Consider the following 55,463-nt stretch of genomic DNA (forward strand, 5'->3'; position numbering starts at 1 on the left):
ACAGCAACCGCAGCGCCAGCCGCGCCCAGCGCAGCACCGGCCATCGCGCCCGCTCCGAGCTGCGGCCCGCCGGACACCAAACCAGTGGCGATGCCCGGCCCGAAGATGCCCAGCGCCAGCAGGGTCAACGAGGCCAGCATGACGAAGACCGAATGGTCGATGGACGGCTCGGCCGGCTGCACCTGGAACTCGGCGAACAGGCCCGAGCCAATGCCCACGATCACCGCCAGCACCAGCACCTTGATGCCGGACGACACCACGTTGCCCAAAACCTTTTCGGCGAGGAACGCGGTCTTGTTCCACAGCGCGAACGGCACCAGCACGAAGCCCGCGAGCGTGGTCAGCTTGAACTCGATCAGCGTGATGAAAAGCTGAATCGCCAGCACGAAAAAGCACAGCAGGACGATCAGCCAGGCGAGAAACATCACGACAATGGGCGTGAGGTTCACGAACACCTCGGGAAAGCCCGCCATGTCCCCGATCTGCTTGAGGATTGGCGCTCCTGCATCAATGCCGACCTTCGCCAGCCGACCCGGCTGCAGGAAGTTCTCCATGCTCAAGGTCGAGCCGCTGGCCGTCAGGCCCAGGCCCGCGAACGAGCGGAACACGATGCCGGCCAGCCAGTTGAAGTTGCCGATGATGTAGGCGAAGGCACCGACATAGAGCACCTTGCGGATCAGCTTGGCGATCACGTCCTCGCCCTGGCCGGTGGCGTGGCTCATAGCCCAAAACAGCCCGGCGAGCGTCATGTCGATGACGATCAGCGTGGCCGTGAGAAACGCCACCTCGCCATGCAGCAGGCCAAAGCCCGAGTCGATGTAGCGCGAGAACGTATCGAGGAAGCGATCAATCACGGTTACGTCGTTCATGGCGAGTCCTCCTGCCCATGCCCGCCGCCATCAGTGGGTTCATCGAAGCTGGGCGGAATTGGCGGCAGGTCGGCGAGCGTCCGGTACTCGCCAGGGCCGGCCTTGCCGGAGAGAAAACGGCGCAGGTCGGCTTGCGCCACCCGCACGCAGAACGCGCCGCCATGCTCGCCCGCACGGCACTGCGCGCGCAGTGCGTGCAGCCGGGACGGGTCGGCGGCCAGCGCATCTACCGAAGGCGGCCGGTCGCAGCCGGCCAGCAGGGACGCGAGAGCGAACAAGACGGGCGCGTTCCTCATGACCGCACCCGTCAGTGGTTGTAGAAGTTGACGGGCTGCGGCGTGTACGGCGTGCCGCCGCCCAGGAAGCGCCGCGTCACTTCGCGCCCGCGCTCCGTGGCTGCGGCCTGACGTGCCAGTTCCAGCGCAGCGGCGCGATCCTGTGTGATCTGAATCCGCTGCGTCTGGATCGACTGCTTGGCCTGCAAGGCCAGCAACTGGTTCATGGCCTGCATCGCTTGCAGCGCGCCTTCGGCCGACTGGCTCTTGCCGACGAGATCGGCCAGCACGCTTTCGTCTTCGCCCAGGTTCCGCGACACCTGCGCCTGCATCTGCATGGTGGTCTGCAAGCCGTTGAGCGTGTTCCGCCAACGCTCCTGCGCGTCGCGGTACATCTGGTCGCCGCTGACGGTGGCGGCGTACTGCTCGGGGTACAGACGGGCGAACTGTTGATCCAGATTCGTCACGTCGTAGGCCAGGCCCTTGGCCTGCGCGATCAGTCGTTCGGTCGTCGCCAGGTTGGTGCGCAACTGGCCGACCACGCTGGACGGCAGGCTGGCCAGGTTGCGTGCCTGGTTCATCAGCATCTGCGCTTCGTGCTGGAGCTGCTGGATCTGGTTGTTGATCTGCTCCATCGTGCGAATCGCGGTCAGCGTGTTCTGCACGAGGTTCGTGGGGTCGATCACGACCCATTGCGCATGGGCCGTGGCGGTGCAAAGCATGGCCACGACGGTGGTGGCGAGAAGACGTTTCTTCATGGCTGGTACTCCAGTGGTTGGTCAGTAACGGAACCCGGCGTTAGGCCGGGGAACGAAGGCAGCAGGTCGGCCGCCCAATCGAGGCGGCGATGACGCAGCCAGGCACCCGCGAAGCCGGGCACGCCGGCATCCAGCAGCAAGCGATCCATGTCGCGCTGGTCCTGCGGCGTGGAAGCGCCCGCGAAGGCCAGCGTCGCCGGCCCCAGGTCGAGGTCGAACAGGCGATTGCCGAGGCGGGATTGGTAGTAGTAGTCGCGCTTGGGCTGCGCGGTGGCGACGATCTCGATCTGTCGGCTGTTGAGGCCGAAGCCCTCGTAGATCGTGCGAATCTGCGGCTCGGTCGCCTGCGGGTTTGGCAGAAAGATGCGGCTCGCGCAGCTTTCGATAATCGCGGGCGCGATGGTCGAGTCCTTGATGTCCGCCAGCGACTGCGTGGCGAAGATGACGCTGACGTTCTTCTTGCGCAGCGTCTTGAGCCACTGGCGGATGCGCGCAGCAAACACCGAGTCATCGAGGAACAGCCACGCTTCATCGAGGATCAGCAGCGTGGGCGCACCGTCAAAGCGTTCATCGAAGCGCGCAAAGAGGTAATGCAGCACGGCAATGACGGCGGCCTTGCTGTGCATCAGCTCCTCCATCTCGAAGCACTGCACGTCGGCTGACCCCGCATTGGCGATCTCCAGCCGGTCGTGATCGGCGTCCAGCAGCTTGCCGTGTGCGCCGCCCAGCACATAGGGCGCGATCGCCTGCCGCAGCGCGTTCGATTGCAGCAGTACGGACAGGCCGGTCATGGTGCGCTGCTCCACGGGCGCACCCGAGAGGCTTCCCAGCGCCGACCAGATCGCCGCTTTCTCGTCCGGGCCGACCGCCACGCCTTCATGCATCAGGCGGCCTTCGATCCATTCAGCGGCCCAGGTACGGTAGCCCTCGCGGTCGATGCTAGCCAAGGGCTGGAAAGCAATTTCGTCATCCATCCCAAGGTCGTAGTGCTCTCCGCCCAGGCCCAGGATCGTGGCTCGCATCGAGCGCCCCATGTCGAAGGCGAAGATGCGTGAGCCGCGATAGCGGCGGAACTGCATCGCCAGCGTGGCGAGCAAGACCGACTTGCCCATGCCGGTCGGGCCGGCGACCAGCGTGTGGCCCACGTCGCCGATGTGCGTCACCAGCCGGAACGGCGTGGCGCCGTCGGTGCGTGTCACGATCAGCGGGGGGGCGTCGAGGTGTTCGTTCTTCTCTGGCCCAGCCCATACCGCCGACACCGGCATCATGTGCGCCAGATTCAGCGTCGAGACGATGGGCTGGCGCACGTTGGCGTAAGCATTGCCGGGGAGCGAGGACAGCCAGGCATCCACGGCATTGAGCGTTTCAGGGATGGTGACGAAGCTCCGACCCTGGATGACGCGCTCCACCATGCGCAGCTTTTCGTCGGCGACCGCAGGGTCGGCGTCGAGCACCGTCACCGTCGCGGTGAAGTAGCCGAAGGCGACTTGATCGCTGCCCAGCTCCTGCAAGGCGGCGTCCGCATCCGCCGACTTGTTGTTGGCGTCGGTGTCCACCAGTGGCGACTCCTGCTGGAAGATGGTTTCTCGCAGCAGCGCCACCACATTCTTGCGCTTGGCGAACCATTGGCGACGCAAGCGAACGAATTCCTTTTCCGCCTCGGCTTTGTCCAGACAAAGAAAGCGCGTACTCCAGCGATAGGCAAAGCCCAAGCGATTGAGGTCGTCCAAAATCCCCGGCCAGGTCGAGGTCGGAAAGCCACGCACCGACGCCACGCGCAGGTGCGCATCGCCCAGCATGGGCGCCAGGCCACCAACCAGTGCGGAGTCGGTCAGTAGCGCGTCGATCTGGAACGGCACATCGGGCACCGCCAGCGGATAGCGCCGCGTCGAGATGGTCGCGTGCAGGTAGGTCAGCGTCTGGCTGTCGTCGAGCCAGGTGATCTCCGGCATCACGCCATCGAGCAGGTCAAAGACGCGATCCGTTTCCGCGATGAAGGCTTGCAGCCGCTCGCGCCAGTCCACGCCATTCGTCGGAGTATTCTCATAGAGCATCTTGGCGGCGCGGGCGCGTAATTCCTCCGGCGGCAGGTACACCAGCGTCAGGTGATAGCCGCTCTCGAAGTGATGGCCGGATTCCTCAAACGCGGCCCGGCGTTCTTCCTCCACCACCCACGAAAGCGGCTCGGGAAACTCCGAGTGCGGATAGTCGGCCGCAGGCCGACGCTCGGCTTCGATGAATAGCGCCCAGCCCGATCCCATGCGGCGCAGCGCGTTGTTCAACCGCGCCGACGTGGCGATCAGCTCGCCTTGCGTCGCGCTGTCGAGGTCAGGCCCGCGAAACCGGGCCGTGCGCTGGAAACTGCCGTCCTTGTTCAAGACGACGCCCGGCGCGACCAGCCCGGCCCAGGGCAGCCAGTCGGCAAGCAAGGCCGGGCGCTGGCGGTATTCGGCGAGGTTCAGCATCGCGGCGTCCTCCCCTCACACGTCCAGCAGCGGGCGGTGCTTGATGTGCCGGGCGAAGACCTGCATGAACTGCGGATCGACGCGCGCACCCCACACCGCCAGCGAATGGCCGACGATCCAGAGCACCACGCCGGGAATCCACAGTTGCAGGCCCAGGCCGACAGCGGCGGCCAGCGTGCCGTTGGCGATCGCCACGGTGCGCGGCGCACCGCCTAGCAGAATCGGCTCGGTCAGCGAGCGATGCAGCGGCACCTCGAAGCCGTCTGCAAAGGTGTCCGGGGCACTCATACGACGGCCCCGCCGGAGAAGCTGAAGAACGACAGGAAGAAGCTCGAAGCCGCGAAGGCGATGGACAGACCGAAGACGATCTGGATCAGCTTGCGGAATCCGCCGGACGTGTCGCCGAAGGCGAGCGCGAGGCCCGTGGCGATGATGATGATGACCGCGACGATGCGCGCCACCGGCCCCTGGATGGATTCAAGGATGGATTGCAGCGGGCCTTCCCACGGCATCGAGGAACCGGCGGCCTGCGCGGTTCCGGCCAGGAACAGCAGCAGCGCGGCCAGCAGCAGCCCTTGCCCCGCAGGGCGGGCCAGGCAGCGCAGCCGCGCAAGGCGCAATGCCGGATTTACAGAAACACGGAAAGCAGGAACGTACATCTGCGTCATGGCAGTTCTCCAGGTTGGTCAGGGGACGGGGAAGTCGCCGCAGCAGGTGCGGCATCGGGGATCGGCAGCAGCTCGGGAAACGGGGTTTCCATCGCGTCCGCCAGTTGGTAGCCCACGCCGTCGAAGCCGACGACGCGGGCAATGCTCTCGATGCGGCGCTTGCGCCCGCGCCCGGCGATGTGGATCACCACATTGACCGCCTCGGCGATCAGCGCACGGGGCGGGTTCACCGCCACTTCGAGAATCAGTTGCTCCAGGCGCAATAGCGCGCCCAGCGCGGAGCCGGCATGGATCGTGGCGATGCCGCCGGGGTGGCCGGTACCCCACACCTTGATGAGATCCAGCGCCTCGGCGCCGCGCACCTCGCCCACGACGACGCGATCCGGCCGAAGGCGCATGGACGAGCGCACCAGCTCCGTCATGGACACCACGCCTGCGCGCGTGCGCAGCGGTACGTGATCGCGGGCCGCGCATTGCAGTTCCACCGTGTCTTCGAGCACCAGCACGCGGTCGCCGGTGGCGGCGATCTCGGCAAGCAAAGCATTGGCGAGCGTGGTCTTGCCGCTGCTGGTGGCGCCGGCGATCAAGACGTTCTGCCGCTCGCGCACGGCGCGAACGAGAAAGCCCGCCTGGGCGGCGGTCATCATTCCGTCCTCGATGTAGCGCGACAGCGGAATCACGCCGATGGCGCGCTTGCGCAGCGCGAAGGCTGGCCCCGGTGCAGCGGGCGGCAAGATGCCCTCGAAGCGTTCGCCCGTTTCGGGCAACTCGGCGGACAGCAGTGGCTGGCCGCGATGGACTTCCGCGCCGACGTGGGCTGCCACCAGGCGGATGATTCGCTCACCGTCCGCCTCGGACATCTCCACGCCCATAGGCGCTCGGCCCGACGACAGGCGATCCACCCAAAGGGTGTGATCCGGGTTGAGCATGATTTCTACCACGTCCGGGTCTTCGAGCGCAGCGGCGATCAACGGCCCCATCGCCGTGCGCAGCATCTGAATGCGCCGGTCGAGCGAGGCCGCTGCGGATGAGCGCGGTTCGGGCGGGAATTGCGGAACGGCACTCATGACGCACGCTCCTGTGCTTGCGCGGCCGCGGCCGCCGCCGCGCCCTCCATCCGCATCCCGAACTCACGATCCTGGGGATGCAGTTCCTCCACCACGTCGCGCACCAGGCTGCGGCCCCGCAGTAGGTGGCGGCCAAGCTGCTCGGTGAACTGCTCGAAGCGCGCCTTGCCCTGGGCGCGCGCCGCGTCTTGATGCGCCTCGGGAACCGGCGTGCTGACGGTCAGGTAGTAGCGAATGAACAGCGCCAGCGTTTCGATGGTGATGTTCTGATCGCGCTCCATGCGCTCGGCCTGGCGCGAGAGGCGATCCAGCCGCTTGGCAATGGCCGCCTCGCGCTGGTCGGCGGCATCGGGCGACAGCCACGATGCGAGCGCCGCCGCGACGATGGACGACTTGGACACGCCTTTCTTGGCGGCCAGCTCGTCCAGGCGCTTGGCGTGCTCAGGCTGGATAAAGAGATTCAAGCGGTAGTGGCTCATAGTTCGATTCCGTCGTTCGGGTCGAGGGAAGCCAGCCGGGCCGTGCGCTGCAAGGCCGGGTCGAGCTGGCGCGGAAGGGGAAGCGGCAGGTCGTCGTCGTCATCGAGCAGCCCGAGGTCGGCCGCGGAGGCGGCCAGCTCGGGGTCGTAGGCGACGGGCTCCGAAAGTTCAGGCTGACGGCGTGGGCCACCGTCATCCGCCGAATCCAAGTTCTCCAGGCCATCAGCGGATTCCGTGGCCGGTGCGGCGCGTACGGCGGGAATCGCCAACCCGCTCCAGTCGTCGGCGCGGGCCGGCGGCGTGTCGGCGTACTGCCCGTCCGCCAGGGCGGGCGGTGGCAGCACGCGCTGCTTGAAATTGGCGTCCGCGTAATAGCGCAGCTTCTTGGCCTTGATCGGCGCCATGCTGGAGACCATCACCACGGCCTCGTCAGGCGGAAGCTGCATCACCTCGCCCGGCGTCAGCAGTGGCCGCGCAGTTTCCTGCCGCGACACCATCAGGTGGCCCAGCCAAGGCGCGAGCCGGTGGCCGGCGTAGTTGCGCTGCGCGCGCAGCTCGGTAGCGGTGCCCAGCGTCTCGGAGATGCGCTTGGCCGTGCGTTCGTCGTTCGTGGCGAACGTCACGCGCACATGGCAGTTGTCGAGGATCGAATGGTTCTGGCCGTAGGCTTTGTCGATCTGGTTGAGCGACTGCGCGATGAGGAAGCTGCGGATGCCGTAGCCAGCCATAAAAGCCAGCGCCGTCTCGAAGAAGTCCAGGCGTCCGAGTGCCGGGAACTCGTCGAGCATCAGCAGCAGCTTGTGGCGGCGAGCGATGCCGTCGGAGCCGTCGAGCGATTCAGTGAGGCGCCGGCCGATCTGGTTGAGGATCAGGCGTATGAGCGGCTTTGTCCGAGAAATGTCCGAAGGTGGCACCACGAGGTACAGCGACACGGGATGCTCGGCGGCGATCAGGTCGGCAATGCGCCAGTCGCACCGCGAAGTGACTTCGGCCACCGTCGGATCGCGGTACAGGCCGAGGAACGACATCGCGGTGCTCAATACGCCGGAACGCTCGTTGTCCGATTTGTTGAGCACTTCGCGCGCAGCGGAGGCCACCACCGGATGCGGGCCACCACCATCCTCGTTCACGAGGTGCGGCGTGGTCATCATCCGGTGCAGGGTCAGCTCGAATGGGCAGGCAGGGTCGGAAAGGAAGTTAGCGACGCCGCGCAGCGTCTTGTCCTTGCCCGCGTACAGCACATGCAAGATTGCCCCGACCAGCAGCGCGTGCGAAGTCTTCTCCCAGTGGTTGCGCTTCTCCAGCGCGCCTTCGGGATCGACAAGGATGTCGGCGATGTTCTGCACGTCGCGCACCTCATGCGCGCCGCGCCGCACCTCCAGCAGCGGGTTGTAGGCCGCCGACTTCGCATCGGTGGGGTTGAACAGCAGGCAGTGACTGAACCGGCTGCGCCAGCCTGCGGTGATCTGCCAGTTCTCGCCCTTGATGTCGTGGATCACGGCGGACGCGGGCCAGGACAGCAAGGTGGGCACCACCAGGCCAACACCTTTACCGCTGCGTGTGGGCGCGAAGGTCAGGACGTGTTCCGGGCCTTCGTGGCGCAGGTACTGGCGATCGTGCTGGCCGAGGAATACACCGGCCGGCTGCGTCAGGCCCGCCATGCGAATGTCATCTGCGTTCGCCCAGCGGGCCGAGCCGTAGGTCGTGACCAGGCGCGATTGGCGTGATCGCCAGATCGACATCCCGATGGCGACCACCACCGCCAGCAGGCCACTGCCACCCGCGATGGCGCCGCCGGTATCGAACACGCGCGGCGCGTAGGCGTCGAAGAAGAACCACCACTCGAACAGCCGCCAGGGGTGATAGACCGGCGTGCCGAAGAAATCAAACCAGGGCGAGCCAAGGCGTAGCTGATAGCCCAGGACGGCGGCTGTCCATTGTGTGGCACCCCACACGCCGACGATCACGATGCCGAATACGACGGCAATCTGACCGAACAGTACGTTCGTCCCTTGCATGACCTTGCCTCCCATCACGGCACACAGAGGTGCCGCAGCACTGAGGATCAAGGCACGCGCGCAGGCCGGTCAAAGGCCGTTATGGCGGGGATTCAGACCGAGAAAGCCAGATTTCTTGCAGTGGCGAAGGCAATAAAAATGCCGCAGGCGTGAGCGCGCTGCGGCGTGATAGGGTAACAACGAGAACTTCGTCGCAGCGAGGCGACGGCGAAGTGCGCTACTTGGATTTTTGCTCCGGCCTATCACCGAAGAAGCGCCTGTTGGCGGCTTCGGCAGCACGACGACAGAGTTCTTCACCGACCTTGGCGCGCTCTTCCTTGCATTGCCGTTGAATCTCCTTGATGCGCTCGGGATGGGCCACGAGGAAGTCCACTGTTTCCAAAGATTGAGAGGGGCTGCATGCGGTCAGCGCGGCGGCCAGCATCAGCAGCATCACTTTGTTCATGGTTCCAGTCCTTTCGCTAGGTGGGAGAGGCATCCTCGGCAGCACCGTGGTCATCCTCAGAGTCAATGAAGGCCACTCGTTCTATGAACCGGGCCAGCATCTCGGAAGGCTCTTCGGTACGACGCAGCAGATAGGTCGTGAGCATGGGCGGGGTGCCCGCCAAGCGCCGTGCCACGACGCCCGACTCGCGGCTGGAAGCGATGTGCGCAGCGCCGGCCAGGCCCAAAGCCAGACCGGCGGAAACCAGCGTCATCATCACATCGAAGGTCGATACGCGCTGTGCGATCAGCGGCTCCGGTTCGAGCTTGCGGAGAAAGCGGTCAACCTGGCGCGCATGACCTTCGCACACTGCTGGATCACCCAGTACCAGCGGGTAGTGCAGCACTTCCTCCAGTGGGATTTGTTTGAAGGCGAGCACAGGATGGCGAGCGGGCACCGCCACCATCAATTCGTCTTGCCATGCGGGAGTGACCACAATACCGTCGCCCGCGTCCTCGGCCATCGAAAACCCTGCGTCGTACAGGTCGTCGTGCAAGCCCTTGATCTGCTGGGCCAGCGGCACCTCGCACAACCGAACCTCTACCTCGGGGTCTTTCTTGCGGCATTGCGCCAGTAATGCCGGCAGGCGCGAGGGAGTGATGCCATCGGACAAGGCGATACGCAACTGCCCGTGAAAGCCATTGGTGGCGGACTTGACGCTATCGCGAGCCTGTTCCAGTGCTGCGAAGACACGTGGGACATGCTCCAAGAACAACCGCCCCGCGCGCGTCAGCTGTGTGCTGCGGGTGGTGCGAACGAACAGCCGGGCACCGAGTTCCTCCTCCAACTCTTTGATGGTGCGAGACAGAGGTGATTGGTCGACGTGCAGTCTCTCAGCAGCACGGGCGAAGTGTAGTTCTTCAGCCACTGCCAGAAAGCAACGAAGATGGCGAATTTCCATTCTGCCCCCCTACATCATCGATGTGCGACGTTCTGCTTACAGAAGCGTCGGGTTGGGCGCATCTCCGTAGATCAGGTTGGGATCAAAGGTTTTGCTCGACTCGGTGAATACCAGTTCCTTTCCTGCTGCATGCTCTTTGCCAACTGGAATGCGCCTGTAAAAGCATGAGCGATAGCCGACGTGGCAACTAGCACCAGAACCGGATACGCGAACACGTAGCCATACCGCGTCTTGGTCATCGTCGATGCGCATTTCTTCGACTACCTGCACCAAGCCGCTGGTTGCCCCTTTGTGCCACAGCGTTTTCCGCGATCGACTCCAGTAGTACGCTTCCCCAGTTTGGACAGTCTTCACCAAGGCTTCGTGGTTCATGTAGCCCAGCATCAGCACGTCGCCACTGTCGGCATCGGTGGTAATGCAAGCGATCAGATCATCCTGATCGAACTTGGGCGCCAGTTCCCGGCCTTCCTCGACCTGTTCAACGGATGTTCTTGCGTGCAACGCCACTGTCGCAGAAGCCAAGGTGGGGCGGGATGTATCAGTATTGGAGTTCATGTGTTTTCCTCGTTATGACTCATGCGGCACGACGGCGGTGTTCGCACTGAGGTGTGGTGCAGCGGCCGTAAAGGATGTGGGAATGCTCGACGACCTCGAAGCCATGTTCCGAAGCGATCAACCGCTGTCGCTGTTCGACCGCTTCATCATGGAATTCCTGCACGCGACCACATGTCGTACACACGAGATGGTCATGGTGCATTCCGTCATCCAGCTCGTAAACGGCTCGCCCTGCCTCGAAGTGCGCCTGCTTGAGCAGGCCGGCTTGCTGCAACTGTGTGAGCACGCGGTACACGGTAGCCAGGCCGACCTCGTGACCTTGCTTGAACAGCAGGCGATACACCTCTTCGGCTGTTAAATGACGTACATCAGCTTTCTGAAATATTTCCAGGATTTGCAGGCGAGGCAGCGTGGCCTTCAAGCCTCGGTTTCTGAGTTCGGTTGAATCAGGCATCAGACGCTCCTCTGGTTTCCTGTGACCACGATTCCAGGAACCGAACCGCCGTGCCTTGCGGCTCTCCGGTCAGGGCTTCATCACGAACGACACAGCACCCTCGCACCACTGTGTGGATGGGCCAGCCCGTGACGGCCTGGCCGTCATACGGCGTCCAGCCGCTGACGCTGGCGATCCAGTCCTTGCGGATGATCCGCTGTGCCCGTAGATCGACGATGCTGAAATCCGCGTCGTAGCCCAGCGCGATGCGACCCTTGCCCTCGATGCCGAAGATGCGGGCCGGCCCTGCGCTGGTCAAATCCACCAGCCGTTGCAGACTCAAGCGCCCGGCATGCACATGGTCGAGCATCACGGGCAGCAGCGTCTGCACGCCCGTCATTCCGCTCGGCGATTGTGGATAGGGTTTCGCCCTCTCCTGTAGCGTGTGGGGCGCATGGTCGCTGCCGATGACATCGACAAGGCCATTGCGGATCGCCTGCCATAGCGCATCCTGATGATGCTGCTCGCGCACGGGCGGATTCATCTGTGCCAGGCTGCCAAGGCGTTCATAGCATTCAGGTGCTTGCAAAGTCAGATGGTGGGGCGTGACTTCCACCGTGACGCGATGCTTGCAAGCCGCCAGGAACGCCATTTCCTCGGCGGTGGATACATGCAGGACATGGAGGCGTCGGCCGCACTCGACAGCCAGCCGCACGATGCGCTGTGTCGCCATCAACGCGCTGTCCACATCGCGCCAGACGGGGTGCTGGCGCACGTCCGCGCTGTCCACGGCGATGTGTTTGCGCTCGCGCAGCCGGGCTTCGTCCTCGGCATGCACGGCCAGTCGCCTGCGTCCATGACGCAGGATGCGGCGCAGCACTTCATCGTCATCCGCCAGCAGGTCGCCGAAGGAGCTGCCCATGAAGACCTTGACGCCAGCGCAGCCCGGCAGGTTCTCCAGTTCGGCCAGTTGCTCCGCATTCACGGCAGAGCCGCCGACATAGAAAGCGTGATCGCACCACGCGCGGCCACGGGCGGCATCCAGCTTGGCTTGCAGGTCAGCCGCGTTCAAGGTCAGCGGGGCCGTGTTCGGCATCTCGAAAATGGCGGTGACGCCGCCCAGCACCGCGCCGCGCGTGCCAGCCTCCAGGTTCTCCTTGTGCGTCAGGCCCGGCTCGCGGAAATGCACCTGACTGTCGATGACACCGGGCAGCACATGCAGGCCGGTGGCGTCCAGTGTGGTCTCGGCGCTCCATGTGCCGCAAAGATCGCCCAGCGCAACGATCCGACCTTGCGCGCAGGCCACGTCGATGCGCTCGGCCCCGCTCGGTGTCATGACGATTCCGCCCTGCACCAGAAGATCGGCTTGCCGGCTCGCCGATGGCGTGATGACGCTGCCGGTGGCATTCATGAGGCAGTCTCCAGCGCGTCAACCACAGCTTCGCCAGCGGTGTGCTGGCGGCTCAGACGAACGCACAGGCGGCGTTGCGCCTCGCTGCGTGCAGCGGCGTCCGGCGCCTGCGATGCCCGCAACAGCAGCGCCACGGCATCCATCAAGGGCAACACGCCCAGGTCTTGCCCTTCACGGCTGCGAATGGCAATGGAGCCTGTTTCGCGCTCCTTGGCCCCGGCAACCAGCAGGAAGGGGATGCGCTGCAACGTCTGCTCGCGAATCTTGTAGCCGATCTTCTCGTTGCGCACGTCGGCTTCGCAGCGCAGCCCGGCACCGCGCAGAAGCCGCGCAACGTCCTGCGCGTAGGTGCCATGCTCCTCGGTGATCGACAGCACCATCGCCTGCACCGGTGCCAGCCAGGCGGGCAGCTTGCCGGCGTGGTGCTCGATCAGGATGCCGGTGAAGCGCTCCAGCGAGCCGAAGAGCGCCCGGTGCAGCATGACCGGGCGCTTGCGCTGGCCGTCCTCGTCGACGTACTCGATGCCGAAGCGCTCGGGCAGGCTCATGTCCACTTGAAGCGTGCCGCACTGCCAGTCGCGGCCGATGGCGTCGCGCAGCACGAATTCGAGCTTGGGGCCGTAGAAGGCACCTTCGCCGGGGTTGAGGCGATAGGCCAGGCCCATGCCGTCCAGTGCCTGAACCAGTGCGCCTTCGAGCACATCCCAAGTCGCTTCGTCGCCCATGCGGTTCTCGGGGCGGGTGGAGAGCTTGATGCGCACGTCCTCGAAGCCGAACTGACGGTAGATGTCGAGCACCAGGGCCACAACCTCGCAGCACTCGGCATCCATCTGCTGTGGCGTGCAGTAGATATGGGCGTCGTCCTGAGTGAAGTGGCGCACCCGCAGCAATCCGTGCAACGCACCGGAAGGCTCGTAGCGATGCACCTTGCCGAACTCGCCCATGCGGATCGGCAGGTCTCGGTAACTTTTGAGGCCGTGGCGGTACAGCAGCACGCTGCCCGGACAGTTCATTGGCTTAAGTGCGAGCGCGCGGCCATCTTCGGTCTCGGTGGTGAACATGTGGTCGCGGTAGTTCTGCCAGTGGCCGGAGATTTCCCACAGGCTGCGATCCATCACGTCAGGCGAATTCACCTCCACATAGCCCGCATCCTGCTGGCGGCGGCGCATGTAGGCAATCAATTCCTGGAACACGGCCCAGCCGCGCGGATGCCAGAACACGGCACCGGGTGCATCCTCCTGGAAATGGAACAGATCCAGTTCGCGGCCCAGCTTGCGGTGGTCGCGCTTCTCGGCCTCCTCGATGCGCTGGATATACGCATCGAGCTGCTTCTTGTCAGCCCAGGCCGTGCCATAGATGCGCTGAAGCTGTTCGTTCTTCGAGTCGCCGCGCCAGTAGGCACCGGCCAGCTTGGTGAGTTTGAACGCCTTGAGAAAGCGGGTGTTGGGTACGTGCGGCCCCCGGCACATGTCCACGTACTCTTGATGGTGGTACAGGCCCATCGCCTGTTCGTCCGGCATGTCGTCAATCAGACGCAGCTTGTAGTTCTCGGCGCGGGCATTGAATATCTCGATCGCCTTGTCGCGCGGCGTCATCTGTTTGATGACGTCGTAGTCCTGCGCGATCAGTTCCTGCATGCGCGCTTCGATGGCGGCCAGGTCTTCGGGCGTGAAGGGACGCTCGTAGGCAACGTCGTAATAGAAGCCGTCTTCGATGACCGGGCCGATGACCATCTTCGCGCTCGGGTAGAGCTGCTTGACGGCATGGCCGATCAGGTGCGCGCACGAATGCCGGATGATCTCCAGCCCTTCCTCGTCCTTGGGCGCAATGATCTGCAATGAAGCGTCGTGGTCGATCAGTTCGCACGCATCAACGAGTCGGCCGTCGAGCTTTCCCGCCACGGTGTTCTTCGCCAGACCGGGGCCGATAGACTGTGCAACCTCCAGCACGGAAACAGGATGATCGAATGTTCGGCGGCTGCGATCCGGCAGCGTGACCGTGACCGCCACAGAAGCGGGAACAGAGCCTGGAAGCGCGTTCATAGCGCCTCCACCACCGAGGGGGTCAGTCGCATGAAGCCCTCAGCGTATTCGATGTTGCGAGCGGCGGTAATGCCGATGTTGCGCTTGGCCTGCACACCACGCTGTTGGGCGACGCGCGTGTAGTAGTGCCACAGGTGTTCCTGCCCAGCCATGCACTCGATGGCGCGGCGCTTGGTGTCCCACACTTCGGTGATATCCAGGAAGGTGTTCGGTTCCCAGCCGCACTGCTCGGGCTGGTGCGGCTCGAAGGCGTAGACTGGTGGAGCGCCAAGAATTTTCTGGCCGGGGTTGTGACCCTCGGCTTGGGCGATGACGCGCGCCTCCTGCGCCACGTGCATGGCCAGCGGGTGGTCGAAGTTGTAGGGGTCTTTCACCGAATGGCTCAGCACGAAGGCCGGTTGCAAGCTGCGGTACAGATCGACCAGCCGAAACAGCGTTTCATCGCTGACGCGCATCGGGTAGTCGCCAATGTCCCAGAACTCGACCTCGCCGCCCAGGATGTCGGCTGCGCGCTGGGCTTCTTCCTGACGTGCGGTCTTGACCTTCTCCAACGTCATGCCGGACTGCCGCCAGAGCTTGGCCGACTCGCCACGTTCGCCATAGGACAGGCAGACGATCTTGACGCGCCATCCTTGCTTGGCATGGCTGGCGATGGCTCCTCCGGCACGCCAGACGAAATCTGCCGAATGGGCACTGACGACAAGAGCACTTTTGGTATTTGGCATGGGTGAGTTCCTGTAGGTTTGATGAAGTCGAGGGGCTTAGGTTGCGCAGTGAAAGGCTCAGGCCGTGTCGGGCGTGAACATGGGCACCTTCTGCCCGCTGGCGCTGGGTACGAAGACCACGTGCACGGGCTGACCGATGCGCAAGGCAGACAGATCGCAGCCAATCACGCAGCTCAATACGATGGGGCCTTCTGCGAGGGTGACGTAGGCAATGCAGTGCTGTGTCTCTTGGAGCGTGGAAACGCTAAACGAATACACAGTGCCGGCGCCACTGGCCTCGATCCATTCGGTCTGAGTCAGGCCCGTGAACGGACTGATGGTGCGCGGCGGATGAAAAGCCCGGCCCGTGCCCATACAGCGCTTGAGCAGCAGGCGGCTTTCGTTGGCGGCATCCCAAAAGGTTGTCGTTTCCGCATTGGGTTCGGGTGCGGGCGGAAGATTGGCGATGGACATGTCAGAGCCTTTCCAGGATCAGGGTGGCGCTGCCGTGGCGTGCGCTGAGCAGCCCGCCCGTGCCGTGCACCAGCGCGAGTCCGCAGTTGGGAACCTGCACCGCCGGGTGGGCTTCGCCGCGCAATTGACGCACTGCTTCGATGAGCTTGGTCATGCCGCCGCGGTTGCCGGGGTGGTTGTTGCACAGGCCGCCGCCATCGGTGTTGATGGGCAGGCGCCCGACGCCCGCGATCAGTTGGCCGTCGGCCACGAAGCGCCCGCCCTGGCCCGGCTCGCAAAAGCCCAGGTTCTCCAACTGGATGAGCACCGTGATGGTGAAGCTGTCGTAGATCGAGGCGTACTGGATGTCGGCCGGCGTGACACCGGCCTGGGCGAAGGCTTCGGCGCCGGACTGCACGGCGCCACTGGCCAGGATGTCGAAGTAGCCGCCATCGAGGTGCCTGACCGTGAAGCCGGCGCCCGTGGGCGTGATCAGCGGACGCTGGAGCGAGCGCGCCACCTCGGGATGAGCCACGACCAGCGCGCCGCCGCCGTCGCTGATGACGCAACAGTCGAGCCGGTGCAGCGGCGTGGAGACCACGGGCGAATCCAGTACATCCTGGACGGTGACAACCTTGCGCAGCATGGCGTTCGGGTTGTGCTGGGCATGATGCGACGCCGCCACCTTGATCCAGGCCAGTTGCTCGGAAGTCGTACCGTGAACGTGCATGTGGCGCATGGCGCACATGCCGTACATATTGGTCACGACCGGCCCGTAAGGCAGCTCGAAGGGTGCCTCGGGTGCACCCTGTCCCTGGTTGCGGTGGCTGCTCTCGGGGGTCTGCCGGTCGGCACGCGGGCGGCCCGCCTGCGTGATCAACGCCACACGGCACTTGCCGGCCTCGATCGCCTGCACGGCGTGGGCTACGTGGTTGATATAGGCGGAACCCCAACTTTCGGTGGTATCCAGGTGCCTCAGCTTCAGGCCCAGGTACTCGACGATGGAGAAAGGACCGACGCCGGGCGCTTCCCAACCCGGAACGTCGCCGGCACAGAAGTAGCCATCCACATCCGAGATCGTCAACCCTGCGTCGGCCAGCGCGCCGGCGGCTGCCTCGGCGTGCAACTGGGCCAGTGAGGTGTCGCCCGCGTGGCGAGTGGGGTGCTCGTAGGCACCGATGATGAAGGCTTTGCCTTTGATGCTCATGGCTGTCCTTATCTAGAACTCGTTGTGGATACGCTTGTAGCCACGCACCAGTTCGTTGTTGGTGCGCGCCACGTCCTCGGAGAACTCGCTGGCATCGACAGAAACCTGCGGCAGCGAATCGAGATCGGTCTCGGGGCCGATGCGCTCGGTCGAGCGCACGTAAAAGCCAGCGGGCAGATGCACGCCATCGACCACGGCGTTGTAGCGAACCACGCAGCCGTCATCGACCGTGCAGTTGAACAGCACGCTGTTAAAGCCAATGAACACCCCGCTGCCGACCTTGCAGGGGCCATGCACGATGGCACGATGGGCAATCGAGGTGCGCTGCCCGATGCGCACGCTGGCGCCGGACTTGGAATGGATCACCACGCCGTCCTGGATGTTGGAATGGGCGCCGATCACGATGGGGTCAATATGCCCGTCTGCGTCCATCTCATCGGCGCGGATGACCGCATAAGGGCCGATGAACACGTTTTCCTCGACGACCACGAGGCCGCACAGGATGGCCGTTGGATCGACGAAGGCGCTAGGGTGAATTTGCGGCAGGTCGCCGCGCGGGTTCTTTCGGATCATGGTGGGGTCGGCCTTGAGGTCGTGGGTTTGGCGGGTGGCACGGGGTCATGCCCACCCGGGTGCAGCGGATGACAGCGCAGCACGCGCCGCAATGCCAGCCAGCTTCCCTTGACGGCTCCCTGCGTTTGCAGGGCTTCAACGGCGTACTGCGAGCAAGTGGGATGGAAGCGGCAGCGCGGGCCGAGCATCGGGCTGATGAACAACTGGTAGCCGCGCACCAGCAGCACCAGCATCTGAGCGGGCCAGCGTGTCATGCTGGCTCCTTTCTGGCGGGGCGCAGCACCATGCCCTTGAGGGTGTCTTCGACGATGAATCCGGCGGCTTCCAGCTCTTCGCGCAGCGCATCCGCTCGAACAAAGTCCCGGTTCTGCCGCGCCAGTTCGCGTTCGGCCAGCAGTTCTCGAACCCGAGCCGTACTCAGCGACAGCGCCCACGCCGATGGAGCGAATATTTCCATCGCCGCAGCGGGCGCCTGCTGGAACAAACCGAGCAAGCCGGCCGATGCCAGCAAACGCGATTTGGCCTGCGCCCGCGCTGCGTCGGTCGCCGCCTCGTCGAGCTGGACACGCAGCACATGCAAGCGCTTCAGCGCCCCTGGCACGTTGAGGTCGTTTCTCAGTGCCTCCAACACCTCTGGATCGGGGGCAGCGTCTGGCGATATGGCGAAGTGTTCGACCTTCGCCAGGCTGGTGTAGAAGCGCACCAGCGTCTGCCGCGCGTCAGCAAGACGCTGAGCACTCCAGTCCAAAGGGCGCCGGTAGTGCGTGGACAGCAGCGCCAGACGGATGGTCTCGCCCGGCGCCTGCGCCAGCAGGTCGCGCACCAGCAGCACGTTGCCCAGCGATTTGGACATCTTCTGTCCGTCCACCGTGACGAAGCTGTTGTGTACCCAGGTACGGCAGTACAAGGAGCCGTGCGCGCAGGTGCCCTGGGCGATTTCATTCTCGTGGTGCGGGAAGATCAGATCCTGCCCGCCTCCGTGAATGTCGATGGTGTGCCCCAGGTGCTGTCCAATCATGGCCGAGCATTCAACATGCCAGCCAGGGCGGCCCCGGCCCCAGGGACTGTCCCATCCCGGCTGCTCCGGCGTCGAGGGCTTCCAAAGCACGAAATCCATGGGGTCGCGCTTGTAGGGCGCCACCTCCACGCGGGCGCCGGCCAGCATGTCCTCGGTGCGTCGCCCCGAGAGCTGCCCGTAGGCGGAATAGGACGGCACATTGAACAGCACGTGCCCCTGTTCGACGTAGGCGTGGCCGCGCTCGATCAGTTCCAGGATCAAGTCGATGATTGCGGGGATATGGTCGGTGACGCGCGGCTCCAGGTCGGGTGTCAGCACCTCCAACGCCCGCATGTCCTCGTGGTAGGCGTCGATGTAGCGGCCGGTGATGGTGCCGATGGGCACCCCCTCGACGGCCGCCGCCGCGTTGATCTTGTCGTCCACGTCCGTGAAGTTGCGGGCATAGACCACCTCGCGGTAGTCGTGCCTGAGCAACCGGGCCAGCACGTCGAACACGACGGCGGGCCGCGCGTTGCCGATGTGGGCGAAGTTGTAGACCGTGGGGCCGCACACATACATCGTCACCCGGTCGGGTTGTTCGGTACGTAAGGGTTCCTTCTTGCGCGCGAGCGTGTTGTAGAGAAGGATGGGCGGGTTCATGCGGTCGGCTCCCCCGCTTGTGGCAGCGCCTGCCGTAGCGCCTCGAAAGTGCGCTCGACCACTTCCCGGTCAACGTCCTGGGTGATGAAGACCATGCGCGAGCGGCGGTCTTCGCTCGGCCACGCGGGCAGCGGTACGGGCGGATGGAAGATGTGCTGCACGCCATGCACGACGATCGGCTGCGTGCTGCCCTCAACGTTGAGGATGCCCTTGACGCGAAGGATGTTGCTTCCCACGAAGCTCATGAGCAGTTCGAGCCAATCGGTCAATACCTCGTCGGGTATCGGCTCATCGACATGGAAGCAGAACGCACGGATGTGGTCATCATGGCGGTTCACGTCATGGTGCGCATGCGCGTGGCTGTGACCGTGTTCATGGTGGCTGTGCGATTCGTGCTCGAGATGGGTGTGGCCGTGATGGCCGTGATCGTGCACATGGTGATCGTGTGCGTGTTCATGCGCCGGCGCATAGGCTTCCTCTCGCAGCCAGCGCGCCACGTCGGGGGTCTTGCCATCCACAGAAAACAGTCCGAGATTCAGCACCTTCTGCGGTGCAATATCGCCACCCCGCACCTCCCAGCGCGGGGCGGCCGGATTGATGCCGTCCAGTCGGCGCAACAGCGTATTGCGTTGCTCGTCAGAGACCAGATCCGCCTTGGTAAGCAGCAGCGCGTCGGCCACGGCCGTCTGCTTGACGGCTTCCGGGTGCCGATCGAGGGTGTGCATGCCGGTGGCCATGTCCACGGTCGTGACAATGCCATCGAGCCGGTACTTTGGCGCGATCTGCGGATGGGTCATCAGCGTGTGGATGATGGGCGCCGGATCGGCCAGGCCCGTGGTCTCGATCAGCACGCGCCGGAACTGTCGTTGGCCGCCGCGCGAGAAGCGCCAGGTGATGTCGCGCAAGGTTTTGACCAGATCGCCGCGGATGGTGCAGCACAGGCAACCGCTGCTCATTTCCATCACCAGGTTCTCGGTGCTATGAGCGACCAGTAGGTGGTCGAGCGCCATTTCGCCGAACTCGTTGATGATGACCAGCGCGTCAGCCAGCTCGGGTTGGCGCACCAGATGATTGAGCACGGTGGTCTTGCCGCTGCCAAGGAACCCTGTCAGCAGGGTGACGGGGATCAGGCTGGATGGGGATTCGGCGCTCATGCGGAAACTCCTTCGGGCATAGGAGCCGCCCACGCCACCGCGTCGTGCGGGTGCAGGCTCTCCAGGTGCCGGACATGGACAGTGGGACTGGCGTAGCCACCCAATGCCGCCTCGATGCGCCGGGCGGCGTCCTCAACGAACATCAGGTTCTGGCCGTTGAGCGCCGCGAACGCCTGTTCGTCGGCGCGCTTGACCGCCGTTTGCACCGGCGTGCCCACGGCCTCCTCGATGCGGTCGATCAACGCCAGCAGCCCGAGCGTGTCGGCGTCGCTGGGCACATCCACCGTGACCTGCGCCTCGCTGCGCTGGCTATGCGGCGTCGCCAGCGTCGCATGCTGGTGCAGCCAGGCCGCCACATCTGTCGGCTCCACCGGGGACTGCTGATCGAAGGCTTTCAGAAAGCCCTGCTCGATGATCTGCCGCGACAGCGCGGCCGAACAGGGGCAGGTCGAGGAATAGCCCGCCGTGACCTGCACGCGGCACCTGAATACGCCGTTAATGAGGGAAACATCCAAGCAGACGGGGTAGGACTTCCAACCGGACAGTCCCTGCGTGACCAGCGCCGGACGCCGCATCAGCAGCGCAAAGTTCAAGCGCAGCCGTGCGCAACGACTGTCGCAGTCCTGATGGCTGGCGATCATGTCCTGGAGCAGATGGCACAGGCCCGTTGGCGAGAGCGCTTCGCCCTGGCCCAGCGCATCCAGCAGCCGGTACAACCGGGACATGTGGATGCCTTTGACATGCGGGGCGGGCAAATCGACCTGTACGTCGGCGCGCGCATGCAGCTCGCGCCGGTAGCCAAGCTCGGCCACGGTGATGGGCAGGTCGATGCCCTGCATACCGACCCACGCCAGCGGGCTGAGGCGGGGGGCGATGTCGGTCAGTGAAACGTCGGGAAGTGCGGCATTCATGCTCAAAATCCAGTGGAGGTGCACCCCACCCGGTTCAGAGCATGGGAAGCACGGTCAAATCAGGACTGATCAGAACCAATCGGAATCAATCAGGACCAATCGGGAAACGGGTTGTGCCAGGCCGTCCACGTCTTCGGGCCTTGGGCCATTTCCTCGTCGGTCAGTAAACAAACGTCGAATCGAGCGCGCAGCGCAGCCTCGTCCATGTCCATACCGATCAGCACCAGTTCCTGGCGGGCGTCGCCGACGTGTTCGTCCCATTTCTCGCGGATCAGCGCCACGGCTTCAGGGTCTTGCGGCCAGCGCTCCTGCGGCACGGCAGCCCACCAGTAGCCCGCCACGTTATGCCGGGCCACCGCGCCCGCCTGCGACCAATTGCCCGCCAGCGTCGGATGGCTGGCAAGCCAGAAGAAGCCTTTGGAGCGCACCACGCCGGGCCATTCGCTTTCCACCCAATCGAAGAAGCGTTGCGGATGGAAGGGCCGTCGCGCGCGATAGACGAAATTGCGGATACCGTATTCCTCGGTCTCCGGCGTGTGTGTACCGCGCAGCTCTTGCAACCAGCCCGGCGCCCTGGAGGCTTCGTCGAAATCGAACAGACCGGTATCCAGTACGCGGTCGAGCGGCACCTTGCCGAACTCGGCGATCTCGATACGGGCACGCGGGTTGAGGCTGCGCAAAATCGCCATCAACCGCTCGCGCTCCTCGTCGCTGATCAGGTCAACCTTGTTAAGCACGATCACGTCGCAGAACTCAATCTGCTCGATCAAAAGGTCTACCACCGTGCGCTGGTCTTCATCGCCCAGCGACTCGCCGCGCGACTGGATGCTGTCGCGCGAGCTGTAGTCGCGCAGGAAGTTGAAGGCATCAACCACCGTCACCATCGTGTCGAGCCGGGCCACCTCACCCAGGCTGCGGCCGTCCTCGCCCTCGAAGGTGAAGGTTTCCGCCACCGGCAGAGGCTCTGAAATCCCCGTGGATTCGATCACGAGCTGGTCGAAGCGGCCTTCCTTGGCAAGGCGATCCACTTCAAGCAGCAAATCCTCGCGCAACGTGCAGCAGATACAGCCGTTGCTCATCTCCACCAGCTTCTCGTCGGTGCGCGACAGCTCGGCCCCGCCTTCGCGCACCAGCGCGGCGTCGATGTTGACCTCGCTCATGTCGTTGACGATGACCGCGACGCGCCGGCCCTCACGGTTGTTCAGGATATGGTTGAGCAGCGTTGTCTTGCCCGCGCCCAGAAAGCCGGACAGAACAGTGACGGGGAGTTTTTTCGCGAGATCTAGGGTTGCGGTTTTCATCTTGATTTCTTCATATTCAGGGGCAATCGGCTCGGTGAGATGTCACTGCGGCCCTGCGCAATCTGCGCATTTGCCATGCAGTTCGATGGTCGAACTACGCAGCGAGAAGGCTTTGTTCTTCGTCCAACGGTTGATGCAGCGTCCCAAGTCACGTTCAGAAAACTCATCCACATGGCCGCACTGATCGCAGATGGCGAAGGCCCTGAAGCCGTGTTGGCAGTCCACCGCGTGATTGCATGGCACGTACGCATTCAAGGTCGCAAGACGGTGTACCGACCCATCGTTGGCCAAACGCTCCAGCGCCCGATAGACCTGCATGGGTGCACTAAAACCCTGCTCGCGTAATCGATCAAGAAGCGCATATGCGCTGAGCGGCTCGCTGGCTTGCCGAAGGGCCGTAAGGACTCGTTGCTGGTTGGTGGTCAGTTGCACAGAACTCTCCGTGGATCGCGATATGCACGGGGATTAACATTGAAATTTATGTGATGTTATAACATAACTTAAATCAGAGTGAAATTGCAGTGGAACCAGGTTGGCGCGTCAATCCGCTCGACCAGGCCATGTGAATGGACTTTGGGATCGCCCCGTTCCCAGGAGCATTGACGCCATTGAATGCCGCAGCCCGAGGCAAGGTTTGATATTTCCTCTGTGGGCTAGAAGCGCTAAACTGTTGGGCGTTACAACATAACGCTTGAAGCAATGTCGCCCTCAGCCAAGCTGCACTCTCAGGAGCTGACCAAGCACCAGTCACTCGTGCTCAACGCACTTGCGCGTGAGGAGAATCCTGCGAGCGCATACACGCTACTCGACCATCTGCGGGCGGAGGGATTGCGCGCGCCGCAACAGGTGTACCGTGCGCTGGACAAGCTGATCGAGTACGGGCTCGTGCACCGCGTGGAAACGCTGAATTCTTTCGTCGCATGCGCTCACCCCCATGACCACCGGCATGGGCTGGTCGTCTTCGCCATTTGCGATCAGTGCGGGCAGGTGGAGGAGTTCTCAGACCAAGCCATCGAACGCCGTCTCAAAGGCTGGTCGAAAGACCACGCTTTTCGCATGAGCAAGGCCTCCGTCGAGATGCACGGTACCTGTGGCCGCTGCGACCATCCGCCTGCCGTGAAGTCGGCCCCGCACGGCCTATAGCCGCGCGGCCCGACTTTCTCAACAATTCGTCAGAAATCCACACGCATGCTGATTGAGGCTGTGCGCCCCGGCGCCGTATAGGCGGCCAACCGCGCATCGTTGCCCGTCAACCCGCTCACTGTGGACCAATCGTAGTATTGCCGGTTGAACAGGTTGTAGATCGCCAGGTTCAGCGTGGCCTGCTTGCCGATGCGCCAGTAGGCTGTCATATCCATCGTGGCATAGCCGGCGGTCTTGAGTGGCACGGGGGCAGTCGGTCCGGTCTGCGCCAACGCCTCGTTGACACGCCGCTTTCCCGCCACGAAATTGCTCGTGAGTTGCCCGCCAAAACGCCCGCCGCGCCCATCCCAGCGCAGCCCGGCAACCAGCCGCGCGGGCTGAATGCTGTTGAGCGGCTGGTCAGCGGTTTTGTCGTTGCCTATCGACCACTGCATGGCGCCGATCAGGCGCCAGCGGTCGGCTGCGTTGAACCAGTGGCTGATCGGTATCTGCCCCTTGGCCTCGATGCCGTAGATCTCCACCTCTCCGAGGTTGCGCGACTGAAAGCGCCGTATCGCACGTGGGCCGCCGCTCTGCCCTGGTGGGATGAAGGCGATCATCTGGGTGTCGATGAAGTCGGTGTAGCGGTTGTAGAAGGCCGACAGCTCATACGAGCCCATGTCCGACTCACCACGCAGGCCCAACTCCACACCCCGGCTGCGCTCGGGCTTGAGGTTGGGGTTGGGGATGAAGTCGTGGATGAATGTCGCCACGGCGGTCTGCCCGGCACGGTTGAGTTGCTCCGGCGCGGGCATGCGAAAGCCCGTCACGAGGTTGGCATAGGCGACCTGGCGGGGCTGCCACTCGTAGCTTAACCCCAGGCGCGGCGTCCATGCGGTCTTGGATAGAGCCACCGGGGTGGTACCGCCCACGTTGGCGTTAGCGAACAGAGCGTCGGGCTTGGGTGAGATCCGGTAGGTGTCGAAACGCAGACTCGGTGTCAGGCGTAGCCTGCCGTCGCCGAAGGCCATCTCGTCCTGGACAAACAGGCCGAGGCTGCGCACGTCGGCCTCAGGCGCGGTGCGGCGCGGAAAGATTTCGCCATCGATGACGCTGGTAGCACCGGTTCCCGCCACAGTGCGCTCCACGGCATTGTTGTAGAGGCTGACCGATTTGGATAGCACATCCATGCCCGCCACCCAACGGTGGGCCACGTTGCCCGTGTCGGCATGGCCGTCGAATTGCAGGCTACTAGACCATTGAGGCTCGCGGTAGGACATGGTGCTGTCACGCAGCAACGCCGGGGCGGCGCCCGGAGGCTTGCGTCCTTCGTGCGTGCGCTCTTCGCTGCGGCTGCGCTGGTAGTCGATCTGCGCCGAAAAATTGTCGAACCAGCCGTTGCTGGGTGCATAGCGGTAAGCCAGGCCCAGCCGGTCGCGGCGACTGATGTCGTCCGCTTGGCTGCCGGTGATGCGTGTGCCACCAGCAATGGGGCCGATCAGCGACTGCTGGTCGGTGCGGATCGACTGCTCGTAGTGCTCACCCGTGAACGTCAGCGACTGAGCGGGGTCGATGTCGAGCACCGACTTGAACAGCAGATTGCGCATCTGCGTGTCCTGCGGGTTGGGATGCAAGTCACTGTCCGGGTGATTCTTGAGCTGGTGTCCGTCACGCGCCGTGAAGGACAGCAGGTTCTGCGTTGGGCCGGCGCGAAACGCCAGGTCGGCATGGCCCCAGCGGCCGTTGTCGCGGCCATCGTAGCCCGTGGAGGCAGAGCCGGCAAAATTCCTGGAACTGTCCAGGAAGTCCTGCGGCGACAGCGTGCGGAACAACACCACGCCGGCCAATGCGTCGCTGCCGTACAGGCTGGAGGCCGGCCCCTTGAGTACCTCCACACGGCTCAGTGACAGTGGGTCCACGCGAAGTTGGCCGGAGTTGGCTCCCGCCGCCACATAGCCGCCCGGCAGACGCACGCCATCGAGGAACATGCCCAAGCGTTGGGCACCAATGCCACGCACCTGGATCGCAGCTTCGCCGCCGCGTCCGCGCGCCTCGCGGCTGACCGAGATACCAGGTTCGTAGCGGAACATCTCGCTGAAGTCCGTCACCAGGTTTTCTTGTAACTGCCTCTCGTCGATCACCGACACCGTCGCTGGTGTAGTAAGTGCTGCCGTAGGCTGCCGTGTGGCGGTGATGACAACGGAAGGCAGCGTTGCTGCTTCGCCAGCATCGACCTGGACCGGCGCACTCGCCGGCGTCTCCTGCGCCCACACCACGCCTGCGGCCGCCCATACCCCCCACATGGCTGCGTGCAGCCGCGTCAAACGAAACATGACATTCCCATCTTTACCAATTTTCAAATCAATGAATGTTATAACATCACGCAACAATTTTTAAGAACAGGCAAAAAAATGGGATGGGCTCGTGGCTCAATCAAAACAACCCGGAACTGGCGCCGCACACTGCTGACTGCGATGGTGATCCTCGCGGCCGCTGCCGCGCTATGGATGGCCTGGAGCGCTTGGCTGGCACCCACGCGGGTGGCGCTGGTGCATTACCCGGACTTCCAGGCGGCGCGCCTGCTCAAGGCCAGCCCCGGCGCCTTCACCCGCGCCGAGGTCTTGCCGCTGGAGCGGCTGAACCAGGCGCGGCGCTATGACCTCGTGCTGGTCTTTGGCCGCGGCCTGAAGCTCGACGATGCGCAGATGCAGCAGCTGCGCGCCGCCGCACAGTCAGGAACGCCCGTCTATGTGGACGGTGCCACCAACCCGCAACATGACATGCTCACCAGCCTGCAGGGTGTCGATCTCGATGCCGTCTCGGCCTACCTGCGCGGCGGCGGTCCGGTGAACTATGCGCGCCTGCAGACCTACGCCCGCCGCGTGCTGGACGGAAAGCGCTTGTTCGCGAGCCAGGTGGAGCCGCCCCAACCCATGCCACAGGACGTGTTCTTCCACTTGAGCGATGAGGCAGTCTTTGCGGACTTCGCGAGTTTCGAGCAGTACCTGCAAAAGCAGCCAGGCTGGAAGCTGGGTCGCCCGCGCCTGGCGCTGCTGACTAGCGTGCCTGGGCCCTTCAACGCCAACCGAGACCATGTGGACGCCGCCATCCGAGTCTTCGAAGCGCGTGGCTTCGAGGTCGTGCCTATCTCCGCCGTGCGCCAGCGTCTGGCCTTTTTGCGGCAGGCCGACCCGGCCGCCGTGGTGTACATGCCGCACGGGAGGCTGACCGTGGGGCAAGCCGATGAGGCACGGCAGTGGCTCACCGAGCGCAATATCCCCCTGTTCGCGCCAGTGAGCGTTTTCACCGAGGAGAGCGAATGGCTGGCCGATCAGCGCAGTTTCGAGGGCGGCCTTCTGACGATGTCCGTCACTCTGCCCGAGATCGACGGCGCGACTACGCCGATGGCGATCGCCGCGCAGTTCCGCGACCGGGACGGCCTGCGCGTGTTCCGCGCGCTGCCGCAGCGGCTGGAACGCTTTGCCGATCTGGTGCAGCGCACCGTGGCGCTCAAGGCCAAGGCAAATGCCGACAAGAAGCTGGCCATCTACTACTACAAAGGCCCCGGCCAGAGCGCGCTGACCGCAGGCGACCTGGAGGTTGCGCCCTCACTCTACGCTTTGCTCAAGCGCCTGCGGGCCGATGGCTACCGTGTGGACGGACTGCCTGCCACCGAGGCCGATTTTGCTCGGCTGCTGCAGCGGCGCGGCCCCAACATCGGGCCCTATGCCAAGGGTGATTTCGCCAAATTCCTGGGCGAGGCCGATCCGGCCTGGGTGCAGGCTACGCAACTGAAGGACTGGTGCGGCCAGCAGATCGCGCAGCTTTTGTGCGATCAGGTAGCCCGACAGTTCGGCCCCGCGCCCGGCGTCTACCTGAGCGATAGAGCCGGCGATGAAGGCCGCGTCGCCGTGGCGCGCGTGCCGCTGGGCAACGTGGTGCTGCTGCCGCAGCCGCTGTCCGGTGTGGGTGACGACACCTTCAAGATCGTGCACGGCACTCAGCTCGCGCCGCCTTGGCCCTATGTGGCCTCGTACCTGTGGACGCGCGAGGTCTTCGGTGCGGATGCGGTGATGCACTTCGGCACCCACGGCAGCCTGGAGTTCACGCCCAGCAAGCAAGTCGCGCTGTCCGACAATGACTGGCCCGACGCCTTGATCGGCCAGGTGCCGCATCTGTACCTGTACACCATGGGCAACGTCGGCGAGGCCATGATCGCCAAGCGCCGCAGCTACGCCACCATCGTCTCGCACCTGACGCCGCCGCTGCGCGAAGGCGGCGCACAGTCCGGCTACAAGCAGCTCGCAGACCGCCTGCAAACTTGGGGTGCCACTGGCAGCCCCGCGCTCAAGCACCAGTACGCGCAGGACATTCAGCGCCAGGCCGTGGCACTAGGCCTGCACCGCGACCTGTCGTTCGCTGCAGAGCAGCCCTGGAGCGATGCCCACCTGGAGCAGTTGGCCGACCACATGGAAACTGTGGAGGATGCGCGCATCACCGCCGGTCTGTACACGCTGGGCACCCCGTATGCGCCGCCCGCGCTGGACGCCACCGCGCGGCTGATGGGCCTGGACGCGGTGGTACAGGCGTTGGCCGAATTGGATGTGGCGCGCGGCACCGTACGGCGTGAGCAGCTCGACCATTCAGCGTGGCTGGCGCGCACCTACCGGCCCCACGCCGAGACCTTGATTGCGCGCGCCGAGCGCGGCGAAGCAGCCACGCCCCTGCTGGCCCAGGTGGTGCAGCCCGGCGAGTTGCAGCGCGCCCTGGACTGGGAAAAAGCGCAGCGCCGCCCTGGTGACGACGAACTGGTGCGAGGCTTGATCGCCATGGGTGATTCACGCGCCCGTCGCGCGCCTGCCACCGGCACAGTGGCCGACGATGGCGCACTGCGCCAACACCTGGCGCGTGCGCTGGCAGATCCGAAGAAGCGTGAGTTCCTGGAAGGGTTGCGTTCCGACCAGAAACTCAAGCAGGCGCTGCGTTCGCTGGACCCAGAATCCCTGCAGAGCGCGCGCACCGTCGCCAAGGCCATTCCCGCTATGGCCCAGGCGCTGGAGATCGCCGCCGACTCCGATGTGAAGCCCCTGCTGTCCGCCATGCAGAGCGAGCCCATGCGCCGCAAGATATTGGGCTGGCTGGCCGACCCGGCGCTTCGAGCGCGCACCGAGGCCGAGGCCGGCCGTGCCAAAGAGGCCCTGCAAGCTCAGGCGCGCGAACACCAGGGCGCGCTGGAAACGGCCGAGGCCACACCGGAGGCGCAGGCAGCGCAGCAGCGCATCCAGGGTCTGGATGCGCCTGCACAAGCCCGGCTGCTCGCCGCGCTGCGTTTTTGGCAGCAGGCACCGGCACTGCAGGACTCCTGGCAGGCACGCCGCCAGGACGCGGCGGCCGGCATCGCCCATCTCACACAAACACTGGAGCGCAGCGCCACCCGACGCGCCGAGGACGAAAGGCGCTTCGCCCAGGCCGTGCTGACGTTGCGCGAGCGCCTGCAGGCCATTCCTCACTATCGCGGCCAGTTGGCTGAAAGTCCGGCACGCGAGCTGACCGCGCTCACCAATGCACTGGCCGGCGGCTTCACGCCGCCCTCGTCGGGCGGCGACCCCCTCATCAACCCGGCAGCGCTGCCCACCGGACGCAACCTGTTCGCCATCGACGCCGAAAAAACCCCGTCCGAACAGGCCTGGACCGTGGGACGGCAACTGGCTGACCAGATGCTGGCCCAGCACCGCGCAGCCCACGAAGGCCAGTGGCCGAGCAAGGTGGCCTTCACGCTATGGGCTGGCGACTTTATCCACACCGAGGGCACCAGCGTCGCGCAGATCCTCTACCTACTGGGCGTGGCGCCGGTGCGCGACCCGTTCGGGCGCGTGTCGGGCCTGCGCCTGATTCCGCGGGAGGAGTTGGGCCGCCCGCGCATTGACGTGGTGGTGCAGACCTCGGGCCAATTGCGCGACTTGGCAGCCTCGCGTCTGTACCTGATCAACAAGGCCGTGACGATGGCCGCCCAGGCGCGCGAGCAAGACAATGCCGTCGCCCAGGGCGTACAGGCCGTGGAACGTGCGCTCAAGGAGCGCGGTGCTTCGCCCGCCGATGCGCGCCGCTTTGCCGCCGTGCGCGTGTTCGGCGGCGTCAATGGCAACTACGGCAGCGGCATCATGGGCATGGTCGAGGCCGGCGACCGCTGGAGGGACCGCTCCGAAGTCGCCCACACCTATCTGGCCAACATGGGTGCTGCCTTCGGCGAGGGCGACCTGTGGGGCGCTTTCCAGAGCGGCGCGTTCGAGGCTGCCCTGGCCGGCACGCAGGTGGTGGTACAGCCGCTCGAATCCAACACCTGGGGGCCGATCTCGCTCGACCATGTCTATGAATTCATGGGCGGGCTGAACCTGGCGGTGCACGAGGTCACCGGGCAGGAGCCGGCCGCGTACTTCAGCGACTACCGCAACCCTTCGCGGCCCACCGTGCGCGAGGCCAAGACAGCCATTGCCGTGGAAGCGCGTGCCACGGTGCTGAATCCAGCCTATATCGAGGCCATGGCCCAGGGCGGTGCTTCGTCCGCCGAGGTGTTCGCCGAGACGTTCCGCAATCTCTATGGCTGGAATGTGATGAAGCCCGATGCCATCCCGACCGAGATGTGGGATGCGCTGCACGACACCTATGTCCGCGACGCGCACGGTCTGGGCACACGCCAGTTCTTCGAGCGCGCCAATCCTTATGCGCTGCAGGAGATGACGGCGGTGATGCTGGAGACCGCGCGCAAAGGCTACTGGCAGCCCGGCGACGCACGCCTGCGCGAGGTGGCCGGCCTGCATGCCGACCTGGTCGCTCGCTTTGGCGCCAGCGGCACGGGCTTCGTCAACGACAACCGGGCGCTGCGCGGCTTCATCGCCGAGCAGGTGGCCCCCGACGCTCGCCAGGCCTATGACGATGCGCTGCAGAACGCCAACGAGGGCGCGGCTATCGCTACTGACAAGGCCACGGTGCTGCGCAAGGCTGATGACCGGCCGGCGGCCCAGCACGCGGGAGGCCAGGCCGCCGAGCAAGGTCGCGCACCCGGTGAGGCCACGCCGGAACAGTCCATGGCATTGCGTCCTGGGGCCGCCGCCATCGCCGTGCTGGCAGGCGCGCTACTGGTGCTGGGGGCGCTGGTGTGGCGGCTGCGCCGCCGCCACCCTGGAGCCAGGGCATGAGCCTGGACGGCAGCATCCTGCTGCTGCTAGCCGCCTGCTGCATGGTCCTCGCGGCCCTGCAGGCCAGCGAATGGCCCCGGCCGCTGCAAGCGGTGATGGTTCTGGCGCTGGCTGGCGCGCTGGCCGCATCGGGCGAGCTGGCCAGCCGCACCAGCACCGCCGAGATTCTGCGCTGGGTCGCGTCGCCCCAGCGGCGGCAGGACTTGGCGGCACTGCTATTGGCGGAGGCGCTGCTCTTCGGTAGCCAGGCCGTGCGTGCAGCGCAGGGACAGGCCACACGCTGGTGGCGCTGGCTGGGCTGGCTGCCGCCGCCCTCAGCGCTGCTGTCGCTGTTCTTCGCCCAGGTGGCCGTGATGCTGCTGGTCGATGGCTGGGACTACGGCACGCTGGCCTGGCTTTGCGCGCTGGTCTTTGCCCTGCTGCTGGCCGCCGCCACTGCGCTGCTGCGCTGGGCCTTGCCCGATGCCGCCACACGTGGCGCGCTGCGCGTGGGCCTGCATGGTGCACAGGCCGTTGCCGGGTTGTGGCTGGCACGGCCCACCTTCCAGATCGCCATCGACCCCGTACCGCTGTGGGGTGACCGCTTGGCCATCTTGACCGCTGTAGTCACCGCGCTGGCCGCTCTGGGCTGGTTGCTGCAGCGGCGACGTTGAATCAATCAAAGAAAAACACATGGAATCGCTCATACAAACCCTCTCCTGGATCTCAACCGCGCTGCAGGTGCCGGTGGTGGTCGCCATCCTCTACCTGCTCGTTCGCGGCCTGCTGGCGCTGGGCGGCTTCTACGGCCGCTGGAGCGACCGGCTGCGCCGCCGGCGCAACACCGGCGCATTGGCCACGGTGCCGACGGGTGAACTGCTCGACACGCTGGAGCACGCCACCCCGCGCAAGGCCGACGCGCTACACCAGGCACTGGCCGCTCTGCGTCAAGCCCCCACCGACCCTGTGTGGCATGAGCGTGTGGTGACGGAGTTCGAACTCGCCATCGATCGTCAACTGGCGCTGCTTCGCACCATGACGCGCATCGGCCCACTGCTGGGACTGATGGGCACTCTGATCCCGCTGGGGCCCGCCTTGGTGGCGCTGGCCGCTGGCGACATCGCAGTGCTGGCGCGCAAGATGGAGGTCGCTTTTGCCACCACCGTGGTCGGTCTCGTGATCGGCGCCATCGGCTTCCTGCTGTACCAAGCCGCGCAGCGTTGGGCGATGGACGATTTATCGCTGCTGGAATTCGTCAGTGCACGCCTGCAAGGTACCAAACAGGAAGAAGCCGCATGAAGCGCCGCCGTTCCCTGCTGCATGGCTCCGGCCTGGGTGGCGACAGCGACGACATGGATCCAATGGGCTTTCTGATCAACCTGTTCGATGTCGCCTTGGTGTTTGCTCTTGCGCTGATGATCGCGCTGGTGTCCAACCTGCGCATCGCCGACATGCTCACAGCCAAAGACTTCACCCTAGTCAAGAACCCCGGCCAGCCAAACATGGAGATCATCACGCGCGAGGGCGGCAAGGTCTCGCGCTATGTGGCCGGGGACGCCAAGGCCGATGGCAAGTCCCCTCAGCAGGCCCGTCAGGGCCAGCGCGTGGGTACTGCCTATCGGCTGGAGAGCGGGGAAATCATCTACGTTCCGGACCATGGCACCCCAGGAAAGTGAACACATGCGCAGCACAGAAAGCGGGCATGCAGCCCAATGGCGAGCCAGCCTCCTGCAAACCTCGGCCTTCACACGCTTTCTGCTGGCCGCGATTGCGGCTGCGATGCTGTGGCTGGTTGTGATCTGGGCCGTGGGGAACGCATGACGGCGCTCACACCAACACTTCAGGCTCAGCCTGCCGATCTCGTGCTGAACCACGTCAGCCTTGGGTACGGCGAGACGGTCATCGTGCGCGATGTCCACGGGGAATTCACTGCGGGCACCATGACGGCCATTGTCGGTCCCAATGGCGCGGGCAAATCCACCTTGCTCAAAGGATTGCTTGGGCTGCTGCGGCCCTTGCGGGGAACGGTCGAATCCAGGTATCCGCGGTCAGCACTCGGTTATCTGGCGCAGGCCAGCGAAGTAGAGCCTCAGTTTCCGGTTCGTGTCAAAGATTTTGTGGCCGTAGGGCTGTGGGCCCGCATTGGCGGCCTGCGCGCTGTGGGACGAACGCTCGCCCGCCGGGTTGACGAAGCCATTGTTGCCGTGGGGCTGCAAGACCAGGCCTCGCACTGGATCGGCGAATTGTCCGGAGGACAGTTTCAGCGCATGCGCTTTGCACGCCTGCTGGCTCAGGACCCGTCGGTGATACTGCTCGACGAACCATTCTCTGGCGTCGATGAGCCCACGGTCCTCGCATTGCTGCAGCTCATCCACGCCTGGCATGCGCAGGGTAAGACGGTGATTGCAGTGCTGCACGACCGCCAGTTGGTGCGGACGCATTTCCCGCTGGCACTGGCTTTGGCGGGGCGGGTATTCGCCTGGGGCGACACCCATCGCGTACTGGATGGTTCGGAACTGGCGTGGGCGCGCGCATGATCGGCGAAATCTGGGCGCCGTTCGCCGAATACGGATTCATGCGGCGTGCGTTGGCTGGCTGCCTGGCCCTGAGTGTCGGTGCCGCCCCGCTGGGGACGATCTTGCTGTTGCGGCGCATGAGCCTGGTCGGCGACGCGATGTCGCATGCCATCCTGCCGGGCGCCGCACTGGGCTATCTGATCTTCGGACTGTCCCTGCCCGCCATGTCCATCGGCGGCCTGCTGGCTGGCCTGCTGGTGGCGTTGCTCTCAGGCGTGGTCACCCGGCATACGGCGCTGCGCGAAGATGCGAGCTTCGCCGGCTTCTACCTGATCTCTCTGGCACTGGGCGTGTTGCTGATCTCGTTGCGCGGCTCCAACGTCGATCTGCTGCATGTGCTGTTCGGCTCAGTGCTCGCACTGGACGATCCCACCTTGCTCCTGACCGCTTCCATCGCCACGGTTTCCCTGCTGGCGTTGGCATTGATCTACCGCCCCCTGATCGTGGAGTGCTTCGATCCTGGTTTCTTACGCCTGCAAGGGCGCCAGGGTGAACTGGCCCATGCCGTCTTCATGGCGCTGCTGGTGCTGAACTTGGTGGGAGGGTTTCATTCGTTGGGAACCTTGATGTCCGTGGCCTTCGTCGTGCTACCCGCGGCGGCAGGGCGCTTCTGGGTACGCGGTGTGGGTCCGCAGATGGCCATGGCGGTCGTAGTGGCCGTGCTGGGCAGCGTCATCGGATTGCTGGTGTCGTTTCATGTGGGCATCGCTGCATCGGCCGCCATCACGCTGAGTTTGGGGAGCCTGTATGCGCTGTCACTGTCCGTTGGCCCGTTTGGCAGCGTGCTCGCGCACCGCCGGCAGGCCGCGAAGCATGTTGTTCGTCTCAAAACAGGAGTCTCACCATGACATTCTTCCCCTTCAATCGCCGCGCCTTGCTGGGCGCTGCACTGAGCTGCTCATTGCCCGTCTGGGCCACAGCGCCACCGCTGCCGGTGGTGGCCAGCTTTTCCATCCTGGCAGACCTGGTGCGCGAGGTTGGCGGGGAGTTGGTGAGTGTCACGGAGTTGGTCGGGCCGGATGGCGATGCTCATGTTTTCGAGCCCACGCCGCAGCAGGCCCGGCAATTGCAACAGGCACGGGTGCTGGTGTCCAACGGGCTAGGTTTCGAGGGCTGGCTCCCTCGTCTGAAGAAGGCCTCTGGCTTCAAGGGGCAGGAGATCGTGGTCTCGCGAGGTGTTCGGCCGCTCGCGCTTGCAGAACCAGGGCATGGCGCGAAAGATCACCATGGGCACTCGCATGCTCGGGCCCAGGACCCGCACGCCTGGCAAGATGTCAGGAACGTTGTGGTCTATGTGAAGAACATCGAGCAAGGCCTGGCGCAGGCGGAGCCGTCGAATGGGGCTTACTACCGCGCGAGGGCGGCGGAGTATGTTGCTCGTCTCAACGCACTTGATGCCAGCCTTCGCACGCGGTTTGCGGCGTTGCCTGCTGAGCGTCGCAATGTAATCTCCACCCACGACGCCTTTGGTTACTTCACGCAGGCCTATGGGCTGCGCTTCGTGCCGGTTCGGGGTCTGTCCACCGAATCCGAGCCTTCGGCGCGCGACATCGCCCGATTGGTGGAGCAGATCCGCAGGGAACGCATCAGCTCGATTTTCATTGAGAACATTTCCGATCCCCGACTACTGGAGCAACTGGCGCGAGAAACTGGCGCCACGATGGGCGGAAAACTCTATTCCGATGCGCTGTCCCTCGTTGGCGGATCAGCGCCTACCTATATCGACATGATGGAGACCAATGCGGCCACCTTGCTCGGCGCGCTGCAAGGAGATGACAAGCCTTCGCGCTGACGTCCCAAGGCGTCGTGGTCACCCGTCGCCCGCCCACGCGCCGCTACTTTTCGCGGTATTTTTCCACTCGCGCCGCCTGGATGCGATAGCCGCTCGCCCCCATCTCCGATTCGCCGCGCTCCAATTCCATCGTGCCGCTGACCCACACCGCGCTCATCGTCTGAAAGCCTTTCACGGGTGGATTCGATGTGACGTGGATGATCTGGTTGGCGGGCGGCGGCGGGGTGTGAATGCAGGCGCCAAAATAAGGCACCAGCAGAAATTCCTTGAGTCCCTTCTCGCCACCGCCTTCCAGCGGCACGATGAAGCCGGGGATTTTCACCCGGCGGCCCTTGAGCGAGGCCACGGTGGGTGCTTCGTCCCAGACCTTGCGCATCCGGCCGTACAAGGTCTGCACCCGAGGATCGGAGTCCGGTGCATTCGCCAAGTGTTGCAGGTCCCTGAATGACTTCATCGGATCCCAATTCGGGGGTATCAGCGCCTCCCAGCTGATTTCCGGGAACTGGGCGGCCTGCACCCAGTGCGGCGTGGCCAAGTATGGTGCAGCTATCAAACCCTTTAGCAGGTGGCGGCGCAACGCACTGTGTTTGATTCGTTTGTGCATGGCATCAAATCCTTGGAGACAGGCCGTCGGCCAACGACAGGCGATACGCTCGCCAACCGGGCAAGAGACTGGCAAGCCAGCCAGCCAGTAACAGCCCCGCGAGCAACAGGCCTTGCGTCGCCGTGGGTTGTCCCAGGTGCAGCGACAAACCAAAGGCCGATTGCAGCCACGGGCCCAGCGCCAGCGCGCAGGCCCCCAAGGCCGCGATGCCGATGGCGATACCCAGCAGGGTCAACAAAACACCTTCCAGTGCCAGCAGGGCCAGCACATGATAGAGGCTGGCGCCCACGGCGCGCAGCACCGCCAGCTCGCGCCGTCTTTCGTTCAAGCCGGCGAGCACCACCGACATCAGGCCGGCCATGCTGACCAAGGCCACCAGACCCGACATCAGGAGCACCGCGCGCTCGCCTGTGCCCACCACGTCCCAAAGCTCATCCAGCGCAACGCCGGGCAAGATAGCCATCAACGGTTCGTCCGCGAAGGTGTTCAATCGGCGCTGGACCGAGAACACGGCCGCACGCCGTTCCAGACCGACCAACGCGGCGGTGACGTTCTTGGGCTGCAAACCCATCTGGCGCGCCTCTTCAGCTCCAACGCGCATGCCGGGCAGTGGGGCACCGGCCACCCAGTCGACGTGGATCGCCTCCATTGCCTGCAGGCTGATGTGCACGGTGCGATCGACCGGCGTCCCGGTGCGCGCCAGGATGCCGACGACGGTGAAGGGCTTGTCTGCGTGATCGGCCCCCAGGCTCACCTCACCCGTGCCATGCGCCAGGGTGATGCGCTGACCCAACCGATAGCCCAGACGCTCGGCCACCTCGGCACCGAGCACCGCATCGTAGAGATCATGAAAGCGCTGCCCTTCGCGCAAGCGCAGGGGCTGCTGCTCACCGTAGCGGAAATGCTCGAAATAGGCCTCGGTCGTTCCGAGCACCGGAAAACCGCGGTGTGAGTCACCCAGCGACAGCGGCACCACCCAGGCCACGCCGCGCCACTGCGCCAGCGCCTGCACGCTGCTCCAGCGGATGTTGTTGGTGGCTGCGCCAACGTGAAAAACCGAGTACAGCAGCAACTGCACGGAGCCAGTGCGGGCACCAACGATCAAGTCCGTCCCCGAGACCGACGAGGTGAAGCTGCTGCGCAAGTCGGCGCGCAGACGTTCCACACCCAGCAGCATGAAGGTGGACAAGGCAATCGAGCAGACGGTCAGCGTCAGGGTGAAGCGCCGGTTCCAGGCGCTGCGCCAGGCCAGATTCAGCAAGAAGCCGCCCCTCATGCCAGCGCTCCCGCACCTTGCGCCGCCCGGTTGATTTCCGGCAGCGACAGCTGGCGATCGAAACGCCCAGCGATGCGCCGGTCGTGGCTGACGAGCACCAGTGCGCTGGAGGCCGTGGAGCAGGCGGACAACAGCAGGTCGAGAAAGGCATCGCGCCGGTCCTCGTCGAGTGAGGAAGTCGGCTCGTCGGCAATGATCAGGGCAGGCCCGCCCACCAGGGCGCGCGCCGCTGCCACACGCTGCTGCTGGCCGACCGACAGAGTATGGGCGGGGCGCTGCCACACCGAGGCGTCCAGCCCCATGCCGGCCAGCCAATGCTCAGCCGCAGCGTGCAGCGACCCGGCCTGGCGCCGGGCCGCGTCGCGCCGCCGGGCGGAGAATCGGCAGGGCAGCAGCACGTTGTCCAGCGCCGTCAAATAGGGTAGTAGGTTGAACTGCTGAAAGATGTAGCCCACGTGATCGACGCGCTGACGGTCACGCGCGGCGGGCCGCAGCTCGGCCCAGTTTGTGCCCAGCAAGGCAACGCGACCCGCCTGAGGCAGCAACACGCCGGCCAGCAACGACAGCAGCGTGCTTTTGCCACAACCGCTGGGACCATGCAGGAACACGGTTTCACCCGACTGCACGCGCAAGGCAGCGATGTCCAGGCAGTCGTGGGCATCGCCCGGCCAGGCAAAGCGAAGGTTCGTGAGCTCCATCAAGGGCTGATCTGCCATAGCCCATTCAATGCGACAGGTTCAGACGTGACGTGCCCTTGCGCAGGGTGTGCTTGAACTGGCCTTGGGGCGTGGCCACCTGAGCGGCGACGGTGCGGATGCGTGGATAGCTGTCGAACAACTTGACATCGATGAAGCGAGCCTCGGTAGCCTGGGTGCAGGTGAAGACGATGTCGATATCAATGCTCGCGTGTTCATGATCATGCGCCTTCTTGTCGGCATGATCGTGGCCGTGTTCATCTTCCTGTTTTTCGCCCAGACCCAGGGCTGCGGAACTGAGTGCGACCTTCGAGAGCTTGCAAGCGCCCTCTGGATCGGGCTGGAACAAGCTGTCAGCTGATTGAAGGCGCGCGACAAGGTTGGCCACGCGCTTGCGTTCAGCGTCGGTGCGTGGTGCGCGCTCGAAACCTAGAAAACTATCCAGTGGGGACTCGATGGCTAGGGTAATCGTCTGCGCGTCCACGGCCACATCGAGAGTCATGTGGCCGTGGACATGCGCCTGTTGCTGCTGTGCAGAAACAGGCACGGCTGCGGCTAGGGTGCCGGCGAGCATGGCAACCATGTATAAGCCTTGGCGCAGCACGGGAAACGAGCATCTGAACATAGAGAGATTCCGGTGCAAGGTAGGAAAGCGATAAAAAGAAGGCGTCATATTCAGCTTGCCGACAAATGCATGCGGTTCAATTTGCTTGCCATGACGAGTTTTGTGATGTTATATCATTCTAAATTTGATCGTATCGGGCACTCCATGCATCGCTATATGTTGTGTCAATTTCGACGAAGTGGTCGTAATGTCCATCGAAAGACTTGCTGTCGATCCGGCTGAGCGCCGATTACATGATCGACAGCCCACGCGCCCGCGTAATCTGCCACGACGCGGATCCGCCGCGCACCGTGGCGGCAATCTGCTGCCCCAGCCGCTGCTCAATCATCGGCTTCCACGGCACCAGACTGAACCCCCTGCCATCATCAAGCATCGCGTAGCGCCCGCTGGCCAGCATGACGGAGCGCCGGTAGATCCCGGCCACACGCTGCCCATCGGCCACCGGACGATGCTCCAAGCCGGTTTCGGCAGCAATGTCCTTGGCGGCGTGCGCCAGTTCCCGATTGCGCAGCGTGCCCAGCAGGTTGCGCACCAGGATCACGCGTTGCCCGCGCCGCTGGGCCAGCCCCTGTTCGGCCAGGAAGTCGGCGCGCTGCTGCATCGCCTGCTTGGCCTCCGCACCAAAGCCCAGGTCGCCCAGGCCCAAGCCGCCGCCGATCAGTTGCTGGTCGAGCCAGGTGGCGCCGATCACGCCGGCCTGCCGCTCAATGGGCAAGTGCGATTTCAGTTCCACGGCCACGCCGCCCAGGTGCTGCGCGTCGTAGCGTCGGCCCTGCTCGGGCAGGTCGCCCGGCACCTTCCATAGCCCCTCGGCCACGCGCTCCACGATGCCGGCGCGGCGCAGGGCTTCGAGGCGGCGGACGTGGGCCGCGACGACTTCCTGCGGATCGCGGCCCGGCGCAGCCTGCCCCTGCGCGATGGCGAGGTGATGATCGGTGCGGTACAGGCCATCGCTTGCCAGCGCAGCGATGTTGCGGTCGGCCGCGCGCACGTCGGCCGATCCCTTCACCTCCACCACGGCGCCGGTCGGATAGTTCGCCAGCTCGTCGCGGGCGTTGAGCGCGACGTAGTGGGCCTTGCCGTCCACGCCGTCGATGACCAGATAGCCGCGGTCGTGCAGCTCGTCGGCCAGTCCTTTCGCGGTCACGCGGCCGATGACGGTACGGCCATCCTCGCCTGGTTCGAACATCGCCAGCTCGCGCGGCTCGCCGCGCAGGGCCCGCTGCATCGTGCGGATGATGTCGCCACGCTCGCCCAGGGCGCGCAGGGTCTTCTCCGCATCGGCATGGACGGACCACGTGCCCGGCTGCATCTCTTCGGCCAAGCCCAGGTGCTGCAAGCGTTGCAGTCGGCCGATCAGCAGCAGGCGCTGGCGTTGCAGCCGGGGTGCGTTGAGGCGTTCTACATGCACCAGGCCATCATCGCCAAGCTCGCGCTTGAGCGTGCGATCCAGGCACGTCCAGCGTTCCTGCTCCACCTCGCGCTGCATGGTCTGCTGGATCTCCAGATCGGTACGCGGCCCCAGCCAGTCGGTCGCCAGCTCGGCGGCGCGATGGCGAAAGCCATCGGCGATGTAGTCGCCCGCGATGATGAGGTCTTTGCCAGTGTCGTCGCTCCCGCGGACGACGATGTGCGTATGTGGGTTGTCGGTGTTCCAGTGATCGACCGCCACCCATTCCAGCCGCGTGCCCAAGTCCGCCTCCATGCGGCCCATGAGGTGCCGGGTATAGGTGCGCAGGTCCTGCAGCTCCTCGCCATCCTCGGGCGAAAGGATGAAACGGAAATGATGCCGGTCGTCGGCGCAGCGTTCCTTGAAGGCATCGAGGTCGGCGATATCGGTCTGCGGCCCATAGGCCCGGCCTGGTTCGCCATCGCGGCCTACGCCGTCGCGCTCTATGTAGCGCAGGTGCTTGGCGAGCGACTGCGGGCTGGCCCGGCGCTGATTGTTGACCAGCAGCGTCTTGATGGTCACGCGCCGCGACATGGGCGTCAGCTTCGCGCCCGCGAAGCGCGCCGCCGTGTGGCCGCGTCCCAGGCGCGAACCTGGCCGCTGGCCGGTTCGCGCCGATGCCGTACGGCGCACTGAGGACTTGCCGCTGCTGGCTTTGCCTGCCTGCTTGAGCACCTTTGAAACGAAGCTCTGGCCCCGGTTCTTCGGGGCGCTGGGGCGGACGCGGAAATCGTCGTCGCGACGGTCGGTCATGGCTGCGCCTCCTGCAGGCTCTGGCGTATCCGGGCGTGCGAAGCACGCGGACAGCCCTGTCTTGGCGCGGGCCTCGCGCCACATGCGGCACGGCGGCGAAGCCGCGCCGTGCTGCGCCACCCCCACGTGCAGACTGGCTTTCGACGCGGCCCGGTGCCGCGTCCTTTTGTCTTGCCTTCCGCCTTTGCCCCTCGCTGTCGCTCCGGGCAGCGGCGGCCCGGCGGCGCTGCTGCGAGAGCAGCCAGCGCGCCGGCGAACGCGCCAATGGCCGCAGGCCGGGCGCGTTCGAGGCAAGACGCCTGCACGTTGGACGGCTGCGCCGAAGGCAGCGCGAAGTGCGGTGCCCAATGCTTAGGATTGGCACCTGCACTGCACGCGCCACGACACGGCGACAAACAGCAGAACGACACACCCGATGGCACGATGAGATGCACGGCGACGTGTAACGAATTGACGGCCATCATGGGCGGGATTCCAGCCAGACCGGATGCGCGACGCCGATCACGGCGGATGTGCTGACCGGCCCGAAATACCGGCTGTCGAACGATGCCGGGTTGGTCACACTCAAGAGGAACAGCTCGCCGGGTTCGAGGCGACGGCATTGCTGCCAGGATGGCAGCGGCCGGCCCCAACGGTCGGCAGGCAGCAAGGCGGCCGAAAGCACGCCGTCAATGCGGACAACGCGGCCAGTGATGCACACCTCCTGCGGCGCGAACGCGCCCACACGTTTGAGCAGCGGAGCGTGAGCCGGCAGGTAGCCGCGCTGCGCAGCGAGTGCGCCAACGTCGGCAGGCAATCGGGTCAGGACGATGCTGCCGACCGGCAGCGAGGCGGCCCGATGGTCAAGCGGCTGCACGCGATACCAGCCGACCGGCACGCTGTTGGATGGGTTGTAGACCAAGCGCGGCAGCGGCTGCACGAGAGCCGCCCAGGCCAGCGCAGCAAGGCCGACAGCGGCGAAGCCGGCCAGCACGATGCGAGCGCGCAGGCGCGAGCGAGGATGTGGCGCAGCTTCGGGCGTGCGTGCGGTGGGGGAATGAGCGGTCATGGCAGCGCCCTCACGGTCAGCCACGCGGCGTGCCGCTCGGCGGTGTACGTGGGCAGTGAAAAGCGCGCGGCCAGCCGGTTGGCAAGCGTGCGCCAGTACGCGGGCGAGACGGCGACAGGCGCAATGCCCAGCGCCTCGATGGCGTCAATGCGCTCCAGCACGGCGCGCACCTGGTTCTCTCCTTCGGCGTGTAGCAGCAGGCGCGCGCCCGGCTGCACGGCAGGGATGCGCTGCACCGCATCCAGTGGTGTGCAAGCCTGCATGACCATGAGCTGCCAGCGAATCGTGCCGTAGTCGTTGGCGTGCCAGCGGATGCGGCAGAACATCGCGCCAGGCAGGAACACCGCGCAGCGCCGCCAGCGGTCGAGCTGCTGCGTGCACGCGGGTTCGCCGAAGCGCAGGTAGAGCTTGAAGCGCGGTTCGATGTAGGCCAGTGCCACGCGCGTCAACGGCGCGCTGGCAGGCTGGCCGGAAGGTGCTGCGAGCGCAGCCATAGCCGCGTCAGCGGCAGGCGAAGCGAATGCGGTCATGGGGTGTTCTCCCTGCGATGCTCTGGAAACTCACGCTCCAGCAGGCCGCGCAGCAGATCGGCCACGGTCACGCCTTGCGTGAAGGCCGACACCTTGATGCGCGCGCGCATGGCGGGCGTGATGTCGAGGGTCAGGCGGGCGGTGTAGAGGTCGCCCTTGTTGAGCGCATCGGCGTCGCCTTGGCGAATCCACGCCTCGGCGTGCGGATTCGCGGGTGGACGCGCGCCGATGCCAACGCGCTTGCTGCGTGGTGGCTTCGCTGTCATGTCGGCCACCGCAGCAGTTCGTCCACCAGCGCGGTGATCTCGCGCGCGGCAGCGCTGTCGGGCGCCGTCTCGCGTGCAAGCCGGCCAGCGGCCACGCTGTCGGCGAAGACGATGCGCTGATGCACTTCCGCGCGCAGCGCAGGAAGCGGCTGATCGGCGAGCGCCTGCCGTGCTTCGCGCCCGATCACGGTGGTGCTGACGCGGCGGTTGATGACGAAGGCCGCGCGCAGCGCAGGCCGAAAGACTTGCGCCTCGCGGATCAGCGCCACCATCTCGGCGCTGGCCCACAAGTCATAGGGGCTGGGCTGCACCGGGATCAGCACGCGCTCGGCCGCCAGCAACGCGGAGCGCGCCAGCGCCGCGATGCGCGGCGGGCCGTCGATGACGACGTGATCGGCCCGCCTGGCGAGTTCTGGCGCCTCTTGGTGCAGTGTTTCGCGTGCGAGGCCCACGGCGCTGAAAAGCCTTGGAAGACCTTGCTGGCTTCTGCGCTGCGTCCAGTCCAGCGATGAGCCCTGCGGGTCGGCGTCCAGCAGGACGACGTGCTGACCGCGCATCGCCAGCTCGCCAGCGATGTGCGTGGCGAGCGTGGTCTTGCCGACGCCGCCTTTCTGGTTGAGCAGAGCAACGATCATGGCCTGGCCCTCCGTGTTGGAAAGCCGGGCTGTCGCTGCTGCGCTTGTGGCCGCGTGGTGGTTGTCCACCGCAGCGGCGCTTCTCTACCAAAAGTTAGAGAAATTAAGTTAGAGAAGTTAGAGGGCGCGCAAACCCAATGCTGGCGCGGCTTTGCGGCCGATCGGCACGCCTGATAGCACGATAGTCCCACGCCTGATAGCACGATACCCCGCACGCCTGATAGCACGACACCATTCACAGGCTCTCCCGGAGTTATCCCCGTGCCGTATGCAGCACGGGCCGGAACGTCAGCAGCTCCATGCCGTTGTCCGGCATCCGCTCGATGCCCAGGACGTAGCCGGGCAGCGACTGCCGTGCGACCAGCGCGCGCAGGTCGCAGGCGAAGTCGTAGGGCTTCGCGGTGCTGCCCGATTTCTGGTGCAGGTAGCGAAAGTCGAACTGCCAGCCGTATTCCTGCTTGCCGCCGTGCTTGCGCACCAGGCGGTACAGCCACCGCTCGATGCCGCCGGTCAGCCGGAAATACGCAGGGTCGATGGTCAACACCAGGGCGGCGTCCATGACGCCGGCGTAGAACCAGTCCGGCAGGATCAGCTCTAGCCCCAAAGGCGTGCCCTTGGCATCGGCCAGCTCCTTCCACTCGTTGATCCACGAGAAGCGGTGTAGCCGCCTTCCCGTGGTTTCGCGGATGGACGTGGCCACCGTTGTGGATTGCAGCCGATCCAGCGCGGCTTTGAGGCGCTGGTAGTCGCGCAGCGACGTACCGCGCCCGATGAAGCGCAGGATCTCGTAGGGCGTGGCCTGCATCAGCCGCGACGGGCGCAAGCCCGCGTCGCGTGCCTCCACGATCTGCGAGGCTGCCCAAATGAGCAGGTCTGCGTCCCAAATCGTGGCGATGCCATGCTCCTGCGTGCCTTCCACGCGGATCGTGACGTTGCCGGCGCGGAAGTCGATCGGCGCCGTGCGCCGCGACTTCGCCAGCGAGAAGAACGGAAAGGCCATCAAGTCCTGGCTGTCGCGCGGCGCCATGTCGCCGGGCAAGGCGCGGAACAGGTCGAGCTGTTCGCGCTCTTGCAACGGCCGCTGCCGGGACGGCAGCGCGGAACTGGACATGACGATGGCCTGCCGCGCGCCGCCGATCAGCGCGCACGGCTGTCGGCCGAGTGGTGCTCGGCGTACTCGGGATCGGAGGTCGTCTCGAAACTGCGGTCGGCGGCCCAGGCATCGAGGTCGGCCACGGCGTACATGACACGCCGGCCGAACTTGCGGAACTTGGGGCCGCCGCCGATCACGCGCTGTTTCTCCAGCGTGCGCGGCGACAGGCGCAGGTAGTCGGCAGCTTCGTCGTTGGTGAGATAACGCTGCGGTTGTGCGGCAGCGGGCGAGATAGTGGCGGCAGGCCGCAAGGGAGCGGGACGCATGGTGAGAACCTCCATCGGTTGCAGGGCTCCGGCCACACAGCGCAACCGGATGGAGGCAGTCTCAGAAAACGAAGCCCTCTTGCTCAGGGTCGTTTTGCGTCCCCTTCAAAACGACCCTTCTCAAGCGGCGGCAGTTGTGCTAGGCGGCGATAGCCGCCGCGCATCAACGCATTACCCCGACGAACCAGGCGGCGCACGCGAGAGCGCAAGCCGCCGTCGCTGTACCAGCCGGCCACGGCGTCCGCGCCGAACAAACCTTCGCCCACCTCGCGCAAGGACGCGCCCGCCAGGGTGGCGTCGAGCGCCTGCAGGGTGTGCAGCTCCAGCAGCGCCGCAGGCGGCGGCCGTGGCCGCGCCATAGGCGCGGGCGTGTCGGGCGCATGGGTAGTGCCGCGACCGCGATGGGCGCGAGCGACGGCCATGCCGTCTTCCAGGCCAGGCGCGAGCGCGAAGCGCTGCCAACGGCCGGGGCTGCGCGCGATCAGCGCGAGCCCTTTGCCGTCGTGGATCAGTTGCTTGTGGCCAGGGATGCGCCAGACATCAAAGACATTCGCATCGGGTGGCGGATCGGCGTCCGGGTAGAGCTGCACCACGGCACCGTGGCCGGGCAACCAGGCCGGGTGCGCGTCCCGCGCATCCAAGGCCGGGTCTTCCCACAGGCGCAGCCCCCAGCGCTGTGCCGCCTTGTGTGCTGTCTGTGGCCGGCGATGGTGGCGCAGCCAGTCGAGCCGATAGTCGGGGTGTCGGCGCAGGTACTCCCAGGCCAGCGCCAACATGTCCAAGCCCAGGATGTACAGATAGGCGGCGGTGGGATACCAGTGCGCGACGTGATGAGGATTGACCATGGCGAAAGCTCCTGTCGAACCGCAGGAACGCCGCCACGGGCGGATCAAAACGGAGCTACCGCATCCAGATCAAAAACATCATCGGCATCAATTCAAGCTGTAACATGCGGTGTCAAGGCCGATTGGCTCCGGTGTATTGCGAATCCCGTCCGAATGCGACGGCCGCCCGACTAGAAATGTCATGCGGCGTGAAACACCGTGCCCGAACCTGTAAAAAGGATCGTGGCTGATTGGGTCATACCCGCCTGGGGTGGATGCAATAGTCTGCATTCAGACCGGACAGGTCTGGAATAAGACCGAAATAGTCTCAATGCGCCCGGCTTGGCCGGAGCGCGAGCGGTTCAATCGAGGATGGAACCGTTCTCCTGGGCCAGCCGCAGATATGCCGACAGCGGGCGTACTGCCTGGAAATACCGATCCCGCATCACCGGCTGCTTGCGCGGCCCGACGATGGATTCCAGGTCGGACAGCTTGATGTGGCCCAGCTCGGGCATACCGATCCCCAGGTCGATCAGACCGAAGGCCGTATCGGCATCAACGGGATCGAGCGCGGTCAGCAACCAGATGGCGTGCGCGTCAGGGGTGAACAGCCGCACGATGGGTAGCGGGTCGATGGCCTCGCCATCGGCACGGGCCTGGCCGTGAGCCAGTAGCTGCGTGCGCTCGTCCTCGGTGATGAGTCGATTCATCGGCGGCCCCTTCAATTGAACAAATCCGCCAAAGCGTGAAGCCGCATTTGCGGCTTTACGCCAAGGCACGGATGCGGCTTTGTGGTTCTGTCCCAATCCGTAAATACGGATTTCCGTAAAAGCACAAAGGCGTACAGCGGATTAAATGAACACTATAGATTGTAGTCCTATAGGGCTCAATCGGCTGTCATCTTGGATTTTGGGGAGTTCCAAGAGTGGCGGCGAAGCACACATTGTCGGAGGCATTGAAGACCATCAGGAAGGCGCGGGGTCTGAGCCAGGAAGCCTTCTCCGACGTGTCCAGCCGTACCTATATGAGTTCGCTGGAGCGCGATCTCAAAAGCCCCACCTTGAACAAGCTGGCCGAGCTGTGCGATGTGATGGAGATTCACCCGCTCACGCTGCTGACGCTGGCCTACGCTGGCGACGACGCACAGCAGGTCGAACAGCTCCTGACGCGAGTGCGTCAGGAACTGAAAGTCGTTGCGAAGAAAGACGATGCGCGGTAACGCGCATCGGTGCTGGCCTTGCCGATCCGGCACCGCCGGTTCGGGGAGTTCAGGGGCGCCAAGCCACGCGCGGCGGGGATAGCCCGCTGGGCTTTCCCCTGGAGGCAAGCGTAGCGCGCAGCGCCGCAGGCGCGAAGGCGTGAGGGATTGAAGCCGGATGGCCGTGACGGCGAAGTCGGCACGGGGCGCAGCCCGAAAAGCCCGGCGGTGCAGGCACCGACACGCCCGGCCGTCCTTGAATCCACAGACTCAACGCAGACGGAAGCAACTCGACACGGCGCGGCCCAGGTGATGGTGCTGCCTCCATACAGTGCGACGAAAGCAGCACAGCGCCCCGCCGCGTGGGCGGGGCGCTGCGGCGGTCACGCCGCCTGGGGCTTGCTGCGCGACCAGATCAGGTCATGCGTACCGTTCTCGCCTTCGATCAAGCGGGCGTAGACCGTGGCCGGGAACGAAGGGTCGTCGAGGGTCACGGAGATGTACTCCCGCCCCGCCTCGCTGGTCTTCTTCCACGCCGCACCGATGTCGTGAGTGGCGGCCTGCAAGCGGAAGTCCGGGGCCTTCTCGTTGTCGCCCTTGTCGTAGGGCACCAGCTTGACCTTGACGTTGAGCGTCAGGGTGCGAAGCGTGCCGGTGAAGCCGTCTTTGTCTGCGGTGAAGGTGCCGATGTTGGCCATGATGATTTCTCCTTACGGTGGAACAAGGTTCGCGCCCATCGCGTCCTTGTTGTGATCCGGCCGGCGGGGGACGGGCTGGCTGCACCGCTTGCGGCAGCAACGCAGTGGAGGGCCGGGAGGCGAAAAGAATTTGTCCCGCGAGGAATCTGCGCAGCAGAGGGGAAATTGTTTTCGCCGGACGGTTGCAGCCATGAAGCCCGAGGCGTAGCCGCGTCACCGCCAGGATTCACAACAACACAAGGACGCCTTGGGTCGAACCACCCCCATCCGAAAGGAGACAAGGCCGACTCGGCATCCCCCGCCCGAAGGCTGCACCGGCTCGCCCCCTGACGCGGGCCAAGTCAACCACCCGACGACAGGCGAGAACGCACCCACCGCACCGTGCGGCGCCGGTCTATAAGCGTGCTGTGGAATCTCCATGGCGATGCCGGGCGGGTTGTCCGTGAACCGTCCTTCGTGACGTAATGGGCAAGAACCGCCAGCGTCGAGGACGGCACGCGAGCGTGCAACCTGCCGCAGCAAGCACCGGCGTACCCATCAAGCCCTGCCCATGCGGCGGGGCGCTGGCCGGGCCGATCCGCGCAGCCGGTTCGGCGGTATCGAGGGGCGCCAAGCGATGTGCGGCGGGGAGAGTCCGCAGGACTGTCCCCTGGAGGCAAGCGCCGCAGGCGCGAAGGCGTGAGGGATCGATGCCGAACGGCTGTGACGGCATAAACGGCACGGGGCGCAGCCCGAGAGCCCGGCGGTGCATGTACCGGCACGCACTACCTATGCATATCGTCGCAGAGCTTCAGCGGTCGTTAATTGGGAAGTCAAACTGTCAGAGGCATCATTTACCGGAATATGGCAAAAAGATGCATCTTGAAACTTTGCCAATCCTCCCCAAGTACCCTACTGGGGAACGCCTTGCCTTGGGCTATTGGTCGGCCAGACTCGATCAAATCAGGGTGCGGCATCGGGGCGCGCAGTTGCGTGCTGTTTTAGAACGAAAGCATAGAGTGCAACCCCTTTCTGCACTCAGCGGGAGGAGAAGAACTTGCCACTGAACAACACGCAAATCCGCTACTACGACAGCACTGTGCTGCGCCTTCCTGAAGATAAGCGCAAGGAATACCACGCGCAGGTTGATAGTTTGATCAGTGCACTGACCAAGCGTGTGCATGAGCAGAGCGAGATCAAGATTACCAAGGTGGTGAAGGCAGGGTCGTTCGCCAAATACACGATCCTGCGCAAGACGTCCGAGGACCCCGTTGACGTTGACGTGGTCTTCTACATCTCCGGTCGCAGCGTCGATAAGGAAAGCTTGGCCAGCCTGACCGAGCTTATCTACGATGCGATGATCAAGTTGTACCCCAATAAGTCGGTCGAGAATTTCGAGATCCAACGAAAGGCCGCGACCGTGACCTTCATCGGCTCGGGTCTCAGCGTGGACATCGTGCCCGTCATTGAAGATCCCGCACGCGCTGGATACGGTTGGCAGTTCGACATCCATGACGGCACGAAAGTGCAGACTTGCGCGCCGTGCCAGATCAAGTTCGTGCGTGACCGCAAAGACATCGATCCCGACTTTCGCACCCTCGTGCGCCTGGCCAAGAAGTGGCGCAACCGGGTCGAACTGAAGCCGCTCAAGTCGTTTGCCATCGAACTGATCATGGCGCACGTGCTCGCGAAGAATGGTAAGGACGGTTCCATAGAGAAGCGCTTCCGGGACTTCCTGCTTTACATCGCGCAATCCGGCCTGAAAGAGGTCATCACCTTCCCCGAAAACGGGCTGGTGTTCCCGAGCTTCACCGATCCGGTTGTGATCCTCGACCCGGTATGCAATATCAACAATGTAGCCAGCCGCATTTCTGAGGACGAACGCAAGGAAATCGTCGCGGCCGCCTTGGAGGCCTGGGAGACGGCGAACTTCGCGTCCATGGAAGACGACATTGAAATCTGGAAAGAGCTGTTCGGCCCGCGCTTCAAGGTCGAGGAGGAAGAATGAGTTACACGTATGCCGCGACGGAGACCTACTCGGTCGCCGACATCGAAGTTGTCATGCGCCGGGTAACGGCCGACCTCGTCATGATCGCCTCTAGCACGGGAGCGATCACCGAAGAAAAAGCCCGGAGTTGGGGGCACGATATTGAGGTCTTGGCCAAAAACGGCTTCTTGAAGAAGGTTGATCTGACTCTGCTGAGCTTTGGTCTGGAGCAGAAGGCGACTTGCTTCGAGGTAAACGTGGCCTCGGGTGAGCTGACGACGAGCCGCCCCGGCGGGGTGATGTGGCCGCAGGTTCCCAGTCCCGAGTTGCGCATCGTCTTGTCGTACACCAGCGACTACGACAATGCGGCCAAGGAAAAGATGGCACCGAAGCTCAAGATCAACTGGGTGCCGTCCACGGTTGACCTCAGTCACTCGACCCTCACTTCTAACGCCAACCGTGACTATGTCAGCAACGGCTACGGCATGCAGCGCAAGGACTTCAGCCTATGACCCAACCCAGCATTTTTGACGGCAAGTTGCCTCTCCCCGATTCCTCGCTGGCTGCACGTGAAAAGACACTGCTCGGCTTCGATGGGCGGTACCGAAAGATCCACGACCAGTTGCGGCTCTTGCTCAATCTCGGCGAGCTGGGGGCTTGGAGTCAGACCAAGCACAAAAAAAAGCTCCTCCTGTGTGACCTAGTCGCTGAGCAGTACCCGCTTGTGATCTTCCACGGCGACGTGGGAACTGGCAAGACGGCTACCGCTGAGTGCATTGCAAACCGATTGGCTAAGGAGTCGCGCACTGAGGATGCACTGCTTTTCAAGCTGAGCAACCGGGTCCGAGGTAGCGGCAAGGTGGGCGAGATGGGGACCCTCCTGACCCAAGCCTTCCACGAAGTCGTTCAAGCGGCCGGCAAGGCGCGGCGCGCCTTCCTGATCATCGACGAAGGCGACTCGCTGGCTGCCTCGCGCAACCAGGAGCATAGTCACCATGAGGACAAGGTGGCTGTGAACACGCTGATTCAAGGCGTGGATGACTTGCGTCGGTTCGGTGGTCGCATCGTGGTGTTCTTGTGCACCAATCGCCTGTCTGTGCTTGATCCTGCGCTCCAGCGCCGTGCAGCTATCGTCGAGGAGTTCACGCGCCCCGATGACAGTGAGCGCCAAGCCCTGTTGACCATGGACTTGGAAGGTGTCGGCCTCACCGAGCGGGAGATCAAGGAACTGGTCACGGCCACTGGCCCGCGTAGCAAGCAGCCGGGCTGGACCTTCTCCGACATCCGCACCCGGCTATACCCGGCGGCGTTGGCCCAAGCCTTTCCCGACCGAGCACTGACGCACAAAGATTTGATCGATGTCGCAAACGCGCTGCGGCCATCGCCCGTCATGGAGGACAAGTGATGCCGCGTTCTGCGTTGTATGGCCGCCGGTTTCACATTACCGGCAGCATCGTCGAGGATGCCAATATTGCAACGGTGGCCGAGGTGACTCGTGCCCGCGAGTTCGTGAAAGCCTTGGTGCTGGACCTTCTGGCAAAGGGTGCAACATTCGTCATCCCTGTCGACGCTGAGAAGAACCGCGCCGACGGCCAGCCCATCTGTTTCGACTGGCTGGTGTGGGACACCATCCACGGTAACCTGGCGCGTCGGCCGGCCGACGCGCCTGGACCGCTGGTCATTGCGGTCAAGCATCACAAGAACGAAGGCCAGATTCCGACCGAGTACCGTTCGGTGTGGGATGCCATGCGGGTATCGCCGCTGGTGCAGATCGAGAGCGCCGCACACTGGAACATGGCCAGCAAGCGTATGGAGGTTCAGGCGCAACACGGCGACGTCCTGATCGCTGTTGGCGGCGGAGAAGGCGTCTTGTTCCTCGCCAACTTGTATCACGACGCTGGCAAGCCGGTGATTCCGTTGAATTTCGGCCTCGGGCCTGCAACCACTGGGGCGTCACGCCTCTTCGACTTCGGAATGTCCGGCAGCAACGCACAGCGCCTGTTCCAGACCGAGGGCGCGGCTACGCCGCAGAGTTGGCTCAACCGCATTGAGATGTACGAGGGCAAGACTGCGAGCGATGGTGTGCGCGACGTGCTTGGCCTCCTTGAGGACTTGGTTCCCCCCAAGGCGTTCGTGGTCCGGCTGCTGAATCCCGCGCACCCGGACTACAACGACGTTCAAAGCTTCTTCGACGTCGTAGTTCAGCCCGTCATTGAGGGAGAGCTGGGATACAAGCTCACTGTAATTGATGGCAACCAGCCTTACGAGCATGCCCGCATTGATGAGGAAATCTTCAAGAAGTTGCACCGCAGCAGCGTGGTCCTCGCGGACATCACGGGTGTGCGACCGAACTGCTTCATTGAGCTGGGCTACGCGCTGGGCCGGGGCTTGCCGACTATGTTGCTATCCAAGGATGGGACCGAATCCCCATTTGACATCTACTCACTGTCAGGCCATCGTTGGAAGACAACCGGCACTGCGGAAGAGCGCCGGCAAGAGTTTCGTCGGCACTGGAACGCCATCAAGAACAGGCCACCTCTCGTCGCCCCAGACCCATTAATCCCATGAGCCAAAAGCACGAAATCTTTCTGTCAGTGGACGTCGAAACGTCGGGGCCAATCCCCGGTGAGTACAGCATGCTCACGATCGGCGCGTGCAACGTTGACAACCCCGAGCAGGTGTTTTCGTGCGCGTTAAAGCCCATCTCGCTCAACGCCGATCCGAAGGCCATGGAGGTGACCGGACTCTCCCTGGAGAAACTTGCTGACGAGGGGCTACGCCCAGAGGTCGCAATGCAGCAGTTTCGGGACTGGGTGGCCGATGTCGCCGGCAACGATGGCACGCCAGTGTTCGTTGGGCTGAATGCGCCGTTCGACTGGTCATTCGTTAACTACTATTTCCACCGTTACCTTCAATCAAACCCATTTGGCTTTGCAGCCTTGGACATCAAAGCACTCTATATGGGCGCGACGGGTTCAAGTTGGGCAGACACGCGCTCAAGTCAGATGGCAGCTCGACTACATCCCAAGTCCAGGGGCGACCATCAGGCATTGCATGACGCGCAGTACCAAGCTGAGCTGTTCCGTTTGGTCCGAAGCATCTCGCAACCGTCGCGCGGCTGATTTGCTTCACCGCTTCCGTGGTGCGGCTGTTGGCCTTAAACACCGGGCGCGGCCACTGCCGCGCCCGGATTTTTGAATCCACCTGGCTCAGAACGGAACGACCTGGGCCGGGTGCTAGGTTCAATCCTTTGTCTCAATGATCCACCACACGGCCCGCGCCAAGGCGCGGCCCGTGATCGGATGAACGTCCGTGAGGTCGGTGCGGGCCGTCCAGCCCGAGGGCGGACGGTAGCCGCGCACGTCGCCCGCGCCGTGCCAGCGGCGGGCGCGCACCGTGCCGGGTGCATAGATCGCCGCCGTGCGTGGACGGCTCGCGGTGTCAGTGGTGGGCATGGTCTGGCTCCTTGCAAGCCAACGCCCCAGCCGGGGCCGGGGCGTTGGCCTGCGTCGAGGGTCAAGCGGCGAGTGCTTCGGCCGCTTCATCCGCCACGGCGGGGGCTTCGTCCGGGCCTTCCTCCAATGCGGCCTCCTGCGGCCCCTCGGCCTTGAAGATGGCAGGCATCCAGCCCGTGCCACCGGCCAGTCGCTCGGCTTCGCTGGCAATGTCGGCCTTCTTGAGCTTGCCCAGCCGAGCGACGTGATCCGGCGCGAACTCGCCCACGGCTTGCAGGATCGCGGCCTTCGGAACGTGCCTGAAGTAGCCTTCCGCGCTCGGCTTCCACCATGCGGCCATGTCGAGGCCCACGGCCTGCGCTAGTTCCGCGCCGGGCTGGTGCGGCGTGGCGCGCGGGGTTACCACGTCCACCGCCCCCGCCACGCACACAGCCAGCAGTTGGGCCAACTCGCCTTGTTCCATCGCCAGCAGCGCGGCGAACAGCGCGGCGCTGTCCCCGGGCAGCCTGTCGCCCCATGCCTGCTGCACCTCGCGCAGCGCCACGGCGGCGGGTGATTCCGGCCAGTCCGGGGCCATGCCCTCCAGCCGGTCTTGCACGGTGAGGCGAACCCCCATCGGCATGTCGTGCCCGTAGTAGCGCCCCTGCAAGACGCTCTGCACCATGCCATGCACCAGCGCGGCCAGCGCGACATGCGGATGCCGGGCGACCTCGATTTGCAGCGCGGCGGTGCGGTGCGCGCTCAGGCGCTGCGCCAGCCGGTCGGAGACAGCGGGGGCCTGGGCTTTCTCCGCTGCTTCGCCATCATCTTCGTTCGCGCCTTCACCCTCGGCAGAGCCTTGGCGCAGCTTCTCCAGCATGCGCAGCGCCTTGGCCTCGGCCTCGCGCAGCAGCCCACGATGGATCACGGCGTCGCCGTTGCGGTCGATGGTCACAACGGCACCGGCTGCGGCTTTCACGCTCGCGCTGTAGCCCTGCAAGCCGTCTTCCAGCGCCTGCAACTGCTCGCCCAGGGCTTCGCCTTCCTCCTGCAAGGCTTCGGCCTTGTCCTCGTCGTCGGCGTCCATCGCTGCATCCACGGCTTCGCCCACGGCCTGCATCTTCTCTTGCAGCCGCTCGATGCGCTGCGCCTCGCGCTTGTTCGGCGTGCGCCGCTCCCTCGGGGCACGCTGGAAGGCTTGCAGGTCGGCATAAGTCATGGCGGGCGTGGCATCCACCCAGGCCCAGCCCTCGGCGCGGAGAGTCGAGGCATAGCTTTCCAGCTTCTCGCGCACCAGTGTTTCCAGCAGGGCGGTATCGGACACGTACACGCCCGCATCGCCTTCCGCGAACAGGTCGCGGCGGATGCCGCCGCCTGCGGCTTCGTAGGCGTCCAGCCCGACGAAGCGCACCAGCGGATGCGAGGCCCCGATCTCGCGCTCGGTCAGGCGCTCGCGCAGCGCGGAGGGATTGCGCTGCCAGTGCGGCGCATCGTAGAACGCGGCCTCCTGCGCGGCGTGGTCGTCGGTGATGGCAAGGGCCATCAACTGATCGAGCGTCACGACATCGGCACGGTAGTCGTCCATCAGGCGCGGCGAGAGGTTCGCCAGCTTCAAACGGCGCTGCACCACCAGCGGCGTGACGGAGAAGTCCGCCGCAATGTCCTCGATGGGTCGCCCTTCGGCCACCAGCGCGGCGAAGGCCTCGAACTGGTCTGCCGGATGCATGGCTTCGCGCTGCACGTTCTCGGTCAGGCTGGCGGTGCGGGCCGTGCCATCGGCCACCTGCAGGCAAGGCACGTTCCAATCCTTGGCGATGCGGTGTTTCTTCGCCAGCAGCTTGAGGGCTGCGAGGCGACGCCCACCGGCGACCACCTCGTAATGCAGGCCATCGGCGGCGGGAATCACGATCAGGTTTTGCAGCAGGCCCACACGCTGGATGGACGCGGCCAACTCGGGGATGGACATGCGCGGTGCGGTCTTGCGCACGTTGCGGCCCGTGGCGCGCAGCACCAGCCGCGACAGTGGCACCAGAATCATGTGCTTGCTTGGGTCGGCGGCTTGCAACACATTGGCGGCGCTGCTGGCTGCGGTATCGACGGCGCGGGCTTCGGTTTGGTTTGCGGCGTTCATGGTGAATCTCCAGTCAAGTGAAACAAGGGAATGGAGGGGAACCGCCCCTCCGGCGGGGAAAACTCGGAAAGGGGTTCAAGCCTTCAACTGACGCATGCCATCGGCCAGCAGCCACAGGGCGCGGTTCAGGCGAATGTCGGAATCGATGCCCTGCACGGGGCGGGTCTGCTGCCTCCGGCCATTGGCGGCGCGGCCGGACAATCCGCCCTTGGTCAGGTTCTCTTGCGTGCGGTTGAACACGCTCCACAGGTCGGGGCGGCGGTCGTCGAAGCGGCGCGGCATCAGGATTTGCGATTCCGTGATGGGTGCGGGCTTGGCCGGGTCGTCGTACTTGAGGGCCAGCGCGGCACGGGCGAACACTTGCGATTCGCCTTCGTCCAAGGTGATGCCGCGCATCAGGTCGCGCGACTCCTTCACGCGGTCAAAGCCGTGCAGCACCTCGAAGGCGCCTTCGATGACTTGGCCCGCCACGTCGCCCTTGTGGGGCACGCGCACATCGGCCACGGTGTCGCCGCACACAAGGCCGTTGCTGCAAACAAATCGGAACTGGCCCGCCAACATCTGGTAGCTGCTGGTGCCATCGTGCGAATTCAGCAGGATGATTTCGTTGGCTTCCGCGCCGTTGATCTGGCTGGCATGGCGCAGCCGCAGCAGGTGCTTGGTGAAGTCGCGCCGGTCTTCACGGCGCACGCGGGTCTGGCACACCATGAAGGGCTGAAACCCCTCCTTGCGCAGTTCGGTCAACACCGCGACCGTCGGGATATAGGCGTATCGCTCGGAACGGCTGTCATGCGGGGCGTCCGCGAAGATGGACGGGGCCACCCTGCGGATCTGGTCATCGGACAGCGGATAGTCGCTGCG

The 55,463-nt window shown here is 64.7% G+C and carries 58 protein-coding genes (1 of these 58 running past the window's edge); 15 read left to right on the plus strand and 43 right to left on the minus strand.

Annotated features, from left to right (window positions below):
* The 25 genes from trbL to WBB14_RS14585 all read right to left on the minus strand — a co-directional run.
* On the minus strand, window positions 1-869 hold an 869-nt coding region (gene trbL, locus WBB14_RS14465), incomplete at its 3' end, for a P-type conjugative transfer protein TrbL (RefSeq protein ID WP_424240450.1).
* The gene (locus tag WBB14_RS14470) at window positions 866-1,165 is read right to left on the minus strand and encodes a hypothetical protein (RefSeq protein ID WP_424240451.1); all 300 of its coding nucleotides are present in this window, start codon (window positions 1,163-1,165) and stop codon (window positions 866-868) included. The genes WBB14_RS14470 and trbL, both read right to left, overlap by 4 nt.
* An 11-nt stretch (window positions 1,166-1,176) precedes the next feature.
* Window positions 1,177-1,902 (minus strand): P-type conjugative transfer protein TrbJ, encoded by a 726-nt coding sequence (trbJ, locus tag WBB14_RS14475; protein ID WP_424240452.1) that lies wholly within the window; start codon window positions 1,900-1,902, stop codon window positions 1,177-1,179.
* Window positions 1,899-4,367, minus strand: a complete 2,469-nt coding sequence (gene trbE / locus WBB14_RS14480) for a conjugal transfer protein TrbE (protein ID WP_424240453.1) — start codon at window positions 4,365-4,367, stop codon at window positions 1,899-1,901. Before trbE ends, trbJ begins: the two co-directional genes overlap by 4 nt.
* Before the next feature lie 15 nt (window positions 4,368-4,382).
* Window positions 4,383-4,655 carry a VirB3 family type IV secretion system protein gene (locus tag WBB14_RS14485; protein WP_003103993.1) on the minus strand — a complete coding sequence of 91 codons (273 nt, stop codon included), beginning with the start codon at window positions 4,653-4,655 and terminating at the stop codon, window positions 4,383-4,385.
* Complete coding sequence (locus tag WBB14_RS14490) at window positions 4,652-5,035, minus strand: TrbC/VirB2 family protein (RefSeq protein WP_424240454.1); 384 nt, start codon at window positions 5,033-5,035, stop codon at window positions 4,652-4,654. The genes WBB14_RS14485 and WBB14_RS14490 overlap by 4 nt, the downstream gene beginning before the upstream one ends.
* Complete coding sequence (trbB, locus tag WBB14_RS14495; protein WP_424240455.1) at window positions 5,032-6,102, minus strand: P-type conjugative transfer ATPase TrbB; 1,071 nt, start codon at window positions 6,100-6,102, stop codon at window positions 5,032-5,034. Before trbB ends, WBB14_RS14490 begins: the two co-directional genes overlap by 4 nt.
* Window positions 6,099-6,581, minus strand: a complete 483-nt coding sequence (locus WBB14_RS14500; RefSeq protein ID WP_424240456.1) for a CopG family transcriptional regulator — start codon at window positions 6,579-6,581, stop codon at window positions 6,099-6,101. Before WBB14_RS14500 ends, trbB begins: the two co-directional genes overlap by 4 nt.
* The gene (locus tag WBB14_RS14505; protein WP_424240457.1) at window positions 6,578-8,599 is read right to left on the minus strand and encodes a conjugal transfer protein TraG; all 2,022 of its coding nucleotides are present in this window, start codon (window positions 8,597-8,599) and stop codon (window positions 6,578-6,580) included. The genes WBB14_RS14500 and WBB14_RS14505 overlap by 4 nt, the downstream gene beginning before the upstream one ends.
* Before the next feature lie 217 nt (window positions 8,600-8,816).
* Window positions 8,817-9,044, minus strand: coding sequence for an EexN family lipoprotein (locus WBB14_RS14510; RefSeq protein WP_424240458.1), 228 nt, complete (start codon window positions 9,042-9,044; stop codon window positions 8,817-8,819).
* A gap of 16 nt (window positions 9,045-9,060) precedes the next feature.
* Entirely contained in the window at window positions 9,061-9,984 is a 924-nt protein-coding gene (locus WBB14_RS14515) for a LysR substrate-binding domain-containing protein (RefSeq protein ID WP_424240459.1), read from the minus strand.
* 36 nt (window positions 9,985-10,020) lie between these two features.
* The gene (hisI, locus tag WBB14_RS14520) at window positions 10,021-10,539 is read right to left on the minus strand and encodes a phosphoribosyl-AMP cyclohydrolase (protein WP_424240460.1); all 519 of its coding nucleotides are present in this window, start codon (window positions 10,537-10,539) and stop codon (window positions 10,021-10,023) included.
* 19 nt (window positions 10,540-10,558) lie between these two features.
* Window positions 10,559-10,993, minus strand: a complete 435-nt coding sequence (gene fur, locus WBB14_RS14525) for a ferric iron uptake transcriptional regulator (protein WP_424240461.1) — start codon at window positions 10,991-10,993, stop codon at window positions 10,559-10,561.
* Window positions 10,986-12,383 carry a dihydroorotase gene (locus tag WBB14_RS14530; RefSeq protein ID WP_424240462.1) on the minus strand — a complete coding sequence of 466 codons (1,398 nt, stop codon included), beginning with the start codon at window positions 12,381-12,383 and terminating at the stop codon, window positions 10,986-10,988. The genes fur and WBB14_RS14530 overlap by 8 nt, the downstream gene beginning before the upstream one ends.
* Complete coding sequence (gene thrS / locus WBB14_RS14535; protein WP_424240463.1) at window positions 12,380-14,425, minus strand: threonine--tRNA ligase; 2,046 nt, start codon at window positions 14,423-14,425, stop codon at window positions 12,380-12,382. The genes WBB14_RS14530 and thrS overlap by 4 nt, the downstream gene beginning before the upstream one ends.
* Complete coding sequence (locus WBB14_RS14540) at window positions 14,422-15,150, minus strand: PIG-L deacetylase family protein (protein WP_424240464.1); 729 nt, start codon at window positions 15,148-15,150, stop codon at window positions 14,422-14,424. The genes thrS and WBB14_RS14540 overlap by 4 nt, the downstream gene beginning before the upstream one ends.
* Window positions 15,151-15,207: 57 nt before the next feature.
* Window positions 15,208-15,603, minus strand: coding sequence for a Zn-ribbon domain-containing OB-fold protein (locus WBB14_RS14545; RefSeq protein ID WP_424240465.1), 396 nt, complete (start codon window positions 15,601-15,603; stop codon window positions 15,208-15,210).
* Window position 15,604: 1 nt separating this feature from the next.
* A complete protein-coding gene (locus WBB14_RS14550; RefSeq protein ID WP_424240466.1) occupies window positions 15,605-16,789 on the minus strand; it encodes a thiolase domain-containing protein in 1,185 nt (394 codons plus the stop codon).
* A 12-nt stretch (window positions 16,790-16,801) separates the two neighbouring features.
* Window positions 16,802-17,362: a carbonate dehydratase gene (locus tag WBB14_RS14555; RefSeq protein ID WP_424240467.1), complete on the minus strand. Its 561-nt coding sequence runs from the start codon at window positions 17,360-17,362 to the stop codon at window positions 16,802-16,804.
* Window positions 17,359-17,616 carry a membrane protein insertion efficiency factor YidD gene (yidD, locus tag WBB14_RS14560; RefSeq protein ID WP_424240468.1) on the minus strand — a complete coding sequence of 86 codons (258 nt, stop codon included), beginning with the start codon at window positions 17,614-17,616 and terminating at the stop codon, window positions 17,359-17,361. The genes WBB14_RS14555 and yidD overlap by 4 nt, the downstream gene beginning before the upstream one ends.
* A complete protein-coding gene (gene cysS / locus WBB14_RS14565) occupies window positions 17,613-19,019 on the minus strand; it encodes a cysteine--tRNA ligase (RefSeq protein WP_424240469.1) in 1,407 nt (468 codons plus the stop codon). The genes yidD and cysS overlap by 4 nt, the downstream gene beginning before the upstream one ends.
* On the minus strand, window positions 19,016-20,173 hold the full coding sequence (locus tag WBB14_RS14570) for a CobW family GTP-binding protein (protein WP_424240470.1): 1,158 nt from the start codon (window positions 20,171-20,173) through the stop codon (window positions 19,016-19,018). The genes cysS and WBB14_RS14570 overlap by 4 nt, the downstream gene beginning before the upstream one ends.
* Window positions 20,170-21,084: a GTP cyclohydrolase FolE2 gene (gene folE2, locus WBB14_RS14575; protein WP_424240471.1), complete on the minus strand. Its 915-nt coding sequence runs from the start codon at window positions 21,082-21,084 to the stop codon at window positions 20,170-20,172. Before folE2 ends, WBB14_RS14570 begins: the two co-directional genes overlap by 4 nt.
* Before the next feature lie 89 nt (window positions 21,085-21,173).
* Window positions 21,174-22,385 carry a zinc metallochaperone GTPase ZigA gene (zigA, locus tag WBB14_RS14580; protein WP_424240472.1) on the minus strand — a complete coding sequence of 404 codons (1,212 nt, stop codon included), beginning with the start codon at window positions 22,383-22,385 and terminating at the stop codon, window positions 21,174-21,176.
* 42 nt (window positions 22,386-22,427) lie between these two features.
* Entirely contained in the window at window positions 22,428-22,817 is a 390-nt protein-coding gene (locus tag WBB14_RS14585) for a Fur family transcriptional regulator (RefSeq protein WP_424240473.1), read from the minus strand.
* A gap of 267 nt (window positions 22,818-23,084) precedes the next feature.
* Here WBB14_RS14585 and WBB14_RS14590 point away from each other — a divergent pair, with 267 nt between their 5' ends.
* Window positions 23,085-23,528 (plus strand): Fur family transcriptional regulator, encoded by a 444-nt coding sequence (locus WBB14_RS14590; protein ID WP_424240474.1) that lies wholly within the window; start codon window positions 23,085-23,087, stop codon window positions 23,526-23,528.
* 29 nt (window positions 23,529-23,557) lie between these two features.
* Here WBB14_RS14590 and WBB14_RS14595 read toward each other — a convergent pair whose 3' ends face one another.
* The gene (locus tag WBB14_RS14595) at window positions 23,558-25,840 is read right to left on the minus strand and encodes a TonB-dependent hemoglobin/transferrin/lactoferrin family receptor (RefSeq protein ID WP_424240475.1); all 2,283 of its coding nucleotides are present in this window, start codon (window positions 25,838-25,840) and stop codon (window positions 23,558-23,560) included.
* Between the two features lie 141 nt (window positions 25,841-25,981).
* On the opposite strand from WBB14_RS14595, the gene WBB14_RS14600 reads away from it, so the two are divergent.
* From WBB14_RS14600 to WBB14_RS14635, 8 genes are read left to right on the plus strand one after another with little or no spacing between them, the layout of a single operon-like run.
* On the plus strand, window positions 25,982-30,703 hold the full coding sequence (locus tag WBB14_RS14600; protein WP_424240476.1) for a cobaltochelatase subunit CobN: 4,722 nt from the start codon (window positions 25,982-25,984) through the stop codon (window positions 30,701-30,703).
* Window positions 30,700-31,356 carry a hypothetical protein gene (locus tag WBB14_RS14605; RefSeq protein ID WP_424240477.1) on the plus strand — a complete coding sequence of 219 codons (657 nt, stop codon included), beginning with the start codon at window positions 30,700-30,702 and terminating at the stop codon, window positions 31,354-31,356. Before WBB14_RS14600 ends, WBB14_RS14605 begins: the two co-directional genes overlap by 4 nt.
* A gap of 19 nt (window positions 31,357-31,375) precedes the next feature.
* Window positions 31,376-31,981: a MotA/TolQ/ExbB proton channel family protein gene (locus WBB14_RS14610; RefSeq protein WP_275053488.1), complete on the plus strand. Its 606-nt coding sequence runs from the start codon at window positions 31,376-31,378 to the stop codon at window positions 31,979-31,981.
* Window positions 31,978-32,358, plus strand: coding sequence for a DUF2149 domain-containing protein (locus WBB14_RS14615; RefSeq protein WP_424240478.1), 381 nt, complete (start codon window positions 31,978-31,980; stop codon window positions 32,356-32,358). The genes WBB14_RS14610 and WBB14_RS14615 overlap by 4 nt, the downstream gene beginning before the upstream one ends.
* Before the next feature lie 4 nt (window positions 32,359-32,362).
* Entirely contained in the window at window positions 32,363-32,503 is a 141-nt protein-coding gene (locus WBB14_RS14620) for a hypothetical protein (protein ID WP_283485700.1), read from the plus strand.
* On the plus strand, window positions 32,500-33,219 hold the full coding sequence (locus WBB14_RS14625; RefSeq protein WP_424240479.1) for a metal ABC transporter ATP-binding protein: 720 nt from the start codon (window positions 32,500-32,502) through the stop codon (window positions 33,217-33,219). Before WBB14_RS14620 ends, WBB14_RS14625 begins: the two co-directional genes overlap by 4 nt.
* Window positions 33,216-34,106, plus strand: a complete 891-nt coding sequence (locus WBB14_RS14630) for a metal ABC transporter permease (RefSeq protein ID WP_424240480.1) — start codon at window positions 33,216-33,218, stop codon at window positions 34,104-34,106. The genes WBB14_RS14625 and WBB14_RS14630 overlap by 4 nt, the downstream gene beginning before the upstream one ends.
* On the plus strand, window positions 34,103-35,050 hold the full coding sequence (locus WBB14_RS14635) for a metal ABC transporter substrate-binding protein (protein ID WP_424240481.1): 948 nt from the start codon (window positions 34,103-34,105) through the stop codon (window positions 35,048-35,050). Before WBB14_RS14630 ends, WBB14_RS14635 begins: the two co-directional genes overlap by 4 nt.
* Before the next feature lie 43 nt (window positions 35,051-35,093).
* Here the strand turns inward: WBB14_RS14635 and WBB14_RS14640 are convergent, their stop codons facing one another.
* The 13 genes from WBB14_RS14640 to WBB14_RS14700 form a co-directional block, all read right to left on the minus strand.
* Entirely contained in the window at window positions 35,094-35,654 is a 561-nt protein-coding gene (locus tag WBB14_RS14640; RefSeq protein ID WP_424240482.1) for a DUF3299 domain-containing protein, read from the minus strand.
* Between the two features lie 4 nt (window positions 35,655-35,658).
* Window positions 35,659-36,930: an ABC transporter permease gene (locus WBB14_RS14645; protein WP_424240483.1), complete on the minus strand. Its 1,272-nt coding sequence runs from the start codon at window positions 36,928-36,930 to the stop codon at window positions 35,659-35,661.
* A complete protein-coding gene (locus WBB14_RS14650) occupies window positions 36,927-37,646 on the minus strand; it encodes an ATP-binding cassette domain-containing protein (RefSeq protein ID WP_424240484.1) in 720 nt (239 codons plus the stop codon). Before WBB14_RS14650 ends, WBB14_RS14645 begins: the two co-directional genes overlap by 4 nt.
* 7 nt (window positions 37,647-37,653) lie before the next feature.
* On the minus strand, window positions 37,654-38,208 hold the full coding sequence (locus tag WBB14_RS14655; protein ID WP_424240485.1) for a DUF2796 domain-containing protein: 555 nt from the start codon (window positions 38,206-38,208) through the stop codon (window positions 37,654-37,656).
* A gap of 271 nt (window positions 38,209-38,479) precedes the next feature.
* Window positions 38,480-40,453 (minus strand): relaxase/mobilization nuclease domain-containing protein, encoded by a 1,974-nt coding sequence (locus WBB14_RS14660; protein ID WP_424240486.1) that lies wholly within the window; start codon window positions 40,451-40,453, stop codon window positions 38,480-38,482.
* 460 nt (window positions 40,454-40,913) lie between these two features.
* Window positions 40,914-41,501, minus strand: coding sequence for a S26 family signal peptidase (locus tag WBB14_RS14665; RefSeq protein WP_424240487.1), 588 nt, complete (start codon window positions 41,499-41,501; stop codon window positions 40,914-40,916).
* On the minus strand, window positions 41,498-42,031 hold the full coding sequence (locus WBB14_RS14670) for a DUF2840 domain-containing protein (protein ID WP_424240488.1): 534 nt from the start codon (window positions 42,029-42,031) through the stop codon (window positions 41,498-41,500). Before WBB14_RS14670 ends, WBB14_RS14665 begins: the two co-directional genes overlap by 4 nt.
* The gene (locus WBB14_RS14675; protein WP_424240489.1) at window positions 42,028-42,297 is read right to left on the minus strand and encodes a chromosome partitioning protein ParB; all 270 of its coding nucleotides are present in this window, start codon (window positions 42,295-42,297) and stop codon (window positions 42,028-42,030) included. Before WBB14_RS14675 ends, WBB14_RS14670 begins: the two co-directional genes overlap by 4 nt.
* Entirely contained in the window at window positions 42,294-42,932 is a 639-nt protein-coding gene (parA, locus tag WBB14_RS14680) for a ParA family partition ATPase (RefSeq protein ID WP_023114174.1), read from the minus strand. Before parA ends, WBB14_RS14675 begins: the two co-directional genes overlap by 4 nt.
* Window positions 42,933-43,185: 253 nt before the next feature.
* On the minus strand, window positions 43,186-44,043 hold the full coding sequence (locus WBB14_RS14685; protein ID WP_424240490.1) for a replication initiator protein A: 858 nt from the start codon (window positions 44,041-44,043) through the stop codon (window positions 43,186-43,188).
* Between the two features lie 26 nt (window positions 44,044-44,069).
* Window positions 44,070-44,351 carry a helix-turn-helix transcriptional regulator gene (locus WBB14_RS14690; protein ID WP_059895329.1) on the minus strand — a complete coding sequence of 94 codons (282 nt, stop codon included), beginning with the start codon at window positions 44,349-44,351 and terminating at the stop codon, window positions 44,070-44,072.
* Window positions 44,352-44,434: 83 nt separating this feature from the next.
* Window positions 44,435-45,196 carry a DUF2285 domain-containing protein gene (locus WBB14_RS14695; protein ID WP_059895291.1) on the minus strand — a complete coding sequence of 254 codons (762 nt, stop codon included), beginning with the start codon at window positions 45,194-45,196 and terminating at the stop codon, window positions 44,435-44,437.
* A 341-nt stretch (window positions 45,197-45,537) separates the two neighbouring features.
* Window positions 45,538-45,885: a DUF2958 domain-containing protein gene (locus tag WBB14_RS14700; protein ID WP_424240491.1), complete on the minus strand. Its 348-nt coding sequence runs from the start codon at window positions 45,883-45,885 to the stop codon at window positions 45,538-45,540.
* Between the two features lie 215 nt (window positions 45,886-46,100).
* On the opposite strand from WBB14_RS14700, the gene WBB14_RS14705 reads away from it, so the two are divergent.
* Window positions 46,101-46,394, plus strand: coding sequence for a helix-turn-helix domain-containing protein (locus tag WBB14_RS14705; protein WP_059895295.1), 294 nt, complete (start codon window positions 46,101-46,103; stop codon window positions 46,392-46,394).
* Between the two features lie 362 nt (window positions 46,395-46,756).
* Here the strand turns inward: WBB14_RS14705 and WBB14_RS14710 are convergent, their stop codons facing one another.
* Window positions 46,757-47,071: a DUF736 domain-containing protein gene (locus WBB14_RS14710; protein ID WP_059895297.1), complete on the minus strand. Its 315-nt coding sequence runs from the start codon at window positions 47,069-47,071 to the stop codon at window positions 46,757-46,759.
* Between the two features lie 1,036 nt (window positions 47,072-48,107).
* Between WBB14_RS14710 and WBB14_RS14715 the strand changes: the two genes are divergently transcribed.
* The 5 genes from WBB14_RS14715 to WBB14_RS14735 are packed head-to-tail and all read left to right on the plus strand — an operon-like array spanning window position 48,108 to window position 52,159.
* Entirely contained in the window at window positions 48,108-49,058 is a 951-nt protein-coding gene (locus WBB14_RS14715; RefSeq protein WP_424240492.1) for a CBASS oligonucleotide cyclase, read from the plus strand.
* Window positions 49,055-49,549, plus strand: a complete 495-nt coding sequence (locus WBB14_RS14720; RefSeq protein WP_059895301.1) for a hypothetical protein — start codon at window positions 49,055-49,057, stop codon at window positions 49,547-49,549. Before WBB14_RS14715 ends, WBB14_RS14720 begins: the two co-directional genes overlap by 4 nt.
* Window positions 49,546-50,442 (plus strand): AAA family ATPase, encoded by an 897-nt coding sequence (locus WBB14_RS14725; protein WP_059895303.1) that lies wholly within the window; start codon window positions 49,546-49,548, stop codon window positions 50,440-50,442. The genes WBB14_RS14720 and WBB14_RS14725 overlap by 4 nt, the downstream gene beginning before the upstream one ends.
* Window positions 50,442-51,605, plus strand: a complete 1,164-nt coding sequence (locus tag WBB14_RS14730) for a hypothetical protein (protein WP_059895305.1) — start codon at window positions 50,442-50,444, stop codon at window positions 51,603-51,605. Before WBB14_RS14725 ends, WBB14_RS14730 begins: the two co-directional genes overlap by 1 nt.
* The gene (locus WBB14_RS14735) at window positions 51,602-52,159 is read left to right on the plus strand and encodes a 3'-5' exonuclease (protein ID WP_059895307.1); all 558 of its coding nucleotides are present in this window, start codon (window positions 51,602-51,604) and stop codon (window positions 52,157-52,159) included. The genes WBB14_RS14730 and WBB14_RS14735 overlap by 4 nt, the downstream gene beginning before the upstream one ends.
* A gap of 120 nt (window positions 52,160-52,279) precedes the next feature.
* On the opposite strand, the gene WBB14_RS14740 is transcribed toward WBB14_RS14735, so the two are convergent.
* From WBB14_RS14740 to WBB14_RS14750, 3 genes are all read right to left on the minus strand, one after another.
* A complete protein-coding gene (locus WBB14_RS14740; RefSeq protein ID WP_424240493.1) occupies window positions 52,280-52,492 on the minus strand; it encodes a hypothetical protein in 213 nt (70 codons plus the stop codon).
* A gap of 61 nt (window positions 52,493-52,553) precedes the next feature.
* Window positions 52,554-54,602: a ParB/RepB/Spo0J family partition protein gene (locus WBB14_RS14745; protein WP_424240494.1), complete on the minus strand. Its 2,049-nt coding sequence runs from the start codon at window positions 54,600-54,602 to the stop codon at window positions 52,554-52,556.
* Between the two features lie 75 nt (window positions 54,603-54,677).
* Window positions 54,678-55,463: the 3' portion of a DUF932 domain-containing protein gene (locus WBB14_RS14750; RefSeq protein ID WP_059895312.1), read on the minus strand. It continues 39 nt past the right edge of the window; only the last 786 of its 825 coding nucleotides appear in the window; its start codon lies beyond the right edge, outside the window — the gene reads right to left on this strand; the stop codon is at window positions 54,678-54,680.

It is taken from the genome of Achromobacter sp. (assembly GCF_049647645.1).
Classification (GTDB): domain Bacteria; phylum Pseudomonadota; class Gammaproteobacteria; order Burkholderiales; family Burkholderiaceae_B; genus Achromobacter.

Coding starts and splice junctions, on each gene's coding strand:
- WBB14_RS14720 (WP_059895301.1), top strand. CDS start 49,055: ATGAGTTACACGTATGCCGCGACGGAGACCTACTCGGTCGCCGACATC.
- folE2 (WP_424240471.1), bottom strand. CDS start 21,084: ATGAATGCCGCACTTCCCGACGTTTCACTGACCGACATCGCCCCCCGC.
- WBB14_RS14545 (WP_424240465.1), bottom strand. CDS start 15,603: ATGTCCATCGCCAATCTTCCGCCCGCACCCGAACCCAATGCGGAAACG.
- WBB14_RS14470 (WP_424240451.1), bottom strand. CDS start 1,165: ATGAGGAACGCGCCCGTCTTGTTCGCTCTCGCGTCCCTGCTGGCCGGC.
- WBB14_RS14700 (WP_424240491.1), bottom strand. CDS start 45,885: ATGAATCGACTCATCACCGAGGACGAGCGCACGCAGCTACTGGCTCAC.
- WBB14_RS14710 (WP_059895297.1), bottom strand. CDS start 47,071: ATGGCCAACATCGGCACCTTCACCGCAGACAAAGACGGCTTCACCGGC.
- WBB14_RS14675 (WP_424240489.1), bottom strand. CDS start 42,297: ATGACAGCGAAGCCACCACGCAGCAAGCGCGTTGGCATCGGCGCGCGT.
- cysS (WP_424240469.1), bottom strand. CDS start 19,019: ATGAACCCGCCCATCCTTCTCTACAACACGCTCGCGCGCAAGAAGGAA.
- WBB14_RS14540 (WP_424240464.1), bottom strand. CDS start 15,150: ATGCCAAATACCAAAAGTGCTCTTGTCGTCAGTGCCCATTCGGCAGAT.
- hisI (WP_424240460.1), bottom strand. CDS start 10,539: ATGAACTCCAATACTGATACATCCCGCCCCACCTTGGCTTCTGCGACA.
- WBB14_RS14725 (WP_059895303.1), top strand. CDS start 49,546: ATGACCCAACCCAGCATTTTTGACGGCAAGTTGCCTCTCCCCGATTCC.
- trbB (WP_424240455.1), bottom strand. CDS start 6,102: ATGAGTGCCGTTCCGCAATTCCCGCCCGAACCGCGCTCATCCGCAGCG.
- WBB14_RS14605 (WP_424240477.1), top strand. CDS start 30,700: ATGAGCCTGGACGGCAGCATCCTGCTGCTGCTAGCCGCCTGCTGCATG.
- WBB14_RS14555 (WP_424240467.1), bottom strand. CDS start 17,362: ATGATCCGAAAGAACCCGCGCGGCGACCTGCCGCAAATTCACCCTAGC.
- WBB14_RS14550 (WP_424240466.1), bottom strand. CDS start 16,789: ATGAGCATCAAAGGCAAAGCCTTCATCATCGGTGCCTACGAGCACCCC.
- WBB14_RS14695 (WP_059895291.1), bottom strand. CDS start 45,196: ATGGTCAATCCTCATCACGTCGCGCACTGGTATCCCACCGCCGCCTAT.
- WBB14_RS14745 (WP_424240494.1), bottom strand. CDS start 54,602: ATGAACGCCGCAAACCAAACCGAAGCCCGCGCCGTCGATACCGCAGCC.
- fur (WP_424240461.1), bottom strand. CDS start 10,993: ATGCCTGATTCAACCGAACTCAGAAACCGAGGCTTGAAGGCCACGCTG.
- WBB14_RS14620 (WP_283485700.1), top strand. CDS start 32,363: ATGCGCAGCACAGAAAGCGGGCATGCAGCCCAATGGCGAGCCAGCCTC.
- WBB14_RS14610 (WP_275053488.1), top strand. CDS start 31,376: ATGGAATCGCTCATACAAACCCTCTCCTGGATCTCAACCGCGCTGCAG.
- WBB14_RS14595 (WP_424240475.1), bottom strand. CDS start 25,840: ATGTTTCGTTTGACGCGGCTGCACGCAGCCATGTGGGGGGTATGGGCG.
- WBB14_RS14740 (WP_424240493.1), bottom strand. CDS start 52,492: ATGCCCACCACTGACACCGCGAGCCGTCCACGCACGGCGGCGATCTAT.
- WBB14_RS14530 (WP_424240462.1), bottom strand. CDS start 12,383: ATGAATGCCACCGGCAGCGTCATCACGCCATCGGCGAGCCGGCAAGCC.
- WBB14_RS14500 (WP_424240456.1), bottom strand. CDS start 6,581: ATGAGCCACTACCGCTTGAATCTCTTTATCCAGCCTGAGCACGCCAAG.
- WBB14_RS14650 (WP_424240484.1), bottom strand. CDS start 37,646: ATGGCAGATCAGCCCTTGATGGAGCTCACGAACCTTCGCTTTGCCTGG.
- WBB14_RS14510 (WP_424240458.1), bottom strand. CDS start 9,044: ATGAACAAAGTGATGCTGCTGATGCTGGCCGCCGCGCTGACCGCATGC.
- zigA (WP_424240472.1), bottom strand. CDS start 22,385: ATGAAAACCGCAACCCTAGATCTCGCGAAAAAACTCCCCGTCACTGTT.
- WBB14_RS14660 (WP_424240486.1), bottom strand. CDS start 40,453: ATGACCGACCGTCGCGACGACGATTTCCGCGTCCGCCCCAGCGCCCCG.
- trbE (WP_424240453.1), bottom strand. CDS start 4,367: ATGCTGAACCTCGCCGAATACCGCCAGCGCCCGGCCTTGCTTGCCGAC.
- WBB14_RS14615 (WP_424240478.1), top strand. CDS start 31,978: ATGAAGCGCCGCCGTTCCCTGCTGCATGGCTCCGGCCTGGGTGGCGAC.
- WBB14_RS14625 (WP_424240479.1), top strand. CDS start 32,500: ATGACGGCGCTCACACCAACACTTCAGGCTCAGCCTGCCGATCTCGTG.
- WBB14_RS14590 (WP_424240474.1), top strand. CDS start 23,085: ATGTCGCCCTCAGCCAAGCTGCACTCTCAGGAGCTGACCAAGCACCAG.
- parA (WP_023114174.1), bottom strand. CDS start 42,932: ATGATCGTTGCTCTGCTCAACCAGAAAGGCGGCGTCGGCAAGACCACG.
- WBB14_RS14490 (WP_424240454.1), bottom strand. CDS start 5,035: ATGACGCAGATGTACGTTCCTGCTTTCCGTGTTTCTGTAAATCCGGCA.
- WBB14_RS14505 (WP_424240457.1), bottom strand. CDS start 8,599: ATGCAAGGGACGAACGTACTGTTCGGTCAGATTGCCGTCGTATTCGGC.
- WBB14_RS14730 (WP_059895305.1), top strand. CDS start 50,442: ATGCCGCGTTCTGCGTTGTATGGCCGCCGGTTTCACATTACCGGCAGC.
- WBB14_RS14640 (WP_424240482.1), bottom strand. CDS start 35,654: ATGCACAAACGAATCAAACACAGTGCGTTGCGCCGCCACCTGCTAAAG.
- WBB14_RS14670 (WP_424240488.1), bottom strand. CDS start 42,031: ATGACCGCATTCGCTTCGCCTGCCGCTGACGCGGCTATGGCTGCGCTC.
- WBB14_RS14485 (WP_003103993.1), bottom strand. CDS start 4,655: ATGAGTGCCCCGGACACCTTTGCAGACGGCTTCGAGGTGCCGCTGCAT.
- WBB14_RS14685 (WP_424240490.1), bottom strand. CDS start 44,043: ATGTCCAGTTCCGCGCTGCCGTCCCGGCAGCGGCCGTTGCAAGAGCGC.
- WBB14_RS14690 (WP_059895329.1), bottom strand. CDS start 44,351: ATGCGTCCCGCTCCCTTGCGGCCTGCCGCCACTATCTCGCCCGCTGCC.
- thrS (WP_424240463.1), bottom strand. CDS start 14,425: ATGAACGCGCTTCCAGGCTCTGTTCCCGCTTCTGTGGCGGTCACGGTC.
- WBB14_RS14630 (WP_424240480.1), top strand. CDS start 33,216: ATGATCGGCGAAATCTGGGCGCCGTTCGCCGAATACGGATTCATGCGG.
- WBB14_RS14515 (WP_424240459.1), bottom strand. CDS start 9,984: ATGGAAATTCGCCATCTTCGTTGCTTTCTGGCAGTGGCTGAAGAACTA.
- WBB14_RS14655 (WP_424240485.1), bottom strand. CDS start 38,208: ATGGTTGCCATGCTCGCCGGCACCCTAGCCGCAGCCGTGCCTGTTTCT.
- WBB14_RS14600 (WP_424240476.1), top strand. CDS start 25,982: ATGGTGATCCTCGCGGCCGCTGCCGCGCTATGGATGGCCTGGAGCGCT.
- WBB14_RS14665 (WP_424240487.1), bottom strand. CDS start 41,501: ATGACCGCTCATTCCCCCACCGCACGCACGCCCGAAGCTGCGCCACAT.
- trbJ (WP_424240452.1), bottom strand. CDS start 1,902: ATGAAGAAACGTCTTCTCGCCACCACCGTCGTGGCCATGCTTTGCACC.
- WBB14_RS14645 (WP_424240483.1), bottom strand. CDS start 36,930: ATGAGGGGCGGCTTCTTGCTGAATCTGGCCTGGCGCAGCGCCTGGAAC.
- WBB14_RS14570 (WP_424240470.1), bottom strand. CDS start 20,173: ATGAGCGCCGAATCCCCATCCAGCCTGATCCCCGTCACCCTGCTGACA.
- WBB14_RS14735 (WP_059895307.1), top strand. CDS start 51,602: ATGAGCCAAAAGCACGAAATCTTTCTGTCAGTGGACGTCGAAACGTCG.
- yidD (WP_424240468.1), bottom strand. CDS start 17,616: ATGACACGCTGGCCCGCTCAGATGCTGGTGCTGCTGGTGCGCGGCTAC.
- WBB14_RS14635 (WP_424240481.1), top strand. CDS start 34,103: ATGACATTCTTCCCCTTCAATCGCCGCGCCTTGCTGGGCGCTGCACTG.